Genomic DNA, 43,390 nt, shown 5'->3' with positions numbered 1-43,390 from the left:
CCGCATGCTCAACGAACCCCTGGGCAAGCTGCACTTCTGGACCACGTTCCTCGGCTTCCACGGCACGTTCCTGGTGCAGCACTGGCTCGGCAACCAGGGCTTCCCGCGCCGCTACGCCGACTACCTGCCCAGCGACGGGTTCACCACCCTCAACACGATCTCCTCGGTCAGCGCGTTCGTGCTCGGCGCATCGGTGCTGCCGTTCCTCTACAACATCGTGCGCAGCTACCGGTACGGCGAACCGGCCGGACGCGATGATCCCTGGGGTTACGGCAACTCGCTGGAGTGGGCCACCACGTCTCCCCCACCGCGGCACAACTTCAAGGAACTGCCCCGGATCCGGTCCGAGCGACCGGCGTTCGAGCTGCACTACCCGCACATGGTCGAGCGGATGCGCGACGAGGCGCATTTCTCGATCCTGCGCCGCGGCAAGCACACACCGCCCGACCAGCCGACCGAGGACGCCCTCGCCGCTACCGAGCGCGAGAGCTGAGCCAGTCGCGCACGGACCGAGCGGACGGCACGATCTCCAGCGTCGCCGCACCGTCGGTCTCGACCGGCCGCCCGCGCAGCCACCGCCACATCACCAGCAGGTCGTCACCGGTGAACTTCCGGAACAACCAGATCGGCATGGGGAAACGCCGTGGCGGCCGCCCGTGCACCGCGCGCCACAGCGCCCGGCACTCGTCGATCGTCCGCACGTCGGACGCCAGTTTGAGGTCCGCCCCGACGAACCGGTCCGGCTCGGCGAACGCCCGTGCCGCCACCGCGCCGAGGTCGTCGGCGCACAGCCAGGGCACCGGGCGGTCGCCGCCCATCAGCTTCGGCATCAGGTGCCACACGCCGACCGGCGGGAAGAAGTCCTTGTCGGTCATCAGCTCCATCAGCGCCATCGGCCGCAGGACCGTCAGCGGGAGGCCCAGCGACTCGAAATGCGCCCGGATGACCAGCTTGTTCTCCCACTGGCGGACCCCGGTCCCGCTCTCTCCCGGGCCGGCCGAGGCGTACACGACGTGCCGCACGCCCGCCTCGGCCGCCGCGTCGCCCACGTTGCGGCCCTGCACCACCTCTTCGTCGAACCCGCACTTCATCGGGTTCTGCACGTTGAACACGCCGTGTGCCCCGGCGAACGCGGGCCGCAACGTGGCGATGTCCGCCATGTCCACCCGCATGACCTCGGCTCCGGCCGCCGCCAGCTCCTGAGCCTTCTCCGACGACGGATCACGGGTCAGCGCCCGGATCCGCCAGCCGTCCGCGAGCAGGTGCCGGGCGACCGCGCCGCCCTGGCGCCCCGTCGCGCCGGTGACCGCCACCAACCCGAGACCGTTCATGCCTGGTTATCGCACGATCGGCCCATCGGTTACTACGCCACCTGGCGGGCCTCCGCCACGCCTGCGGACCGGCCAATCTCTGGCCAACTCGTGTCCACACCTATGCGGACAGCGAGCACGAACGAAACCATCGAGATCACGGCAACGTTCCTCCGGAAAGGACGGGCACGTGGTCCACGACACCGCAGTGCGCACCCCCTCAGTGCTGCGCAGCACCGAGTTCCTCCGCCTCTGGACGGCGACCACCGCGTCGGGCATCGCGACCTGGGCGCTCCCGTTCGTGCTGGGCCTCGCGGTGCTGTCGAGGTCGCTGACAGCGGTGGAACTCGGCATCCTGCTCGCCGCACGCACCGCTGGTTTCCTCGCCGCGGTCCCGATCAGCGGCGTGCTGGCCGACCGCTACGTCCGCCGCCGGGTCGTCCTGTGGTCCGGCATGACGTCCGCGATCGCCGCTCCGGTGCTCGCGGCCTTCGTGGGCAACTCGCTGGTCCTCGCGGCCGTCGCGGCCGCGGCGATGGGAGCGGGCCAGGGCGCGTGCCGTCCCGCGTTCTCCGCGCTGACCGCCGAGGTGGTCGGCCTCGGGCAACGCCAGGAGGCCAACGCGTTCATGACCATGTCCATCCGGGTGACGACGCTGGTGGCGCCCGGTCTGACCGCGTTGCTCGCTCTGGTGCTGAGCACGCAGGACCTGCTGCTGGCGATCGGCGCGCTGTGGCTGGTGGCGGCCCTGGTGCCGCCGACCGGTTCCGGGCTGACGGCGCCGCCGAGCGGTGCGGGGTTCGTGGCCGAGTTCCTGGACGGCGTGCGCGAGGCCCGCAGGCACCCGTGGTTCCTGCCGGGGCTGGGCGCGCTGTCGGTGGTGATCGCCACCGGTTACTCGGCGACCAGCGTGATGCTCCCCCTGGTCAGCCGCGACCGCTACGGCACAGAGGCGGTGCTCGCAGGTGCGCTCACCGCATTCACCCTCGGTGCACTGGCCGGCGCCGCGCTGATGGCTCGCTGGCGCCCGCGCGCCACCGGGTGGACCGGCCTGTTCGGCCTGGCGCTGTACGGGTTGGCGCCGCTGTGTCTGCTGCTGCCGGTGCACCCGTTGGTGTTGATCGTCGTGTACGCGGTCGCCGGGCTCGGCTTCGACCTGTTCAACGTGCCGTGGTTCACCGCGACGCAGCGCGAGGTCGAGCCGGCGAAGCTCGCGCGGGTGTCCTCTTTGGACTTCCTGCTGTCCTACGGGCTGGCACCGCTCGGCCTGGCGCTGATCGCACCTGCCATTGCGGAGTTCGGCACCAGCGCGGTGCTGGGCGTCTGCGCGGTGGTCTGCTTCGCCGCGCCCGCGCTGGCCGCGCTGGTGCCGTCGTCCCGTGACTTCCGGTCGGCTACTTAGAGCCGGCCTTCTGCATCTCCTTCTGCAGCTCCGCCTTGCTCATCGACGTGGCACCCTCCAGGCCGAGGTTGCGTGCCTGCGCGAGCAGTTCCTCGCGGCTCGCCTGGCCGGGGATGTCGCCGAGGTGGTCGGCCCGGACGTGCGCGAACTTCGCGCCGAGCTCGTGCCGGCGGTCCTCGCTCAGCCGCCGCTTGATGCCCGGCAGCACCGTCTTCTCCTCTTCCTCGACGTGGTGGGTGACCGCGTCGACGACCTCGCGCAGCTTGGCGTCGTAGGCGGGTGAGTCGTACTCGCAGTCGAGCAGCTCGGCCAGCAGGCGCTCGGCCTGGGCGTGCTCCTCCTGGCTGTGCTCGACCTCGTCGGACTCGCCGGCCTCCTGCTTCGCCGCCGGGTAGACCTCGGTCTCCTCGGCGCGGCTGTGGGCGACGAGCAGGCCGCACAGGACCGGGGTCAGCAGCGGCCGTTTCTCCGGGTTGTTCTTCAGCTCCGCGAACAGGCGCTCGACCTCGCGGTGGTCCTGCATGATCAGGTCGACGACGTCGTACTTCACGGTGGTTCTCCTTCAGTTCGGGTGGTTGCGCGGATAGCGCGTGGCGATGGGTGCGACGCCGCGTCGTCCGATCCGGCCGAGCGCCACGCCGAACGCGCTGATCACCGCCACGGACACCAGCGCGCCGATGACGATCGACCACGTCAGGCTCGCGTTCAGCAGACCGGCCGCCGCGCCAGCGATGGTGCCCGCGACGAGTCCGTTGACGAGGTTCACGAACCCGGCGACGGTCAGCGCGGTGCCGATCAGCCTCGGCCGGCGCGCGTTGCGCCAGCCGGTCTGGCCGGCGTCGGCCTCGACGCCGGCCGTGTCGTCGTGCAGCTGCCGTACGAAGACGTCCCGAGTGGACGGTTCGAGGTCGACGTAGACGTGCCGGATCCGGTTGATCCCCAAGCCTGCCTGCACGTCCTCGATGACCAGCTCGACCGCGCGGAACAGCGTGGCGAGGCCGATCAGGAACAGGCCGCCGCAGATCACCACCATGAGCGTCAGCAGCACCCGCGGCGGCACGACCTGGGCGACGAACCCGAGCGCGATCATCGACGCGGAGATGGTGGTGAGCAGATGTCCCGCGCGGCCGGTCGCGTCCGCGATGTTCGCGGTGCGCACCATTTGCAGCGTGTAGTGCTCGGTGGTGAGGATCGTCAACGCCGAAGCTCGGTCCATTTCTGGGTCCACCTCAGCGTCCGAGTGCGTTGGCGAGCTCCTTCTTCGTCATGGTGGAGCGGCCCTTGATGTTCTTCTTCTTGGCCTCGTTGTAGAGCTGCTCCTTGGTCAGGCCCTTGGGCCTGTTGGTGCCCGACCGCTGCCCGCCGCGCTTCTGCGGCGACGTGTCGTTCGTGGACGACTTGCTCGCGGTCTTGGACTCGCCGGACTGGGCGCGGTTCTTGTTGACCGTGCGCGCGGCGATCTCCTTCGCCCGTTCGGGTGAGGCGCCACGGCTGCGGGCGGAGTCCTTGATGTGTTCGTACTGGCGTTCACGTTTCGCGTTCGATCCCGCTGGCATCACGACCTCCTGGTTCGAGCTGAACCGCGAATACCCCCGGTCAGGGCGGTTCACACGCAGTTGGCAAGTGTTGTGGCCGCCAGCCTTTGCCCCGTGTTCGGCGGTCAGACGGGTATCTCGCGGTGCCCTGCTGAGCGTCGAACACGCGGTGAAGGTTGGCGGCCACAACACTCGGGGTAGCCGACCCTCATGGCGATCTCTTCACGACTCGACACCACGCGCGTGCTCGCGACGGTGCTGCTCCCCACGCTCGCGAAGGGCGTCATCGTCCGCAGGCCGGGCGTGATGGCCTTCTCCGAGAAGCTGCAGGCGGACGCGACCGCGATCGACACGATGCGGCATCTGCGCGACCGGTACGGGCCAGAGCCCGTGCGACTCAGGATCACCGGACGCAGCGTTGCCGTCCTGGTCGACCCCGCCGACGTCGGCCGGCTGCTCACCGAGTCGCCGGAGCCGTTCGCGCTGGCCACCAAGGAGAAGAAGGCCGCGCTGAGGCACTTCCAGCCGCACGGCGTGCTCATCTCCGAAGGCGAGGCCCGCGAACGGCGGCGCGAGCTCAACGAACGGGCGTTGCGGCCGGAGAACGTTCCGGTCGAAGCGATCGTGCGGGACGAGGCCGACCTGCTCACCAGGCACGTCATGAGCACCGGCGAGCTGACCTGGGACTCCTTCAGCCAGGCGTGGTGGCGGATCGTGCGCAGGGTCGTGCTCGGCAACCACGCCCGCGACGACGACCAGCTCACCGACGACCTCAAGGCGTTGCGGGAGAACGCGAACTGGGCCTTCCTCCACCCGAAGCAGCGCGGCCTGCGGGAACGCTTCCAGCGCAAGCTCGACGAGCACCTCGCGCGCCGGGAGGAAGGCAGCCTCGCGGCGTACCCGGACGACCTGTCCGGTCAGGTGCCGCACTGGCTGTTCGCGTTCGACGCGGCCGGCATCGTCACCATGCGCGCGCTGGCCATCGGCGCCCGCGGCACGCACGGCATCCTGGAGTCCGCGCGGCTGTGGCCGACGACGCCGGTCATCCTGCGGGAGAGCACGAAACCCACTCGCTGGCACGGCACCTGGCTGCCGGCGAACACCGAGATCGTCGTGTTCACGCCGTTCTTCCACCGCGACGAGGACCGCCTGCCGTACGCGGACGAGTACGCGCCGGAGATCTGGGACCGGCCTCGTGATCCGGCGATCGTGCCGTTCAGCGGTGGCCCCGGCGTGTGCCCCGGCCGTGACCTCGTGCTGGCCACCGGCAGCGCGATGCTCGACGCGCTCAGCGAACACCTCTCGTTCCCGACGCTCAGCGCCCCGCTGCCCAAGACCCTGAACCACTTCGGGCTCCGCATGCACGCGACCCCGATGGGTACACGGGTTTCATGAACGCACCTCTCTACGCCGTGGTGACAGGATCGGATTCGGGCATCGGCAAGGCGATCGCCGTCGCGCTCGCGGGCGGTGGCGTCGACGTCGGCATCACGTATCACGAGGACGCCGACGGTGCCGCGAAAACCGCTGACCAGGTGCGCGAGGCCGGCGCGCGCTGTGCCGTCCGGCAGCTCGACCTCACCGACCTGCCCGCCGCGGCCGCCGTGGTCGACGAGCTCGCCGACGAACTGGGCGGCGTGGACGTCCTGGTGAACTGCGCGGGCACCGGTAGCAGCCAGAAGGTCGTGGACATGCCGTTCGACACCTGGCGCGAGGTGATCTCCGTCGACCTGGACGGCGCGTTCTTGTGCAGTCAGCGCGCGGCCAAGCGGATGATCGCCGCCGGGCGCGGTGGCCGGATCATCAACATCACCTCGGTGCACGAGCACCTGCCGCGCGTGGGCGCCGCGCCCTACTGCGCCGCGAAGGCCGGGCTCGGCGCGCTGACCGAGGTGCTCGCGCTCGAACTGTCCGAGCACGGCATCACCGTCAACTCCGTGGCACCCGGCGAGATCTCGACACCGATGACCGGCCAGGAGGACGTCGACCCGCGCACCCAGCCGCGGCCCGGCGTGCCGCTCGGCCGTCCCGGTCACGCCCACGAGGTCGCGGCCGTGGTCGCGTTCCTCGCCACCCCCGCCGCCAGCTACGTCACGGGCGCGTCGTTCGTCGTCGACGGCGGCATGTCCCTGATGGGCCCGCAGGCCAGCGGAATGCTCGACGACGAGAAGTGGAGGCAGCCCTGATGCGTGCCGTGGTGCTCAACTGCACCCTGAAGAAGTCGCCCGACCAGTCCAACACCGACCTGCTCGCCCAGGTCGTGATCGACGAGCTGACCAAGAAGGACGTCGAGGTCACCACGTACCGGTTGGCGGACCACAACATTCCGCCGGGCGTCACCACTGACCTCGGGCCGGGCGACGAGTGGCCGCGCATCCACGCCTCACTTCTGGAAGCCGAAATCCTGGTGGTCGCAACGCCGACGTGGGTCGGGCACCCGTCCTCGCTCGCGCAACGGGCGCTGGAGCGGATGGACGCGATGATCTCCGAGACCGACGACGAGGACCGCCCGGTGGCGTACAACCGGGTCGCGGGCGTCGTGGTGACCGGCAACGAGGACGGCGCGCACCACGTGATCAGCGAGATCGCCGGCGGGCTCGGCGACATCGGCTACACGATCCCCGGCCAGGCGTGGACGTACTGGAACCGCGGCCCAGGCCCCGGCCCGAGCTATTCCGACACCGATGAGGGTCACGAGTGGTCGGAGAACACCGGCCGCACGATGGCCGCCAACCTCCACGCCGTCGCTCAGGCCTTGGTGGAACGGCCGATCCCCGCCTGAGCCAGCGCCACCAGTGCGCCGATCACCAGGCCGCCCAGCACATCGGTGGGCCAGTGCACTCGGGTGCGCAGCCGGCTGTAGGCGACGAGGAGCACCAGCGGCGTCACGAAAACAGCGGCTTTGCGGTCTTCCAGCGCGGTGGCGGTGCCGAACGCGGCAGCCGTCACCGCGTGCTTGGAGGGGAACGACGACGAGTCGGGGTGCTCGGGAAGTGCCTGCCGTGCGGGCATGTTGGCGGCAGGCGGCCTGCGCCGGTGGACGACCACGCTGATCAGGTGGCCGATCGGCATCGCGATCGCAGCCGCAGTCAGCGCCCGTTTCGCGGTTTTCTTCCTGCCGCACAACGCGAGGAGGCCGGCGACCGGTAGCCAGAGCACGCCACCCCGTGCGGTCTCACTGGCCCCGATCACCAGCGCGTTCGGCCGGCTCGTAGGCAGCGCCTCGCTGTTGTGCAGCGAGTCCTCGTCCAGCTCCTCCAACTCGTCGTCACCGTTCACACTGGACTAATACCCAGAACAGGTGGTTTGGAATCAAGGAATCAAGGCCAGGACGGTTCCTCGCTGTGCGCGATCACCAGCTCACGCAGCTCGCAGTCCTTGGGCTGGGTCAGCGCGAACAGGATCGCGGCCGCCACCCGGTCCGGCGGGTTCAGCTTCTCCAGGTCGGTCGGCCGGTACTGCTCGGTCCGGTCGTCGAAGAAGTTCGTCCGCATCCCGCCCGGCACCACCAACGTCACGCCGACCCGCCCCGCGGTCTCCGCAGCCAGTGCGCGGGTGAAGCCCACAACGCCGAACTTCGAGGCGCAGTAGGCCGTCGCGTCGCTGACCGCCCGCAACCCGAGCGTGGACGCGACCGTCACCACCCGCCCGTTCCGCAGGTACGGCAGGGCCGCGCGCACCACCGCTGCCGTGCCGAACAGGTTGACCTTGACGACGTTCTCCCACTCCCCGGCCGGCACCTCCGCGAGCGTGCCGCACCGGTCGATCCCCGCCGCGGTCACGACACCGCTGAAGCCGCCGTGCCGTTCGGCCAGCGTCCGCACGGCCGCTTCGGCAGCCCGTCCGTCCGCCAGGTCGACCAGCTCGAAGTCGGCCATCGAAGGTGCCGACTTGTCCAGCACCAGCGGCGTTCCCCCGGCCTCGCGCACCGCGTCGACCACGGCGGCACCCAGCCCGCCCGCGCCACCGGTCACCAGCACGTTCCCCAGCATCAAGTCCTCCTCGACAGGATCTCGGTCGTCGAATGTCCCCGGTGGTACGGCACGACCACGGTCCGGCCGCCCCAGCGCCGCACGACCGACGATTCCGGCAGCAGTTCGGCGGTGTAGTCGCCGCCCTTCACCCACACGTTCGGCCGCAGGCGCCCCAGCACGTTCTCCGGGGTGTCCTCGCCGAAAACGACCACGTCGTCCACCGACGCCAAAGCGCGCAACACCTCGATGCGCTCGGCCTGGCCGTTGACCGGTCGTCCCTCGCCTTTCAAGCGCCGCACCGACAGGTCGGAGTTGAGACACACCACCAGGCAGTCCCCCAACGCCCGCGCGGCCGCCAGCATCCGCACGTGCCCGGGGTGCAGGACGTCGAAGCACCCACCAGTGGCGACGACGGTTCCGCCGCGCCGACGCACTTCATCCACAGTGGACGGCGACGGTGCCCGCATGCCCGAAACACCGCCGTGCGCCAAGAACTCGGCCGCACTGGCCACGGCATCGGCCACCGCGTCGTCCGGAGCAGCGCCGCGCGCCAGCCGAACCGCTGCCGTCACCGCGAACCGGTCCCCCGCACCGCACGGGTCGGCCACCGGAACAGCAGGTGCGGGCACCGCGACCGGCGTCCCTCCACAGTGGAGCAAGGCGCCCTCGGACCCCAGCGTCACCACCACCGCACGCGCCTGCCAGACCGATAACAGCCTGCTCGCCGCGTCGTCCGGATCGCTCGTGCCGCTGAACGCGGTGGCCTCCGGCAGGTTCGGCGTCACCAGCCGCACCCCTGGCACCGGTGCCGGGCCGCGCGGATGGGGATCCCAGACCACCGGAACCCGCGTCAGCACCGAGCGGAGACGTTCATCGCGGAGCATCCCTCGTCCGTAGTCGGACGCCAGCACGAAGTCCGCGGACAGCACCACGTCCAGCATGTCGTCGGTGACCTCCGGCGCCCCGGAGCCACCGCCACGATCCACACGTGCCAACGAAGTGCCGGCACAACGCAGACGCGTCTTCACCGGCACGGCAGCAGCCCGGCCGAGCACGCACGGAACCTCGATGAGCGACCGCAACTGCTCACCGGACGAATCCTCCGACACCGCGCTGACCAGTGTCACGTCCACGCCGTCGCGGGCCGCCATGGTCGCCGCCAGTGCCGCACCACCGGCCCGCGGGTGCTCGGCGGAGACGTCCAGCACGGGTGCCGGCGCGTCCGGGCACAGTCTGCTGACCGTGCCCTCCATGTCGATGTCCAGCAACGAGTCGCCGACCACGACCAGCTTCACGACACCCTCCGCAACGCCGAGGGCAAGGCGGCCTCGAACGCCTCGCACAGCGCGTGCACCACCACCAGTTGCGCCTCCTGCACGTGGCAGGCATCGCCGGGCAGCGCGAGCGTGTCGTCGGCGAGGGCGGCCAACGGGTTCGGTGACGGCCCGGTCAGCGCCCACACGCTCGCTCCCGCCGACCGGGCCGCATGAGCTGCCTCCAGCAGATTGGGACTGCGCCCGCTGGTCGACAGCAGGACCACCAGATCGCCTGGCCGCGCGTGCGCCGTCACCTGGCGCGCGAACACCTGGTCGTAGCCGTAGTCGTTGGCGATCGCGGTGACGCTCGAGGTCTCGGCGCACAACGCCAGCGCGGAGAACGGCGCGCGGTCGTGCCGATAGCGCCCGACCAGTTCGGCGGTCAGGTGCTGGGCCTCCGCGGCCGATCCGCCGTTGCCCGCCGCGAGCAGCCTGCCGCCGTCGGACAGCAGGCGCGCGAGCGACGTGCCCCACTGGTGGATCCGCGGAGCTTCCGCACGGAGACCGGCGAGCGTGTCGGTCAGTCCGTCGAGGTGGCTTTCGACCGTCACTGCGCCACCGCCAGGCCGTTGTTCACCCGTACCCGCAGGTACAGGTGCTCGGATCTGGCCGCGACCTCGTCCCAGGTGTACCGGGCGTCCACCCGGTCCTGCCCGGCCATGCCGTACGACATGCCGCGGGAGCGGTCCGCGAGGAGCCTGCGCAGCGCTCGGCCGAGGTTGCGCGGGTCACGCGGCGGGGTGAGCACGCCGGTGACGCCGTTGACCACGGTGTCCTTCAGGCCGCCGACGGCCGACGCGACAACGGGAGCACCGCACGCCATCGCCTCCAACGGCACGATCCCGAACGGCTCGTACCAAGGCACACACGCCACGACGTCCGCCGAGCGCAACAACGCGGGCATGTCCGTGCGCGCCACCTGTCCGATCAGATGCACGCGATCCGTTACGCCGCAGGCCTCCGCACACGCGAGCAGCCGTTGCGCCTCGGGGTCGTGCTTCAGGTCGCGCGAGCCTCCCGCGATCACCAGCTCGGTGTCCGGTACGAGTGGCAACGCGGCGATCAGGTCGTCGAACCCCTTGCGCGGCACCAGCCTGCCGACCGAAACGATTCGATGCGGCGCCCCGCGCTCGACCACCGGACCGAGCGGCGAGAACAACTTGGTGTCCACGCCGCACGGCACGACGGCGATCTTGTTCCGCTTCAACCCCATGGCGATCAGCTCGTCGACCTCATCGTCACAGGTGGCGGCGATGGCGTTGACCTCGTGGCCCACCAGCCGTTCCATCGTGATCCGGTCGGCCGGGCTGGTGTCCTGCGCACCCTGGTAGCGGCGCTTGACCGTGCCCAACGCGTGGTAGGTGTGCACGACTGGGACGTGGTCGCGCCGTGCCGCCAGCACCGAGGCGACGCCCGACATCCAGAAGTGGCTGTGCACCACGTCCGGCCGCTGGTCGTGCCACTCCCGCATGAGGAACTTCGAGAAGTCCGTCATGTGCGGCAGCAGCTCGTCCTTCGGAACCTGTTTCGCCGGTCCCGCGGGCACGTGCACGACCTCGTAACCGTCCGAGGTGGAGACACGGCGCGGCAGTCCGCGGGCGTCGCGCCGGGTGTAAACCGCGACCTCGTGACCACGTCGCACGAGCGCTGCCGCCAGTGCCGCCACGTGGACGTTCTGTCCTCCCGCGTCGGCACCTCCCAGAGCCGCGAGCGGGCTGGCGTGCTCCGACACCATCGCGATCCTCATCCGATCACTTCCTTCAGCAGTACGTCCCAGTTGCGCAGGAACGCGTCAAGCCCGTAGCGGGCCAACGCGAACTCGCGCGCCCGTTGTCCTTTTTCGGTTGCCAGCGCGGGATCTGCGATCAACTCCCGCGCGGCGCTCACCAACTCCTCCACGTCGGTCGAGATCGCACCCGCGTCCGGCGGCACGGCGCGGATGGCCTCGGTGCTGGCCAGCGCGACGACCGGCATGCCGATGTGCATCGCCTCCAGCAACGACAGGCCGAGCGACGTCCAGCGCGCCGTGTGCACGTAGACGCGGCGGCGGGCGAGTTCCCGGTGCAGGGCTCCGAGTTCGTGGTCTCCCAGGCCGCCGATCTGCTCGGTGCCCATGCCGAACACGTCGACGGGGTCGAACCGCGGCAGCAGGTCGGTGCCCACGATGCGGCCGCGCCGGACCGGATCGTTGATCACGGCCGCCGCGCGCGGGAGCTCCCCGGTGTAGAGCGGTCCCGGATCGACGACGCCGTGCTCGATCACGACGGTCCTGGTCGTGCCGCAGTTCCACATCAAGTCGTTGAAATGCGTTACGTGGACGAGAGTCCCGTCCCAGTCGGCGAGCGGGTGCTCCTCCGCCGGCGCGCTCGGCGTGTTGTGTTCCAGGTACACCACCGGGATGCCGATCGGCACCTGCGAGAGCTCCTCGACCCGTTGCACGATCGCGACATCGGCACCTGCGGCGTCCACTTCGGACAGAGCAACCTCGTCCGCTCGCCAGGGCCGGCCGGCGAGCCCGATGCCGTCCGGCGGTCCGGGGATCAGGTACTCGTGCCCGCCCTGGACGAACGAGTGCGTCCACGATCCGTGCACGTGCCACAGCAGAATCCTCATGCCGTCACCTCGGCAACGGCCGCGACGACCTCGGACGGGTCGACGAGATCGAGGCACGGATGGCCGGGCACCGGACACTCACGGGCCCTGGTGCCGCTGCACGGCGCGTTCTGGTCGCCGAGCAGCACGTGCTTGCCGTGCGGTGCCCACCTGACGGCCGGAACCACCGGGGCGAACAGCGACACGACCGGAGTGCCGACGGCGGCCGCGAGGTGGGCGGGGCCGGTGTTGCCGACGACGACCGCGCCGGCACCCGCCAGCACGCCGGCCAGCTCGCGAAAGCTGGTGCGCCCGCCGAGATCGGTTCCGCACGCTCCCGCGACGTGTTCGGTCAGCCCGGCCTCGGCCGGTCCTCCGGTCACGACGACGCGGTATCCGGCCGCGGTCAGCGCGACCACGGCTTTCGCCCAGCGATCAGGCGACCAGGTGCGGGCGGGCGCCGTCGCACCGGGGTGTACCACCACGTACGGATGGCTCAGTTCGCTCCTCGGCGGCTCGATGATCGCGAGCCTGCTGTCGGTCGCCTCGAAGCCGGCGGCGCGCGCCACCTCCAGCGCCCGTTCCGCCTCTGGGACGTCTGGGTCGTCACGCAACCGCACGTCCAGCAACGACCCGGCGTAGTCGACCGAGCGCGCGACGATCTTCGGCACGCCCGCCAGCCGCAGCACCAAAGCGAGCGGTAACGGGCTCTGGTGGAACGACGTCAGGATCAATGCCACGTCAGCGCGAATGCCGTGCAGCACCGCCGTGATGGCCTCGATGTCGAACGGACGGACCTCCGGAGCCGGGTTGACGACCCACGGACACTCCCACTCGACGATCCGGCTCACACCGGGCAGCAGCTCCGCCGCCTGGACGCCGCTGGGACCGCACAGGAACACGACCTCACCTGCTGCGGCGGCCGCGCGCACGGCCGGTCCGGACAGCAGGACGTCGCCGTCGCTGTCGAGTCGGGCGACGAGGGTCCTCACCGGATCAGCTCCAGCACCGCCAGCAGGTCAGGGGCGGTGCGCGGCGCCCGTTCGACCTCTTCCTGGCGCGTTACCGGGGTCGGCACCAGCACGGGCACCGCACCGGCGGCCTCGGCTGCTCCCACGTCCGCCCCGATGTCACCCACGACCAGCGTCCGTTCCGGGCGGACTCCGAGCGCCTCGCACGCGGACAGCACCAGGCCAGGGGCGGGTTTGCGGCACGCACAGCCCTCGTCGGGGTGGTGCGGGCAGATCTGCCAGGTGCCGAACCGGCCCAGCAGCTCCTCCACCCGCGCGTTCACCGCGGCAACCTGTTCTTCGGTGAGCAGGCCACGGCCGATGCCGGACTGGTTGCTCACCACGCCCGTGCGCAAACCGTGTGCGCGCAACTCACGCAACGTTTCGCGAGCGCCCGGCACAGGAGTCACGCGGCGCGGGTCGCCGTTGTACGGAACGTCCCAGATGAGAGTGCCATCACGGTCGAACAGCACCGCGTCGAAGGCCTGGTCCATAGAGGAGATTTAGCCGCGAGAAGCGGCTTGAAACGCTACTCGGCGCAGCGATTCACAGCACCGGACTGGCCGGAACGTGTTTACCTCCGCCAACGCCCTGGACAAGTGCGTGAAGTGCCTCCTGCGCACCGAACACCGGTCGCCAATCGAGTTCCGTTCGCGCCCGTGACGCGTCCAGCAGCGGCGCTTTCAGGGCCAGATCCACCCATCCCGGCGGAGTGGGCTGCAGGCGCAGTCGCCAGGTGACGTTCGCGAGCAGACGCAACAGCCACGGCGGCACCGGAACGTGCTTTCCGCCGAGAAGTCCCGCGAGAACACGCGGAGTGACGACCGGCTCGGCGACGAGGTTCACCGGGCCGTGCAGCCGTTGCTGCAGAATGCGGGCGAGGGCGTCGGCGACGTCGTCGGAGTGGACGAACTGCAGCACCAGGTCGTTCGGCACCGGCAGGATCGGGATCCGGTGCCGGAACAAGGCTTTCGGCACCAAACTGCCGAGGAAGTAGTCGTGCACCTCGGAGCCCGCGTCGGACTGCAGGATCAGCCCCGGCCGCGGCCGGGAGATCAGCATGCTGGTCTCGTACTGGTTCAGCATGTGTTCGACGGCCGCCTTGTGTCTGCTGTAGAACGACGACGACACACCGTCGACCGGCCACGACTCGTCGACTCGATGATCCTTTCGGGCCGGTGAGTACGCGCCGACCGACGACATGTGGACGAGGTGCGGCACTCCGGCCCTGGCCGCGGCGTCGAAGACGCGGGACGACCCGGCGACGTTCGTCCGGTACAGCTCGCGTTCGTCGTGCGACGGCTGGATGAGCCAGGCGAGGTGGACCACCGCGTCGGCCTTCTGGAACGCGATGTCCAGCAGCTCTTCGGATCCCGGCCGGCCGATGTCGACCGGCGTCCACTCGAGGCCCTGGTACGGCGGCGCGTCCGCGGGCGGGCGCCGGGACATGCCGTGCACCTGCACGTCCGGTTCGTCGGCGAGTCTGTGTAAGAGAGCGGTGCCGACGTTCCCGGTGGCGCCCGTGATGACGACCTTCATGATCGGGCCCGCGCGGTCTCGCGGTCGTTCGCCTTCTGGATGGCGTCAACGAGTTCGTCCTTGGTCATCTGCGATCGGCCCTCGATCTCGAGTCGCTTCGCGATGTCGTAGAGGTGTTGCTTGCTGGCGTGCGCGTCGACACCGCCGGCGGTCTCGCCCTCGGCCGGGGTGCTGCGTTCCGCCTGCCGGTCCGACGGCCCCTTCTCCCGCTTGGGCTCCCAGTGGTCGCCGACCTTCTCGAAGCTGTGCTTCAGTGCCGAGAACGCGGTGCGGTGCGCCCGTTCGCCTTCGCCGTACGTCTCAACGGCGGAGTCGTGCGCCTTGATCCACGTCCGCTGCGCCTTCTTCGGCGAACGTGCCACCGTGCTGGGCAGTTCCTCGCGTCCGGGCATGGCTCCTCCATGGGTTTCGACCTGCGCCGATGGGTACCCGCGAGCCATGACCGCCATGCACGCCATCGACGTCCACAGCCCGCGCGACTCCCAGTTGGTCGGCTGGCTGCCCACCGCCACTCCCGAGGACGTCGAGGCCGCCCTCGCGACGTCCAAGTCCGCCAAACCCGAGTGGGCGGCCGTCGCTGCCGCCGAACGTGGTGCCGCGGTCCGGGAAGCCGCGGCGGCGTTGCGGGAGCGGGCGAGCGATCTGGCGACGGTGGTGGAGACCGAGACGGGCCGGCCGTTCGGGTCGGCGCGGGAGGGCGTGCTGGCCGGCGCGGCAACGCTGGAGCAGTACGCCGAGCTCGGTCCAGTCCATCGTGGACGGTCGCTGCTCGGCGCCGCGGTCGACTTCATGGTGCCCGAACCGCGCGGTGTCGTGGTGGCACTGACACCGTGGAACGACCCGATCGCGGTGGCGTGCGGACTCCTGGGCGCGGCGCTGGTCACCGGGAACGTCGTGGTGCACAAGCCGAGCGAACGCTGCCCGCACACGGGTTTGCTGCTGGCCACCGTTCTCCGGCCGTGTTTCCCCGACGGCGTGCTGCAGACGTTGGTCGGTGACGGCTCAGTGGGAGCGGCATTGGTGAGCTCGGCCGACGTCGACGTCGTCGCGCATGTCGGGAGCACGGCCACCGGTCGAGCGATCGCGCTGGCTTCTTCGGCGAAGCTGTTGCTGGAGAACGGAGGCAACGATCCGTTGCTGGTCGATGACGACGTGGATCCGGTGTGGGCGGCTTCGCAGGCGGCGTTGGGTGCGTTCACGAACGCGGGCCAGCTGTGCACGTCGGTCGAGCGGATCTACCTGCACAAGTCGATCGCCAAGCCGTTCCTGGAGGCGCTGTGCGCTGAGGCGCGCTCGTGGAACCGCGATCCGCAGCCCCTGGTCGACACCCGGCACCGTTCGTTCGTGCACTCGCAGGTGGCCGAGGCGCTGGGAGCTGGGGCGTCGGCGCTGGTCGGCGGTTCGGTTCCGGAGGGTCGCGGCGCCTACTACCCGGCGACGGTGCTGGCCAACTGCTCATCGGCGATGCGGGTGATGTGCGAGGAGACGTTCGGCCCGGTCGCGCCCGTGCAGCTGGTGTCGTCGTTCGACGAGGGGCTGGCCGAGGCATGCGGTGGCGAGTACGGCTTGGCCGCCACCGTGCTGACCAGTTCGATGGAGCACGCCCAACGCGCCTGGCGCGCGCTTCCCGTCGGCACGGTGAAGGTCAACGCCGTGTTCGGTGGCGCTCCCGGTGGTGCCGCCCAGCCGCGTGGTGCGTCCGGCACCGGGTTCGGTTACGGCCCTGAGCTGCTCGACGAGATGACCACGACCAAGGTCGTGCACCTCGGCGTTCCTAACGGCCGGTCCTGATCAACCGGAAGCCCGCCTCCCGCACCTTGTCCTCCGGCAGCACGTTGCGGGTGTCGAAGATGCGCGGGTGGTCGACCGTCTTCGCCAGTTCCGGCCAGTCCAGCTCGGCGAACTCCGGCCACTCGGTCAGCACCACCAGCAGGTCCGCTTGGTGTGCTGCTTCCGTTGCCTCGTTCGTGACCTCGATGTTCGGCCGGCCTTCGGTGACGCACGGGTCGTAGGCCTTGAGCCTCGCACCTTCGTTCGTGAGGAGTCCGGCCACCACGAGCGCCGGCGAGTCGCGCAGGTCGTTCGTGCCCGCCTTGAAGGTGAGCCCGAGCAACCCGATCCTGGCGCCGCGGAGCGTCCCGAGCTCCTCCCTGATCCGGTCGACCACCCGGTGCGGCTGGTGCCGGTTCGTGCTGACCGCCGCTTCGACGGTGGCGAAGTCGACGCCGGCCGCCTTCGCCGTGGCGAGCAGCGCGAGGGTGTCCTTGGGCAGGCACGAGCCACCCCACCCCGGCCCGGGCTGCAGGCAGGACGCTCCGATCCGGTCGTCCAGCCGCATGCCCTCGGTGACACCGTCGATGTCGGCGTCGAGGTGTTCGCACAGCTCCGCCAACGTGTTGACGTACGACAGCTTCAACGCCAGAAAGCAGTTGCTCGCGTACTTCACCAGCTCGGCACTCGTGTTGTCGGTGAGCACGGTCGGCGCGTTGGTCGGCGCGTACAGCTCGGCCACCTCGTGGGCAAGTCGTTCTTCTTGCGCACCGATCACCACTCGTTGCGGCCGCAGGAAGTCCTCAACGGCGTGGCCTTCCCTGAGGAACTCCGGGTTCGACACGACGCCGGGATGCTTGGCCGCCGTGCCGACCGGCACCGTCGACTTCAGCACCAGCGTGGTTCGTTCCGGTGCCTCGCTCAGCACCTCGTCGACCGCCGACAGGTCGGCCGCGCCGTCGGGCCCGGTCGGTGTCGGCACGCAGACGAAGGCGAAGTCCACACCCGACAGCGCTTTGTCGTTGTCCGTGACGAACTCCAGCCGCTCGCGGTTTGCTGCGACCAGCTCGCGCAGTCCTGGTTCGTGCAGGGTGACCTCGCCTGCGTTGAGTGCCTCGATCTTGGCCGCGTCCGCGTCGGCGCACACCACGCGGTGCCCGAGGTGAGCGAAGCACGCGGCCGTCGTCAGGCCGACGTAGCCCGCGCCGACGACTCCGATTCGCTTTGCTCGCACAGGACACCTCCGATCGCCTCGAGCACTTCCTGCACGGTGATGCGCAGCAGTCCGGGGTCCGGCTCGTCGGCGAACGTGTCGCCGGTCTCGCCGTGCCAGAGCACTCGGTGCGGGCCGCGGCGTGGACCCCAGAGGTCTGGAGAGACCGGTCCGAACAGCAGGACCGACGGGGTGCCGTAGGCGGTGGCGACGTGGGCCACGCCGGTGTCGCCGCAGATGACGAGGCGGGCGGTGGCGACGAGGTCCATCAGGTTGGCCAGGCTGCCGGATTCCGGTTCGGGAACGATCTGGCTCGCCAGGTCGAGCTCATCCGGCCCAGCGGTGACGACAACGTCCATCGGTTCAATTGGTGCGACGGCATCCAGCGGCACAATCGGTTCTGGCGCGTCGACCACCTCCGCCCTCAACGCCCGAGCAACAGCCGCGTACCTCTCCGCCGGCCACCTCCGCGCACCGGTGCTCGCCCCCGGATGAATCACGACCCGGTTGGTCCTCTCGCCAACCGGATGCAGCCGGAAGTCGTCCGGATCGCACCGAATCCCCTTCCGCTGCAACAGATCGCACCACCGAAGCACCTCATGCCGCTGCCCCGGCCAATCAGCAAGTCCGTACGTGACCAACCGCCGCGGCCGAGTGGCCATCAACCTCTCGACGCTCTGCGGCCCCTTCCCGTGCAGGTTCACCGCAAGATCCGGCCGTTCGAAGTCGATCGGCCCCAACTCCTCGGTCGGCAACAGCCGGTCGACCGCCTCGATCCGGTCCACCGCGTCCTGCAACCACGCGGGCGCCGCGAGCGTGATCTCCGCACCGGGAAATGCCGCCCGCAGCCCCCGAAGCGCAGGCACCGCGGTCAGCAGGTCACCCAGCCCGAGCGCTCTCAGCACCAGAATCTTCACGGCCGCACCCGCCGATGCCGAACCTCGCCCCTGACCCGATGCGCACAGGCAGCAGGCGGAATCAACGCACTGGTGACCACCATCCGCGCGACCTCGTCCAAGGTCCGCGGCCCCGGCGCGATCCGCTGCGCCGCAAACCGCCCGGTCAGCGCCGCCCACACCGCCCCCAACACGACGGCGGCCCTACGTCGGCCAGTCAGTCCACAAAGGATCGAACCGAGCCCGGCAGCCGTCGTCACCACGTGCGACCGCAACCGGCCACGCTCCCCGCCGATGCGCGAACGCCACCGCGAGCCCACCAACCGGCGCATCAACGCGTCGTCGGCGTTGCCCCGCTGCTGGTCGACACTCGTCATGAACGTCGCGGGCTTCACGGGGTGCGTCGTCACCCGCGAGCCGCGCACGATCCGGTAGCCGAGGTCCTGCACGCGCAACGCCAGCTCGGCATCTTCGCGGTAAGCACGCGGAAAGCGTTCGTCGAAACCGCCCGCCCGCGCCAGGGCCTCGCGCCGGTACGCCATGTCGGCGGTGATCCAGCGGGCCGTGGCGAGACCGGCGGTGCCGCGTTCGGCGTCGGTCGGCCGGCGGTCGGCAGGCAGCGGCACCACGATCCGGGCCTGGCTCGCGCCCACGTCGTCCGGCAGATCAGCGAGATCCGCGCACACCTGGGACTTCCAGTCCGGCGGGAGCACCACGTCGTCGTCGAGGAACGCCACCCAGTCGCCGCGGGCCTCGCGCCAGCCCGTGTTGCGAGCGGCGGCCGGACCGAGGCCGGTCTCCCGGTCGTCCACCACGATGATCTCGAGCGGGTCCGGGCCTGAGCCCTCGACCAGGGTGTCCAGCAGGTCGTCGAGGTTCGGCCGGCCGACGGTGGGGATGACGACGGAGTAGTTCATCGGCGCACCACGTACGGGCCGATGGCGAGCAGGTCGACCGGCGACGAGCCGAAGCACTCCAGGGCGTCGCGCGGGGTGTCGACCATGGGACGGCCCGCGGTGTTGAGACTGGTGTTCACGACGACCGGGACGCCGGTCCGCGCTTCGAACTCGCTCAGCATGCGTTCCAGCAACGGGTCGTCGGCGACGGTCTGGGCGCGCGCGGTGCCGTCGACGTGCACAACGGCCGGGATCCGTGCCGTCCACTCCGGACGGACGTCGTGCACGAAGAGCATGTAAGGGCTGGGGATCGGCCCGCGCGAGAAGACCTCACCGGCACGAGATGCGAGGACCATCGGGGCCACCGGGCGGAACTGCTCGCGGCCCTTCACGTCGTTCAGCCGGGTCAGGTTCGAGGCGTGACACGGGTTCGCGAGCAACGACCTGCGACCGAGGGCACGCGGACCGTACTCGCTGCGGCCCTGGAACCACGCCACGATCCGGTTCGCGGCCAGCGCCTCGGCCACCTCCACCGCGACGTCATCAGGCCGGGAGAACGGCATCGCAGCCGTGCGCAAGACCGACTCGATCTCCTCGTCCGAGAAGCCACGGCCCAGGTCGGCACCCGGCATCGCCGAAACCGCGTCCGTACTCACGTGCAGCGCCGCACCCAGGGCCGTCCCTGCGTCACCGGCGGCTGGCTGGACCCAGACCTCGTCGAACGGGCCCTCGGCGAAGATGCGGGTGTTCGCGACGCAGTTCAGCGCCACGCCACCGGCCATCGTCAGCCGCCGCTCGCCGGTCCGCGCGTGCAGCCACCGCACCAGCTCCAGCAACACCTCTTCCAGCCGCACCTGCACGCTCGCGGCCAGCTCGGCGTGCTCCTGGGTCAGCTCGTCGCCCTTCGAACGCTGCTTGGCCAGCGTGCTCCAGTCCACCGGCCGGATCTCGAAACCGCCGTCGCGGACCAGCACGTGCTCGCGCATCAGGTCGAGGTGCACAGGCTTGGCGTGCGAGGCCAGCGCCATCACCTTGTACTCGTCGCTGGACCGCAGAAACCCGAGGTGCTCGGTCAGTTCCTCGTACATGAGGCCCAGCGAGTGCGGCAGCCGTTGCGACGCGAAGGTGGTCAGCTCCTGATCGACGTACCGGCCGGCGAGATGGGACCCGCACTCGCCGCGGCCGTCCGCGACGAGCACCGCGCAGTTGCCCCCGAACGGCGCGGCCAGCCCGGTGGACGCGGCGTGCGCAACGTGGTGCGGCACGAACCGCACGATCTCGGGATCAAGCCCCGGCAACGAGGTCGCCAGAAACTGCGGTGCTTGGCGCGCATAGGTCGTCCTCAGCTCCTCCCACGGCGCGTACTCCGCGTCGACCAGCGACGGGTCGTACGAGTACGCCACGGCGTCGAGATCCGCGGGAGTCAGGCCGGCCTGCTCCAGGCACCAACGCGCGGACAGCTCCGGCTGCTCCCACGCCGAGAACGGCACCGGCCGCTTGCCGTGCTTGCGACGGGAGAACCGTTCCTCCTCCGCCGCGGCGACGACCGAGCCGTCCACCACCAGTGCTGCCGCCGGGTCGTGGAACACCGCGTTGATCCCGAGAACTCGCATGAGGTGCGGCTACCCGGCGAAGTCCCGCGCAAACGAGCGAAGTCCTTCCTCCAGCGGAACCCGCGGCTGCCAGCGCAGCACGCTCGCGGCCAGACTGATGTCCGGCCTGCGGCGGCGCGGGTCGTCCGTCATGGACTCGACGTGCCGGATCGGCGACGAACTTCCCGTCACCTCGATCGTCTTGCGGGCCACGTCGAGCACCGTGACCTCGGCGGGGTTGCCGAGGTTGATCGGCCCTGGATGATCACTGCGCGCCATCGCGAGCAGCCCGCGCACCAGATCCGAGACGTAACACAGCGACCGGGTCTGCAGCCCGTCGCCGTGCACCGTCAACGGTTCGCCGGCCAGCGCTTGCCGCAGGAAGGTAGGAATCATCCGGCCGTCCTGCGCACGCATCCGCGGCCCGTAGGTGTTGAAGATCCGCACGATGCCCGTGTCCACACCGTGTTCGGCACGGAACGCAACGGTCATGGCTTCACCGAAGCGCTTCGCCTCGTCGTAGACACTGCGCGGCCCGATCGGGTTCACATGGCCCCAGTACGACTCCCGCTGCGGGTGTTCCTCCGGGTCCCCGTACACCTCGCTGGTGGACGCGATCACCACCCGCGCTCTCTTGCGCCGCGCCAGCTCCAGCGCGTGATACGTGCCGAAACCACCTGTGCGCAGGGTGTCCACCGGCATCCGCAGGTAGTCGGCCGGTGACGCGGGGCACGCGAGGTGCAGGACCAGGTCGACGGGCCCGAGCAGGTCGAGCGGGCGGGAGACGTCCGCGGTGACCACCCCGACACCGGCGGGCACGTTGGCGCGCGAGCCGGTGCGGAAGTCGTCGACGCAGACCACTCGCGCACCGTCCCGCAGCAGCGCATCGCAGACGTGCGAGCCGAGAAACCCCGCGCCGCCGGTCACGACCACCCGCTCAGGCGACATCGAGAACCGTCTTCAGCCAGCCGTCCTCGCGCAGGTCGAACGACTTGTAGGCGTCGATCGCGGAGGTCGGCTTCTCGTGCCGGGTGATGAACGCGAGCGGGTCGACGGCGCCGGTCAGCACCAGGTCGAGCAGGCGCGGCAGGTAGCGGCGGTGGTTGCAGTTGCCCATCCGCAGCGTGACGTTCTTGTTCATCGCCGTGCCGATCGGGAACTGGTCGAACCCCGGCGGGTAGACGCCGACGATCCCGATCGAACCGGCCTTGGCGACCAACTCGACCGCCCAGTCCAGCGCCTGCCGCGGCCCGTCGCCCGGCTTCCACTGCTCGTCCCGGTTGCTGGCCCCTGGCTGCTCGGCGTCGACCCCGACCGCCTCGATCACGCGGTCCGGCCCGATCCCGCCGGTCAGCTCCCGCACGACCTCGACGGGATCCTCCAGGTTGAAGTCGACGGTCTCGGCGTTCTGCGCGCGGGCCTGGTCCAGCCGGGTCGCGATCCCGTCCACGACGATCACCCGCCCGGCACCCTGCCGCTTGGCCGACGCGATGGCGAACTGCCCGACCACGCCCGCGCCCAGCACCAGCACGGTGTCGCCGGCGCCGACCTCGGCCAGCCGCGCGCCGAACCACGCGGTCGGGAAGATGTCGGACAGCAGGATCGCCTGGTCGTCGCTCACCCCGTCCGGCACCCGCACCAACGTCATCATGGCGTGCGGAATACGTGCTCGTTCCGCCTGCAGGCCGTTGACCGGCCCGGTTGCCTTGGGTCCGCCGAAGAAGCACGTCCCGGCGGCCGGCCCGCTCGGGTTCGCGGTGTCGCACTGCGCGAAATATCCGGCTCGGCAATAGGAACAGGTGCCACAGCCGATCGTCGACGTCACCACCACGCGGTCGCCGGGCGTGAACCCGCGGACGCCGCTGCCGACCTCCTCGACGACACCGACGGCCTCGTGCCCGAGCACGGTGCCCTCCACCATGTCCGGCATCGTGCCGCGCACCATGTGCAGGTCGGTGCCGCAGATCGCGCTGCGGGTGATCCGGATGACCGCGTCCGTCGGTTCCTGAATGCGCGGATCGTCCACTTCATCGAGCCGGATGTCACCCACTCCATGCCACACAACGGCCTTCACTGCTCTCTCCTCCCGTTTGTCGCGTGGTTCCCCATGACCGTCGGCGCAAACACGGGTCAGTCGCTCAGGGAGGAGAAAAACGCGTGTCGCCGCAGCCCACCGAGTGCCTAGCTTGAGTTTTAACCGGTGGCGGCGGAGTGTGTGCCCTAGCTGATCATGGATGAAGCCCTTGGTTGATCATTCTTCTTGTCTAGGGAAGAAGATCGTTACCAGGGGCTTCAGTGATCAGTGTGCAGGATGCCGGTGAGACCGGTGTGGGCGGGGACCTGTCCTGGTTCCGGCGAGAGTTCTACCGGTGTCTGTCCCGGCGGGCGGACGCGTTGTACGAACTGTGCGACGCAGTGCTGTGCGCGGACGGGCCAGTACGGTCGATCGCGGAGTTGTCCTTGACCGGCGAGCACCGTCGCGGGCATGGCAGCGGCTATGCCGCGCTGGCACACGGCCGTGTCGAGATCGACCGGCTACGGACCGCGCTCACCGGTACACGGTTGCCTCGGGCAGCTGACGGCCGGTTGGTGCTGGCGGTGGACATCACCAGCTGGTTACGTCCCGAGGCCCACACCAGCGCGCAGCGGATCTTGTGCCATACCTACGGGCGAGGCAAGAACCAGCACATCATGGTGCCGGGCTGGCCCTACTCGGTGCTCGTCGCGCTGGAAGCGGGACGCGGCTCCTGGACCGCGCCGCTGGACGTGGTCCGGCTCAAGCCTGGTGACGACGCGGCCACCGTCACCGCCCGGCAGGTGCGCGAGGTGGTCCTGCGGCTCGTCACCGCAGGGCACTGGCGACCGGGAGACCCGGACATCCTGCTGGTCGCCGACGCCGGCTATGACGGGCCGCGCCTCGCGCATGTGCTGGCCGGTCTGCCGATCGCGGTGGTGGTGCGCATGAGTACCCGCAGGACCCTGCGCCGCCGGCCGCCGCCGCGCCCGCCCGGCACGACCGGGCGGCCCCGCCGCCACGGCGGCGACTTCGCCTTTGCCGACCCTGCGACCTGGGGCGAGCCCGACATCACCACCCGCACCCCGACCCGGCTCTACGGCACCGCGTATGTCCGGGCATGGGACCGGTTGCATCCCCGGCTGACCCACCGCACCGCCTGGGTGGACCACACCGGTGACCTGCCGATCATCGAGGGCACCGTGATCCGCCTTCAGATCGACCGGCTTCCATCAGGGGCGCAGCCGAAACCGGTGTGGCTCTGGCATTCCCGCACCGGCCTCGCCCCGGCCATGGTCGATGTGTGCTGGCAGGCGTTCCTGCGACGGTTCGACATCGAGCACACCTTCCGCATGCTCAAACAAACCCTCGGCTGGACCACACCGAAACTCCGCTCACCCGAGGCGGCCGACCGGTGGACCTGGCTGCTGATCGCCGCCTACACCCACCTGCGACTGGCCCGTCATCTCACCAGCGATCTGCGCCGCCGTTGGGAGAAACCCGCGGCGCACCCGCGCCAGCTCTCCCCGACACGAGTCCGCCGCGGGTTTCGGAACCTGCGCACGCACACCGCTTGTCCGGCCGATGCTCCGAAACCCTCCCGACCCGGACCCGGCCGCCCCGCAGGCCTGCCCAACAAACACCCAGCGCCACGCCACAACGTCTACATCGCCACCAGCGCAGACAGACGCAAACACAAGCACCACAACACAACCACGCCTAGCCACTCCCACACCGACCAGACACGTTAAAACTCAAGCTAGTGGTGTGGCCCGGAACGTTGCCGGGGGAATTCGCGATCAGACTGCCGCGGGCGCCCTGCTGAGCGTGAATTACCTCGCCAACGAGCCGGGCCGCGCCACTAGCCTGTGGTGCATGCATCAGCCCCGAAGACGCGACCGCCGCCCGGCTCGCCGGGCGCCACCCGAGCCGCCCCAGCGCGAGGCTCCGCTCGACCTCGTGGGGGCCGAGGTGGTGCTGGTGGGCTACTTCTCCAACAAGGAGAAGGAATTCGCCAAGATCATGGCGTCGGCAGCGCAACGACTGGCGACCCGCGGCCTGCACGTCGTCGAGCAGATCGTGCAGCGACGCGGTGTGTCACACGGCGGAGTCAAGAAGATGAGCATGCCGTTCTCCTCGCGGACGTTGCTGAGCTACGGAAAAGTCCGCGAGGTGGCCGAGGCCGCCGAGCAGGCCGGTGCCGCCGCAGTGGTTTTCGTCGCCACGTTGACCCCGCGCCAACGCCGCACGTTGACCGCGATGCTCGGCCGTCCTGCCGTGGGCCTTTCCGACGTCATTCAAACCTGAGGACTCCCCCGCGCTGCACGAACTGCTCCGGCAACCAGGGCCGCGGTTGCCGCAGGCCGTTCCACCGCACGCTCTCGACGTGGATGTTCGGGGCGTTCGGCGCGAAGATGGTGATGTTCTTCCCGGCGATCCGCGCCTTCGGGAACATCGGGCTGGACACGTGCAGCTCGGCGGTGCTCGGCGTCCTCGGGTACAGGCCCAGCGCGGCGAAGACGTACCAGGCGGACATCGTGCCGAGGTCGTCGTTGCCGGGCAGGCCGTTCGGGCCGGTGCGGTAGACGAGTTTCGCCATCGCCCGCACGGTTTCCTGGGTCTGCCGCGGGCGGCCGAGCTCGTTGTACAGCCACGGCGTGTGGATGCCCGGCTCGTTGGTCGGGTCGTACCTGAGCGGGTCGCCACCGGTCGCCCAAGAACCGTCCGCGCGGTGGAAGAACGCGTCGAGCCTGGCCGCGGCGACGTCCTTGCCGCCCATGGCTTCGGCGAGGCCTTGGACGTCGTGCGGGACCATCCACGTGTAGGTGGCGCTGCTGCCCTGCGCGAAGCCCTGGTCCGAGGCCGGGTTGAACGGCGTCACCCAGCTGCCGTCCGCTTTCCGCGCCTGCTGGTGGCCGGTCGCCGGGTTGAACGTGTTGCGCCACCAGCCCGCGCGCTTCCGCATCTCTTCGTCGGGGCGGCCCAGCTTGGCGGCGAGGTCCGCGAGCGCCTGGTCGGCGACGGCGTCTTCCAGCGTCTCGGCGGCACCGCCCCAGCAGTGACACGTGTCGTGCGGGGCGTAGCCGACGCGCAGGTACTCGGCGAGGTTCGGGCGCTGGCCCTCGCACTGGCCGGGACAACCCTTGTCGGACAGGCCGTCCGGGTGCGGGATGGTCGCCTGGCGCAGCAACGAGTCGTAAGCCGCGCGCACGTTGAAGTTGCGTGCGCCCATGGCGTACATGCCCGCGATCGCCGGCGCCGACGGGTCGCCGGTCATGACGTGCGTCGGTCCGTTGACGTGGACCCAGCGGTCCCAGACGCCGCCGTTCTGCTGCGCCAGGTTGAGCAGTGATTGGGCGTAGTCGCCGGCGACCCGCGGTTCGAGGAGCGCCAGGAGCTGGGTGTGGGCGCGGTACTGGTCCCAGCCGGAGAAGTTGCCGTACTGCACCCGCTGGCCGGGGGCGAGCCGGTGCACCGCGCGGTCGCTGCCGAGGTAGGTGCCGTCCACGTCGCTCGCCACGTTCGGCTGCAGGAACGCGTGGTAGAGCGCGGTGTGGAAGATCGTCCGCTCGTCTTCGGTGCCACCGTCGACCTCAACCGCCCTGAGCTGCTTCGCCCAGGCCTTCCTGGCCTCCTTCGCGATCTGCTCGACCGTCGCCCGGTTCGGGATCTCCGCCGCGAGGTTGCGCTTGGCGGCTTCCGCGCTGGTGTAGGAGATGCCGACACGGGTGGTCACCTTGCTGTCCGCAAAGGACACATAGCCGCCGGAACCCTTGCCGGCGCGCGCACTTCCGGTCAGGTAGCCCTCGCCGCCGGTCGCTTTCACCGTGTCCGGCCTGAGTTCGCTGTTGACCCAGGTGCCGAAGGCGGTGATCGGCCGGTCGAAGCTCGCCGTGAAGTACAGGCGGTAGTAGGACTTCTGGTTGTTCACACCGCCGTTCGCGCGCCTGCCGCAGAACGCGCCGGTGAGCACCGAGCCCGAGACCGTGTTGGTCGCCGGGTCGATGGTGATCTCGGCGTCTTCGCTGCCGTTGAGCGAGTTGGACACGCGGAACAGCAGCGATCCGTTCTCGGGAAAGGTGAACTCGCCGATGCCCGCGCGGGTGGTGACGCTCAGGTCCGCCGTGGCGCCGGACTTCAGGTCCACCCGGTAGCGGCCGGGTTCGGCGATCTCGTCGGCGTGCGCGAAGTCGCTGGCGTAGATCTGGTCCTTCGTGTCCGCGGTCGGCGAGCTCGTGATCGCGCCGACGTGCGGCATGATCGGCACGTCCCCCGCCGCGCCCGGATGACAGCCCGCGCCGTTGACGTGGGTCAGGCTGAAGCCGCGCACCCTCGTGGCGTCGTAGGCGTAACCGTTGGCAGCGCCCGTGTTCGTCTGGTCGCCGCGGGTCGACGTGGGACTCCAGGAGATCATCCCGAACGGCCGCACCGCACCCGGATAGGTGTTGCCGCCGCCCGCCGAGCCGATCAACGGGTCGACGTACCTGGTGTCGTCTCTCACCGCCGCACTCACGGGCGTCGCCAGCGCGGCGGTGAGGACCAGGACCAGGGCGACCGGGAGCGCTCTCACGACCCCGGACAGTAGCCGGTTCCTAGTAAACGCAGGGTGGCCGATAGCCGTCGATCTTGAGCCCCTGGAACTCCAGCTCGTTCGGCGTTTTCCCGACGAACACCAGGCCACGGGCGTCGTCCAGGGCGTCCGCGAGCGGATAGGCCGGCTTGCCCAGCTCCGGCAAAGTTGTCCAGTTGTCAGGGTGGAAGCTGAAGAACTTCCGGACGAGCTTGCCGTTGCTCGAAGGGATCTTGGTGACCCACTTGTCGCCGCCGCTCCAGTGCGACGCGGGCCGCAGCTGGACGTACAGGTCGTCGGTGGCGCGGTAGGTCATCCAGAAGCCGCGTGACTTGGAGAGGTCGGCCTGGGCCTCGAACTTGTTGCCCAGCCACACGACCATGACGTGCCAGTCGTTCGCCAGGAACTTGATCTTCGCCGTGTACTGGTGCCGGTTTTTCGGCACGAGGATGCTGCCGGTCGCGGGCTCGGTGGCACCTTCGCCGCTGGCGAGCCACTGCTGCAGCCGGTCGATGGACGGGGTGGCGCACTCACGGCCGTGCGTCGCCGTTGCCGTGCCCGCGGAACTCAGCGTGAGCAGCAGCGCGCACGCGACGATCGTCGAATTCAAGCGCATCTCGCGGACCGTAGCGGAGATTGGTTGAACCATTGCGCGTTCACAGTTGCCCGGTTTACCTGGACAGCGGATTGTGAGGGCGCCTCACCAGGCTCACAGTGAGCGTCGTGCTGCCTGCCAGATGGCTTGGATTCATCACCGCCGTAACGACTTTCGCCGCGCACGTGGCCGGTGTGCCGGCTGCTGCGTCACCAGGCTGCTCGATCGACGACCGCACCTTCGCGTCCGCGTCCGAGTTCCGCGTTCTCAACGCCACCGTCGCGGGGTTCGGTGTCCGCGCCACCGGCAGCCCTGCTCACAACCGCCTGATCTCCTGGCTGGAACGCCGCGTCGCCCACCTCCCCGGCATGTCCGTGCGCTCCGAACGCATCCCGATCCACCGCTGGCAACCAGGCCCAGGCCTGCTCCTGTCGAACGGCGTCGTCCCGGTGGCCAACGCCATCCCCTACTCCGCGCCAGGTCTGCGTTCCGGCGAACTGATCCACCTGCCCTCGGGCACCCCGATCACCGCCGCCAACTCCCGCGGCAAGGTGGTCCTCCGCGACTTCCCGGCCGTCGACCGCGGCTATTTCGCCGAACCGGTGCTGGACCGGGACATGATCGACGCGGGTGTCGCCGGTGCGGCCGGTGTCGTCGTCGCGTTCCCGTTCCCGCACAACCAGGTCCGCGGCTACTGGGACCCGCACACCGGCACCCACTACCGCGTCCCCGGCGTGTTCATCGGCTCCGACGCGGCCGCGAAGCTGCGGCCCGGCACGCGCACCACCATCGGCGTCCTGGCAGGCCGCGCGCCGACCGTGACGCGCTCGCTCATCGCCACCCTGCCCGGCCAGAGCGCCGAACGCATCGTGATCGACACCAACACCGACGGCGTGGGCTGGGTCCAGGAGAACGGCACCGTCGCCCTGCTCGCCCTGGCCGAGCACTTCGCGCGGCTGCCGGTGCGCTGCCGTCCCCGCACGCTCGAGTTCGTCTTCGCCACCAGCCACCTGCACCGCTCGGTGGAAGGCAGCGAGATCCGCGCACGTGCGCTCGACGCGGAGTACGACGGCGGCTCGGTCGCGTTCGCCTTCGTTCTCGAACACCTGGGCACGCGCGAGTTCCTGCCTCGTGAGGGTTCCCTGCAGCCAACCGGCGCGGCCGAGCTCTCCGGCTGGTTCGCGGGCAGTCCCGCGCTCGCCCAAGCGGCGTCGGCAGCGTTGACTGCGCGCGCCGTGGACCGCACCTTCGTGTTGCCCGGCAGCGATCCCCCGGTGCCGGGCCGCGCGCCGCCGCAGTGCTCGTTCGGTGGCATCGGCACGCACTTCCACTCGCACCTGGTGCCGACGATGGCGATGATCTCCGGGCCGTGGACGCTCTGGGCGCCCGCGTTCGGTGCCGAAGCCGTCGACCACGAACGCATGCGGCGCCAGACCCTCGCCGCAGGGGACGCGATCACGGCACTCGGACCGGTACCGCGCGAGCAGATCGCCGGGCCGTACCTCGACCTTCGCCGAGCGCGGGCGGGCGGTGCACCGACCTGTTCGCACGAGATGCCGCCGGAATGGGCACCTAGAAGGTGATCGACGCCTGCACCGGGAGGTGGTCGGACGGGTACTGCCCGCCGTGCCGGTAGGTGTTGATCGCCGCGGCCTCGACCGTCGCGCCGCGCGTGAGGATCCAGTCGATCCGCGGTCCGTCCGGCACGAGCGGGCCGTAGCCGTGGAACGTCCCGTACGCCGGCGTGGTGCGCGGGCCGACGAGCCACGTGTCGACCAGCTGAGCGCCGTTCGTGAGGATCTCGTAGGCCGGCGAGGCGGCCGCGGCGTTGAAGTCCCCGGTGACGACGATCGGCAACGTCAGGTCGTTGATCCGGTCGCGCACGAACTCGGCGCTGCGCAGCCGGGAGTTCTCCGACTCGTGGTCGAAGTGGGTGTTGACCGCGACGAACTGGGTGCCGGTCAGCCGGTCCGCGAACCGGATCCACGTGACCATGCGGATCACGTTGTTGCCCCAAGACCTGGAGCCCACGAGGGCCGGCGTCGCCGACAGCCAGTGGTGGTCGAACGCGAGCGGCTCCAGCCGGAGCGTGTCGAAGATGATCGCCACGAACTCGTCGTGGCTACCGCCCGCCCGGCCGAGCCCGACCCAGTCGTAGTGGTCCGGCAGGTCGTGCGCGATGTCCAGCAGCTGCGGGTAGAGGCCTTCCTGCGTGCCCAGGATCGTCGGCAGCTCGGTGAGCAGGAGTTTGGCCATCACCGGTCGCCGCGTGGCCCAGGAGTTCGGCTCGGCCGCGGAGGCGTAGCGCAGGTTGAACGACATTACGCTCAAGGTCGACACCGGTCCCAGCATGGCACAGGCCCGCTCCCCACAACGGGAAGCGGGCCTGCGTCCTACACCGGGCGCACGGGCCACGGCCTTGCGACCCTAGGCCGGCGCGTAGCCGGTCGGACGGGCCGTGAACGTGCCACGACCCTGCGTTCGGCTGCGCAACCGCGTCACGTAGCCGAACATCTCCACCAACGGCACCGAAGCCGTCACCACGGTCTCCCCGGTCCGGGCCTCGGACCCGAGAATCCGGCCGCGGCGAGCGCCCAGGTCACCGAGCACGCCACCGAGGTACTCGTCCGGCACGGTGACCGTGACCTCGGCGATCGGTTCGAGCAACGTCATCGCGCCCGCCTTCAGGGCCTCGCGCAGGCCCATCCGGCCGGCCGTGCGGAACGCCATCTCCGACGAGTCCTTGACGTGCGTGGACCCGTCGGTGAGCGTCACGCGCAGGCCGGTCACCGGGTGGCCGAGTGGTCCCTCGGCCAGCGCGTCGCGGCAGCCCTGTTCGACCGCGCGGACGAACTCCTGCGGCACGCGCCCGCCGGTGACCGTCGAGCGGAACTCGAAGCCGGTCTCCAGCGGCTCTGTGTCGAGCACGATGTGGGCGAACTGTCCCGCACCTCCGTCCTGCTTCACGTGCCGGTAGACGAATCCCTTGACACCGGCGGCGAGCGTTTCGCGGTAGGCCACCCGAGGCCGGCCCATCGTGATCTCGAGGCGATGGTGCGTGCGCGCCTTCTCCACCGCGACCTCGAGGTGCAGCTCGCCCAGTCCCGACAGCACCGTCTGGCCGGTCTCCGGGTCCGTCCTGACCTGCAGCGACGGGTCCTCGTCGACCAGGTGCGCCAGTGCGTCGGCCAGCCGTCCGTTGTCCGCGCTGCGGCGAGGTTCGACGGACACCGACACGACCGGATCAGCCGACACCGGCGGTTCCAGCTGCAGCGGAGCCCCTGGTGTGCAAAGGGTTGTCCCGGTGCGCGCCGACTTCAGGCCGACGAGAGCCACGATGTCGCCCGCGACGGCAGCGTCGACCGGCGTGTGCCGATCGGCCTGCACCCGCAGGATCCGGCCGATGCGCTCGGTCCGGCCGCCCACGAGCACCGTCTCTCCCTTGTGGAGGGTGCCGGAGTACACACGGACGTACGTCAACCGTCCGGTGGCGGTGGCGTTCACCTTGAACACCAACGCCGCGAACGGCGCGTCCGGATCCGCCTCCCGTTCCTCGCCGTCGACGCCCCGCACCGGCGGAACGTCCACAGGGGACGGCAGGTACGTGATCACCGCGTCCAGCAACGGTTCGATGCCCCGGTTCCGGTACGCCGAGCCGCACAGCACGACGGTTCCAGTGCCGCGGTGCGTCAGTTCCCGCAACGCTTTCCGGAGCGTCTCTTCCGTCATCGAGCCTTGGGCATAGAACTCCTCCAGTGCCTCGAGGTGCAGCTCCGCCACCGTCTCCTCCAGCAGGCGACGGCGCCGTTGTGCTGCTGCCAGCAGGGTTTCCGGCACAGGCCCTTCGGTCATGCCGTCGTTCCAGGTCAGCGCACGCATGCGGACCAGGTCGACGACACCGACGAACCCGTCCTCGGCCCCGATCGGCAGCTGCACGACGAGCGGAACGGTGTGCAGGCGGGTTCTGATGCTCTGCACGGCGCGGTCGAGGTCCGCGCCCGCCCGGTCGAGCTTGTTGACGAACGCGATCCGCGGCACACCGTGCCGATCCGCCTGCCGCCACACGGATTCGCTCTGCGGCTCGACGCCGGCGACGCCGTCGAACACCGCAACGGCCCCGTCCAGCACGCGCAGGGACCGTTCGACCTCGTCGGAGAAGTCGACGTGCCCTGGCGTGTCGATGAGGTTGACGCGATGGCCGTCCCACGTGCAGGTGACGGCCGCGGCGAAGATCGTGATGCCGCGGTCGCGCTCCTGCGGGTCGAAGTCCGTGACGGTCGTGCCGTCGTGCACCTCGCCGCGCTTGTAGGTGGTGCCGGTGGCGAACAGAACGCGTTCGGTGAGAGTGGTCTTGCCCGCGTCGACGTGAGCGAGGATGCCGAGGTTGCGGACAGCGTTCAACGTGGTCGTGCGCATGGCTCAGTGCCTTTTCAGGTGCGAAAGGGACTACGAGGTCAGCGCGATGAACTGACGAACGACGGGTTCGTCAGACACTCCGGTGCCCGGCGCGCAGCGGGCAGCCGGGGTGCGAGGACACGAGGATCACGTCGAAACGGGACGAAGGAACGACGGCGGCGATGCGCACGGCCGGTCTCCCTTCGTCACTCGGTGATGTTGATCGTGGAGTGTAGACACACGAACGCTCGCACGACAGCGGTTTATCGACTCAGCAGCTTCTGAATCTTGTCCGCAACAGTTCTAACAACTGGCCACAGCTCGTTGTTCCCCAGGAGTTCCCGCAGCTCGCGGACCGCGTCGACCTCCTGCTGATCGCGGAAGACTTCGCCGGGCTCGAACGAGAGCTTCGGGTTCATGACGTCCTGGACGGCCCAATGCCGGAGCACGTGTCCTGGCAGCAGGTCTGCGAGCCGGTAGTAGAAGTCGACCCGCTTCAGCGGCCGGCGCACTCCCGCGTGCACGGCCGCTTCGAGCGCCCACCACTCGACGACCTTCTCCGCTTCCTCCCGGGACTCCCACTGCCGGAGCTCCCTGTGCTTCAAGTGCTTGGTGAGCTGGCGGTGCACGGCCGGCTGGTAGACCCCGCGCACCCGGAAGTTCGTCAGGTGCACCCGAGGCACGACCATCTGCGACACCGGCCCAGGGCTGCCTCGGTGCCGGCCGACGACCACCACGTCCTGCCCGCCGTCACCCCACTGCGGCGGCAGCACCCACACCTTCGTGCCGGGCGAGAAGTGCTTCAACCCGTCCGCGGCCACGTTCGCGACCACGCACCACCCCAGCAGTTCGTCCACCGTCACAGTCTGACCAGGAACACCACCGCGACGCTCGCCGTTTTCACTGACATGCGGCTGCGTTTGCTCGGCGACTCCATCGCCGCGGGTGTCGGCAGCACGCGGCGCGAGGACACTCTCGGCCCGTTGCTCGCCGCGCGGCTCCATACTGCGGGGCACGACGTCGACCTGAGGGTGCACGCGTTCGCGGGTGCCCGCTCGGCCGACCTGCGTGCCCAGGTGCGGGCCGCGATCGCGAGCGGTGTGGACCTCGCCGTGGTGGTGATCGGTGCGAACGACCTGACGAGGTTCGTCCCCGCGCAGGTCGGTGCCGAGCAACTGCACGACGCTGTCGTGAAACTGCGTCAGGCAGGCGCCGGCGTTGTCGTCGCCACCGCGCCCGACCTGAGCGTCGTCGCACACGTGCCGCCCGCGTTACGTGACGTCGTGTCCGCCGTGAGCCGCGACTACGCCCAGGTGCAGCAGCAGGCCGTCATCCGCGCGGGTGGCGTGGTCGCCCACGTCGAGCGGGCTGTCACGGCTCGGTTCGCCGCAGACCCCTCGCTCTTCGCCGCGGACCGCTTCCACCCGTCCGGCGCCGGCTACCGCGTGATCGCCGAAGCGCTCGCACCCGCCGTCGAGTCGCTGCTCGCCGCCTGACCGATTGCGATCACGGCCCGCGCGTCGTACTGTCCGCACTAAGTTCAAGCATTGAACGAATGAGGTGGATGATGAGCACGCCCACTCCGGCGGACAAGTTCTCCTTCGGTCTCTGGACCGTGGGCTGGCCGGGTCGCGACCCGTTCGGCGACGCGACGCGGCCCGACCTGGATGTCGTCGAGGCGGTGCACCGGCTGGCCGAACTGGGCGCGTACGGGCTGTCGTTCCACGACGACGACCTGTTCGGGTTCGCCGCCACCGAGCGCGAGAAGCAGATCGGCCGCCTGCAGGGCGCGCTGCAGGAGACCGGGCTCGTGATCCCGATGGTCACGACGAACCTGTTCAGCCACCCCGTGTTCAAGGACGGCGGCCTCACCAGCAACGACCGCGGCGTGCGACGGTTCGCGCTGCGGAAGGTGCTGCGCAACATCGAGCTGGCGGCCGAGCTCGGCGCGAAGGTCTACGTGCTGTGGGGCGGGCGTGAGGGCTCCGAGTACGACACGGCCAAGGACGTGCGGGCGGCCCTCGACCGGTACCGGGAGGCCATGAACCTGCTGACCCAGTTCGTCACGGATCGCGGCTACGACATCCGGTTCGCGCTCGAGCCGAAGCCGAACGAGCCGCGCGGCGACATCCTGCTGCCGACGATCGGGCACGCGCTGGGGTTCATCTCGACGCTCGACCAGCCGGACCTCGTCGGGCTCAACCCCGAGGTCGGGCACGAGCAGATGGCCGGACTCAACTTCGTCCACGGCATCGCGCAGGCGCTGTGGCAGGGCAAGCTCTTCCACATCGACCTCAACGGGCAGCGCGGCATCAAGTACGACCAGGACCTGGTCTTCGGGCACGGCGACCTGATGAACGCCTTCGCGCTGGTCGACCTGCTGGAAAGCGCCGGTTACGACGGTCCGCGGCACTTCGACTACAAGCCGTCGCGCACCGAGGACATCACGGGCGTGTGGGACTCGGCGCGCGCGAACATGGCGACGTACCTGTTGCTGCGTGACCGTGCCCGTGCGTTCCGGGCCGACCCCGAGGTGCAGGAGGCGCTGGCCGTCGCCGGTGTCGCCGAGCTCGGCAAGCCGACGCTGAACGCCGGCGAGTCCTACGAGGACCTCATGAAGGACGACAGCTTCGACCCCGACAAGGCCGGTGAGCGCGGCTACGGTTTCGTGCGGCTCAACCAGCTGGCGCTCGAGCACCTCGCCGGGGCGCGCTGACATGACGCTCGTCGCGGGCGTCGACTCCTCGACGCAGTCGTGCAAGGTCGTGGTGCGCGAGGCGGAGACCGGCGAGCTCGTCCGGGAGGGCCGCGCGGCCCACCCGGACGGCACGTCGGTCGATCCGCGGCACTGGTGGACGGCGCTGCAGACGGCCGTCGACCAGGCCGGTGGACTCGACGACGTCGCGGCGTTGAGCGTCGCCGGCCAGCAGCACGGCATGGTGTGCCTCGACGAGGACGGCAACGTCGTGCGCGACGCGTTGCTGTGGAACGACACCAGGTCCGCCGCAGCCGCAGCCTCGCTGACCGCCGAGTTGGGCGCGGTGGAGTGGGCCACGCGGATCGGCCTGGTGCCGGTCGCGTCGTTCACGATCACCAAGCTGCGCTGGCTCGCCCAGCACGAACCGGCCAACGCCAAGCGCACCGCCGCCGTCTGCCTGCCGCACGACTGGCTGACGTGGCGGCTGCGCGGTACCGGCGACCTGGCCGACCTGGTCACCGACCGGTCGGACGCCTCGGGCACCGGCTACTTCGACTCGACGGCGAACTCCTACGTCCCGGACCTGCTCTCGCTCGCGCTGGGCCGCTCCGACGTCGTGCTCCCCCGCGTGCTCGGCCCGGCCGAGTTCGTCGAGGGACCTGTGCGGCTCGGGGCGGGCGCGGGCGACAACGCGGCGGCCATCCTCGGTGTCGGGGCGGGCTCGGAAGTCCTCGTGTCGCTGGGCACGTCCGGCGTCGTCACCGCGGTGAGCGAGGTGCGGGCAGCCGACCCGTCCGGCATCGTGGCCGGTTTCGCCGACGCCACGGGCCGCTACCTGCCACTCGCCTGCACCCTCAACGCCGCCCGCGTGCTGGACGCGACCGCCCGCATGCTGGGCGTCGATCTAGACACGCTCAGCTCGCTCGCGCTGTCGGCCAAGCCCGGCGCGGAAGGCGTCGTGCTGGTGCCGTACCTGGAAGGCGAACGCACACCCAACCTCCCAGACGCCACCGGCGCACTGCATGGCCTGACCCTCACCAACGCCACGCCCGCGAACATCGCGCGTGCGGCAGTGGAAGGCATGTTGTGCGGACTGGCCGTGGGCCTCGACGCGCTCGCCTCGCAGGGTGCGGACGTCACGGGCGTGCGGCTCGTGGGCGGGGCCGCGGTCTCGCCGGCGGTGCGCGAAATCGCGCCGACGGTGTTCGGGGTGCCGGTCTCGGTGCCCGCGCCAGGCGAGTACGTGGCAGATGGTGCGGCACGGCAGGCCGCGTGGACGCTCACCGGTGGAGCTACGCCACCGGAGTGGACGGGGTCGGAGAGCAAGCGGTACGAGGCGGACGCGGTGCCGGAGGTCCGGGCGCGGTACGGCGAGGCGGCCCAGAAGTACCTGGACCGATGACCGCCCACGCCACGATCGCGTCCGGCGTGCGTGGCCGGCTCACCCCTGCTCGGCAGGAGTGCCCGGTCACGCCCGGACGCCACCCTCGGCAGGCGGGCGCCGCGACTGCGGCGTCCGCTGCCCCACCCCGGACGCTTTCGACCCCGGCGTCCAGTGCCCCACCTCGGCGTCCCTCAACCCCGACGTCCAGTGCCTCGCCCCGGCTCCGCTCGACCCCGGCGCCCGCTGCCCCACCTCGGCGCACCTCGACCACGGCGTCCACCGCCCCTTCTCGGCTCCGCTCAACCCCGGCGCCCACCGCCGCTCCCCTGCGCACCTCGACCACGGCGCCCACCGCCCCTTCTCGGCTCCCCTCGACCCCGGCGCCCGCCGCCCCACCCAGGCGCACCTCAACCCCAGCGCCCACCGCCCCTCCTCGGCTCCCCTCGGCCGCGCAGCGATACTTGGCCCGATGACCACCGTCGACCACCTGCGCCAGGTCCGCCTCGGCAACCTGCGGACGGTCCTGCTCGCCCTCGTCGACCGCCCCGGCTCGCGGGCCGACCTGGCCGCCCGCACCGGCCTCACCAAGGCGACGCTCTCCAACCTCGCCGAACCGTTGCTGGCGAACGGGATCCTCGTCGAGGACGCCGCCACGCTCGCCGGCATGGGCAGGCCGTCCAAGCCGTTGCGCTTCCACCCGGACGGCCCCGTAGCGGTCGGCGCGGAGATCAACGTCAGCCACCTCGCCGTCGAGTCCCTCGGCCTCGACGGCGAGACCATCCACCGGCGCCTCGTGCCCACCGACATCCGCACGAGCAGCCCGAACAAGATCCTCGACCAGATCGCCGACCTGATCCGCGAGATCACCACACAACGCCCGATGCTCGGCGTCGGGCTCGCCGTGCCGGGCGTCGTGCAGGACGGCGTGCTCGTGCGGGCTCCCAACCTGCCGAAACTCGTGGGCGTTCCGCTGGCCGAGAACCTGAGCAAGCGGCTGAACCTCGACGTCGAGCTGGAGAACGAGGCCAACCTCGCCGCCCTCGCCCACCTCTGGCCCCGGCACCTCGCGGGCGAGGACTTCGTGCACGTGTCGGCCGACGTCGGCATCGGCGCGGGCGTCGTGCTCAACGGCGAGGTCTACCGCGGCACGGGTGGGTTCGCCGGCGAGCTCGGGCACGTCGTGATCGAGCGCAACGGCGTCCCGTGCACGTGCGGCAGCCGGGGTTGCGTGGAGCGGTACGCGGGCCTCGACGTCATCCTCAAGGAGGCCGGGCGGCGAAGGCTCGACTCCCTCGCGAAGGCGCTCGAGAAAGGCGATCCCAAGGCGGTCGACGCGGTCGAGGCCGCCGGCGCCGCGCTCGGGGTGGGCCTCGCCACGCTGATGAACCTCTTCGACGTGCCGACGGTCGTGCTCGGCGGCAGCTATGCCGTGCTGCACGCGCATCTCAAGGCCGCCGTCCAGTCCGAAATGGACATCAGGGTGCTCGCAGGTGAACGGCGGCTGGTCGCCTCACCGCTCGGCGAGTTCGCCGTCGTGCGCGGTGCGGCCGGGCTCATCACTCGACGCGCGGTGTTGCAGCCCGAGCGCCTTTTCGCATAGCCAGCGCACCCACCAAAACCCCGATCAGGCCGAGCACCAGCGAGATGTACCCGCCGACGATGCCGTAGCCGGTGCCGGGGCCGCCCTTGGCCATCGCCACGACCAAGACGCCGACCAACGCCCCGACCACACCCAAAGCCAACGCCACCACACCACGGCGCCGTGCGAACACCCCAACACCGATCCCGGCCAACCCCAGCGCCGCACCCACCAGCGACCAGGTGCGCCCTGCGGTCAACCCGTACACATCTGCGGCAATCGCGGAAAGAGACATGGCAGCAGCATGTCCACCCCATCGCGCCGAGTCGTCGTGCGAGCGCAGACATCACCTACTGCGGGCGCAGTAGGGAAGAAGTCCTCCCAGCGCACGATCTACCAGCGCCAACACGGGTCTAAGGTGCACGAATGAACAAGCGCTGGCTGGACTGGGCGATCGCCGCCGGGGTGGCGGCGAGCCTGGTCGTGGCCGGGCATCCGACCACCGCACCCGGCTACGCACTGCTGGCGGCGAGCGGGCTGGCGCTCATCGCGCGACGGCAGGCGCCGATCGCCGTGCTGGCCGCGACCGGGCTCACGGCGCTCGGTTACCAGGCGCTCGGCATCGACGTGCCGGTGATCGCGTTCCTGTTCGCGGTGTACTCGACGATGCGGGCGGGCCATCGCGTCGTCACGGTCGTCGGGTCCGTGCTGGTCGTGGCCGCGCTGCCCCTCGCGGCACTGGTCTCGCCAGGTGAGCTGACGGCGTCCGAGGCGTTCGCGCAGAGCAGGGACGTCCTCCAGATCGCCTGGCTGATCGCCGCCGCGGCCGCCGGTGAGGCGCTGCGCCAGGCCGAACGCCGCGCCGACGAGGCCGAGCGCACCCGCGAGGAGACCGCCCTCAGGCGCGCCAACGAGGAACGCCTGCACATCGCGCGCGAGCTGCACGACTCGCTCACCCATCAGATCTCGGTGATCAAGATCCAGGCCGAGGTCGCCGTCCACCTGGCGCAGAAGCGCGGCGAGGACGTGCCCGAGCCGCTGCTGGCGATCCGTGACGCCGGACGAGAAGCCGCAAGAGAGCTGCGCGCGACTCTCGAAGCGCTGCGAGACGACGACAAGAACCCTCCACACGGCCTCGACGACGTCGCCGACCTGGTCCAACGAGCACGCTCCACCGGCCTGGACGCGCAACTGACCATCGAAGGCGAACGCAACGACGTGCCCGCAGCAGTTGGGCGAACGGCCTACCGGATCGTGCAGGAGTCGCTGACGAACATCGCCAGGCACGCCAAAGCCGCCACCGCGAAGATCCGCATCGACTACCGGCCGGACGCGCTCGTCATCCGAGTCGACGACGACGGCACCGCAAAACCCGACACAAAACCAAATCCTGGAGTCGGCCTGCTCGGCATGCGCGAACGCGTCACCGCACTCGGCGGCACGCTCGCCGCCGCACCGCGCACCGAAGGCGGCTTCACCGTCCAGGCCGAGCTACCGGTGGCACAGCCGTGATCCGTGTCCTGCTCGTCGACGACCAACCGCTCATCCGCAGCGGCTTCCGCGCGTTGCTCGACGCCGAGGACGACATCAAGGTCGTGGCCGAAGCCGCGGACGGCTCGCAGGGCCTGGAACTCGCCCGGCAGCACCTGCCCGACATCGCGCTGGTCGACATCCAGATGCCCGTCCTGGACGGCATCGAGGCCACCCGCCGCATCGCGGAAGACCCATCTCTCGCGAACACGCACGTCGTGATCCTGACCAACTACGGCCTCGACGAGTACGTGTTCAACGCGCTCAAGGCCGGCGCGGCGGGGTTTCTGGTCAAGGACATCCAGCCGGAGGACTTCCTGCACGCCGTCCGGGTGGCGGCACGCGGCGACGCACTGCTGGCCCCGTCCATCACCCGCAAGCTGATCGACCGCTACGTCAGCCGCCCGCCGCACCCGAACGGCGACCTGCCCCAGCTCACCAACCGCGAACGCGAGGCCGTGGTCCTGGTCGCCCAGGGCCTGTCGAACGACGAGATCGCCGCCCACATGGTGATCAGCCCGCTCACGGCGAAGACCCACGTCAACCGGGCCATGATGAAGCTGCACGCCCGCGACCGCGCCCAACTGGTCGTGTTCGCCTACGAGACCGGCCTGGTCGTCCCGCACAGCTCCTGATCGCCGCGCAGGTAGGTGGCTCGTTCCACCGGTGTCAGGTCGCGCCCGGTCTCGGCGCAGATCCGCCGCAGAGCGTCCGAAGTGGACAGCGACCACCGGATGATCCGCGCGTCGTTCGCGCCCGAGACCAGCTCGCCGTCGCCGGTGAACGCGACCGCCTGCACCGGGCCGGTGTGCCCGGTGAGCGTCGACCCGCTTCGACTGCCGAGATCCCACAAGATGACCGCGTGGTCCTCACCACCGGACGCCAGCGACTTGCCGTCGGGACTGAACGCGAGCGTCACGACCGGCGCGGAGTGGCCGGTCAGCGTCATCAGCTCGGCACCGGACGCGACGTCCCACACCTTGATCGTCCGGTTCGCGCCGGCGGTGGCGAACCGCTTCCCGTCCTGGCTGATCGCCACGTCGCGGACGTCGCCCTGGCCGGTGCTGACGCGTCGTTCCAGCTTGTCGGCGGCGACGTCCCAGAGCATCGCGCCGCCCGCGGGATCGGTGGAGATCAGCAGCCGGCCGTCCGGGGTGAACTCGACGGCGCTGGCGATGTACGGGCCGCCCGAGAAGGCGCCCTGCTTCAGCTCCGGCAGGCTCCAGCGGAACCGGCCGAGCGACGCCGTGACGATCCCGCGCCCGTCCGGCTGGAACGCGATGTCGGTCGAGGCGCCGAGGCCGCTGTAGGAGAACTCCTTGAGGCGTTCCCGCTTGGCGACGTCCCAGATCGTGATGGTGTGGTTGCGGGTCACGGCGGCGATCTTCGTGCCGTCCGGGCTGAACCGCGCGGACTCCACCCGGTCCGGATGACCGTCCAAAGTGGCCAGTTCAGTGCCGTCGGACCGCCACAGCCGCACCGTGCCGTCGTCGCCGGCGGACGCGACCAGGCCGTCGTGCACGTCGAGGTCGTTGATGCCGTCGGCGTGCCCGGTGAACGGCGGCACCGCGTCCTCGCGCACCGCCACCATCCTGCCGAAACCGCCGGACACCAGCAGTTTTCCGGCTCGTCCGAGCGCCAGCGCCCTGGACTCGGTGCGGCCGCGGTCGCGATAGGTGGTGATCGGGCGGCGGGTGCGGACGTCCCAGATCGTGATCAGGCCGTCTTCGTCCGACACGGCCATGCGGTCACCGACCGGCGCCGAGGCCTCCCACGCGTACGGGCCCTGCTTCGGCAGCTCCGCCTTCAGGTCGCCGCCCACGTCCCAGAACTTCACGCCGTTGCGCAGGGTGGCCGTGACGACCGTCCGCGGGCCGTGGAAGTAGACGTTGTTGACCTCCAGCGACCCGATCTCCCCGACCTTCGCACCCGTCGCGACGTCCCAGACCACCGGGTGGTCCTTGCCGTTCGCGGTGGCCAGCAGTGAGCCGTCCTCGTTGAACGCCAGCGAGTTCACTTCGTGCGCGTGGCCTTGGAAGATTCGTTTGGTCCTGGTCGCGACGTCCCACAGTTCGACGCCGCCGTCCGCCACACCGACCGCGAACGACGTTCCTCGCGGGTGGAAGGCGAGTCCGGTGGTGAGCACGTCAAAACGCTGGGAGAACACCGGCTTGCCGGTCGTGCGGTCCCAGACCACGACGTCGCCGGTGCTGCCGGCCAGCGTCGGTTTGGTGGCGTTGGAGGCGATGAACCGGTCGTCCGCGCTGAACTCGACCTGCCGGGCGTACCCGCGCTCGGTCAGTCCATTGTGGTCGGACAGTACCAGTTGCCGGTCGCGGGATCTGATGTCCCACAACGTGACCAGGCCGTCCCGGTCCGCGGTCGCGATCACGTCGCCCTGATGCGACACGTTCACGTCCAGCACGGGCGGACCGTCGGCGTTGAGCTCGACGCGTCGGCGAGGTGCGGACGCGGCGCTGAGCAGCGCGCCTCTGGTGTCGTCGTCGGCGTGCAGCCGGAACGCGGCCACGGCGAGCAGCCCGGCCAGGTCGGGAGCGGTGTCGACGAGGCCGCGGGCGTTGAGCGCGAGCTGGTGCGCCTGGTCGACCCGTTGCCGCAACCGGGCTTCGCTCGACTGCCACCACGCCACACCGCCACCGCCGGCGGCCAGCAGGAGCAGCACGCCCATGATCGAGACGAGCCTGGTGAGCAGCCGGTTGCGCCGCCGCACGCCGACCTGCTCGGCTGCCTCGCTGCGCAGGCTCGCGTCGAGGAAATCGTCTTCGGCCGCGTTCAGCTCGCCGGGGTGGTCCTGCGCCCACGCCGATGCGGTGACCAGCTGGGCACCGCGGTAGAGCGCGCCTTCGTCGTGATCCAGCTCGGTCCACGTGTGGGCGGCGGCGGTCAGCCTGCGGTGGACCAGCAGCGTCGAACGGTCGTCCGACAGCCAGCGCTGCAGCCGCGGCCACGCGCGGATCAGGGCTTCGTGAGCGATCTCAACGCTGTCTTCGCCGACGACGACCAGCCGGTCGGCGACCAGCCTGGACAGGACCTTGTCGATGGTCGTCGGCCCCGCGATGCCGTCGAGTTCGGTCCGGCGGATCGGCCGGCGGGTGTCCTCGGTGCCGTCACCGAACGCCGTGAGCCGCACCAGGATTCGGCGCATGGCCTGCTGCTCGGCGGCGTTCAGCTCGTCGTAGGCGCGTTCGGCGGTCTGGGCGATCGCGCCCCGCACGCCGCCTCCTGCCCGGTACGCGCCGAGGGTGAGCTCGGATTGTGAGCGTTGCCAGGTCTCGACCAGCGCGTGCGACAGCAACGGCAGCGCGCCTGGTTCGGCGTCCACGTCGGCGAGGACGGTTGCCAGCAGATCGGCGGCGACGGAGAGGCCGCTCATCGCGGCGGGCTTGAGCACGATGTCGCGCAGGTCGGCGGTCTCCGGTGGCCCGACCAGCACCGTCGCCTCGTCCGCGAGCGCCTTCACCAGGCTCGGGTGCTGGGTGACGTGGGCGAGGAAGTCCGCCCGGATGCCGAGCACGACCCGTGTACGTCGATGCGGTCCCTGGGCCGCGTCGAGCAGCAC

The 43,390-nt window shown here is 70.3% G+C and carries 42 protein-coding genes; 15 read left to right on the top strand and 27 right to left on the bottom strand.

Annotated elements, in window-relative coordinates:
* Positions 1-493 (top strand): cbb3-type cytochrome c oxidase subunit I (locus DI276_RS52780; RefSeq protein ID WP_232837274.1); only part of this gene is annotated, 493 nt, incomplete at its 5' end.
* On the opposite strand, the gene DI276_RS41250 is transcribed toward DI276_RS52780, so the two are convergent.
* Complete coding sequence (locus DI276_RS41250; RefSeq protein ID WP_112274176.1) at positions 474-1,331, bottom strand: NmrA/HSCARG family protein; 858 nt, start codon at positions 1,329-1,331, stop codon at positions 474-476. The genes DI276_RS52780 and DI276_RS41250 overlap by 20 nt on opposite strands.
* A gap of 169 nt (positions 1,332-1,500) precedes the next feature.
* Here DI276_RS41250 and DI276_RS41245 point away from each other — a divergent pair, with 169 nt between their 5' ends.
* Positions 1,501-2,712, top strand: a complete 1,212-nt coding sequence (locus tag DI276_RS41245) for an MFS transporter (protein WP_232837273.1) — start codon at positions 1,501-1,503, stop codon at positions 2,710-2,712.
* On the opposite strand, the gene DI276_RS41240 is transcribed toward DI276_RS41245, so the two are convergent.
* Genes DI276_RS41240 through DI276_RS41230 form a run of 3 tightly spaced genes read right to left on the bottom strand, consistent with a single transcriptional unit; the run spans position 2,705 to position 4,268 of the window.
* Positions 2,705-3,262, bottom strand: a complete 558-nt coding sequence (locus DI276_RS41240) for a hemerythrin domain-containing protein (protein WP_112274172.1) — start codon at positions 3,260-3,262, stop codon at positions 2,705-2,707. The genes DI276_RS41245 and DI276_RS41240 overlap by 8 nt on opposite strands.
* A gap of 12 nt (positions 3,263-3,274) precedes the next feature.
* Complete coding sequence (locus DI276_RS41235) at positions 3,275-3,928, bottom strand: hypothetical protein (RefSeq protein WP_112274170.1); 654 nt, start codon at positions 3,926-3,928, stop codon at positions 3,275-3,277.
* 13 nt (positions 3,929-3,941) lie between these two features.
* Positions 3,942-4,268: a plasmid stabilization protein gene (locus DI276_RS41230; protein ID WP_112274168.1), complete on the bottom strand. Its 327-nt coding sequence runs from the start codon at positions 4,266-4,268 to the stop codon at positions 3,942-3,944.
* Positions 4,269-4,457: 189 nt separating this feature from the next.
* Here DI276_RS41230 and DI276_RS41225 point away from each other — a divergent pair, with 189 nt between their 5' ends.
* From DI276_RS41225 to DI276_RS41215, 3 genes are read left to right on the top strand one after another with little or no spacing between them, the layout of a single operon-like run.
* Positions 4,458-5,642, top strand: coding sequence for a cytochrome P450 (locus DI276_RS41225; protein ID WP_112274166.1), 1,185 nt, complete (start codon positions 4,458-4,460; stop codon positions 5,640-5,642).
* Positions 5,639-6,433, top strand: coding sequence for an SDR family oxidoreductase (locus tag DI276_RS41220; RefSeq protein ID WP_112274164.1), 795 nt, complete (start codon positions 5,639-5,641; stop codon positions 6,431-6,433). The genes DI276_RS41225 and DI276_RS41220 overlap by 4 nt, the downstream gene beginning before the upstream one ends.
* Positions 6,433-7,029, top strand: a complete 597-nt coding sequence (locus DI276_RS41215; protein WP_112274352.1) for a flavodoxin family protein — start codon at positions 6,433-6,435, stop codon at positions 7,027-7,029. The genes DI276_RS41220 and DI276_RS41215 overlap by 1 nt, the downstream gene beginning before the upstream one ends.
* On the opposite strand, the gene DI276_RS41210 is transcribed toward DI276_RS41215, so the two are convergent.
* Genes DI276_RS41210 through DI276_RS41165 form a run of 10 tightly spaced genes read right to left on the bottom strand, consistent with a single transcriptional unit; the run spans position 6,996 to position 15,070 of the window.
* Positions 6,996-7,526 (bottom strand): phosphatase PAP2 family protein, encoded by a 531-nt coding sequence (locus DI276_RS41210; RefSeq protein WP_112274162.1) that lies wholly within the window; start codon positions 7,524-7,526, stop codon positions 6,996-6,998. The genes DI276_RS41215 and DI276_RS41210 overlap by 34 nt on opposite strands.
* Before the next feature lie 41 nt (positions 7,527-7,567).
* Positions 7,568-8,239 (bottom strand): SDR family oxidoreductase, encoded by a 672-nt coding sequence (locus DI276_RS41205; RefSeq protein WP_112274160.1) that lies wholly within the window; start codon positions 8,237-8,239, stop codon positions 7,568-7,570.
* Positions 8,239-9,516, bottom strand: coding sequence for a D-glycero-beta-D-manno-heptose 1-phosphate adenylyltransferase (rfaE2, locus tag DI276_RS41200; protein WP_232837272.1), 1,278 nt, complete (start codon positions 9,514-9,516; stop codon positions 8,239-8,241). Before rfaE2 ends, DI276_RS41205 begins: the two co-directional genes overlap by 1 nt.
* Positions 9,513-10,088, bottom strand: coding sequence for a D-sedoheptulose-7-phosphate isomerase (locus tag DI276_RS41195; RefSeq protein WP_112274158.1), 576 nt, complete (start codon positions 10,086-10,088; stop codon positions 9,513-9,515). Before DI276_RS41195 ends, rfaE2 begins: the two co-directional genes overlap by 4 nt.
* Positions 10,085-11,284, bottom strand: coding sequence for a glycosyltransferase (locus DI276_RS41190; RefSeq protein WP_112274156.1), 1,200 nt, complete (start codon positions 11,282-11,284; stop codon positions 10,085-10,087). The genes DI276_RS41195 and DI276_RS41190 overlap by 4 nt, the downstream gene beginning before the upstream one ends.
* Positions 11,281-12,150: a glycosyltransferase gene (locus DI276_RS41185; RefSeq protein ID WP_112274153.1), complete on the bottom strand. Its 870-nt coding sequence runs from the start codon at positions 12,148-12,150 to the stop codon at positions 11,281-11,283. Before DI276_RS41185 ends, DI276_RS41190 begins: the two co-directional genes overlap by 4 nt.
* Positions 12,147-13,121, bottom strand: a complete 975-nt coding sequence (locus tag DI276_RS41180) for a glycosyltransferase family 9 protein (protein WP_112274151.1) — start codon at positions 13,119-13,121, stop codon at positions 12,147-12,149. Before DI276_RS41180 ends, DI276_RS41185 begins: the two co-directional genes overlap by 4 nt.
* Positions 13,118-13,633, bottom strand: coding sequence for a D-glycero-alpha-D-manno-heptose-1,7-bisphosphate 7-phosphatase (locus DI276_RS41175; RefSeq protein WP_112274149.1), 516 nt, complete (start codon positions 13,631-13,633; stop codon positions 13,118-13,120). The genes DI276_RS41180 and DI276_RS41175 overlap by 4 nt, the downstream gene beginning before the upstream one ends.
* Positions 13,634-13,685: 52 nt before the next feature.
* Positions 13,686-14,678 (bottom strand): NAD-dependent epimerase/dehydratase family protein, encoded by a 993-nt coding sequence (locus DI276_RS41170; RefSeq protein WP_112274147.1) that lies wholly within the window; start codon positions 14,676-14,678, stop codon positions 13,686-13,688.
* Positions 14,675-15,070 carry a ChaB family protein gene (locus tag DI276_RS41165; protein WP_112274145.1) on the bottom strand — a complete coding sequence of 132 codons (396 nt, stop codon included), beginning with the start codon at positions 15,068-15,070 and terminating at the stop codon, positions 14,675-14,677. Before DI276_RS41165 ends, DI276_RS41170 begins: the two co-directional genes overlap by 4 nt.
* Positions 15,071-15,116: 46 nt before the next feature.
* On the opposite strand from DI276_RS41165, the gene DI276_RS41160 reads away from it, so the two are divergent.
* On the top strand, positions 15,117-16,469 hold the full coding sequence (locus DI276_RS41160) for an aldehyde dehydrogenase family protein (protein ID WP_112274143.1): 1,353 nt from the start codon (positions 15,117-15,119) through the stop codon (positions 16,467-16,469).
* Here the strand turns inward: DI276_RS41160 and DI276_RS41155 are convergent.
* The 6 genes from DI276_RS41155 to DI276_RS41135 are packed head-to-tail and all read right to left on the bottom strand — an operon-like array spanning position 16,453 to position 23,119.
* Positions 16,453-17,682 carry a UDP-glucose dehydrogenase family protein gene (locus DI276_RS41155; protein ID WP_112274141.1) on the bottom strand — a complete coding sequence of 410 codons (1,230 nt, stop codon included), beginning with the start codon at positions 17,680-17,682 and terminating at the stop codon, positions 16,453-16,455. The two genes, DI276_RS41160 and DI276_RS41155, sit on opposite strands and share 17 nt — an antisense overlap.
* On the bottom strand, positions 17,634-18,578 hold the full coding sequence (locus DI276_RS51620; RefSeq protein WP_198681232.1) for a glycosyltransferase family 9 protein: 945 nt from the start codon (positions 18,576-18,578) through the stop codon (positions 17,634-17,636). Before DI276_RS51620 ends, DI276_RS41155 begins: the two co-directional genes overlap by 49 nt.
* Positions 18,575-19,474 carry a glycosyltransferase gene (locus DI276_RS51615; RefSeq protein WP_198681231.1) on the bottom strand — a complete coding sequence of 300 codons (900 nt, stop codon included), beginning with the start codon at positions 19,472-19,474 and terminating at the stop codon, positions 18,575-18,577. Before DI276_RS51615 ends, DI276_RS51620 begins: the two co-directional genes overlap by 4 nt.
* Complete coding sequence (locus DI276_RS41145) at positions 19,471-21,066, bottom strand: carbamoyltransferase family protein (RefSeq protein WP_112274139.1); 1,596 nt, start codon at positions 21,064-21,066, stop codon at positions 19,471-19,473. The genes DI276_RS51615 and DI276_RS41145 overlap by 4 nt, the downstream gene beginning before the upstream one ends.
* A 9-nt stretch (positions 21,067-21,075) precedes the next feature.
* Positions 21,076-21,993 (bottom strand): NAD-dependent epimerase/dehydratase family protein, encoded by a 918-nt coding sequence (locus tag DI276_RS41140; protein WP_112274137.1) that lies wholly within the window; start codon positions 21,991-21,993, stop codon positions 21,076-21,078.
* A complete protein-coding gene (locus tag DI276_RS41135) occupies positions 21,983-23,119 on the bottom strand; it encodes a zinc-dependent alcohol dehydrogenase (protein WP_112274135.1) in 1,137 nt (378 codons plus the stop codon). The genes DI276_RS41140 and DI276_RS41135 overlap by 11 nt, the downstream gene beginning before the upstream one ends.
* Positions 23,120-23,340: 221 nt before the next feature.
* Between DI276_RS41135 and DI276_RS41130 the strand changes: the two genes are divergently transcribed.
* A complete protein-coding gene (locus DI276_RS41130) occupies positions 23,341-24,810 on the top strand; it encodes an NF041680 family putative transposase (protein WP_332874752.1) in 1,470 nt (489 codons plus the stop codon).
* Between the two features lie 124 nt (positions 24,811-24,934).
* Complete coding sequence (locus DI276_RS41125) at positions 24,935-25,366, top strand: HflX-like GTP-binding protein (protein ID WP_198681230.1); 432 nt, start codon at positions 24,935-24,937, stop codon at positions 25,364-25,366.
* Here the strand turns inward: DI276_RS41125 and DI276_RS41120 are convergent.
* Entirely contained in the window at positions 25,353-27,629 is a 2,277-nt protein-coding gene (locus DI276_RS41120; RefSeq protein ID WP_232837271.1) for a GH92 family glycosyl hydrolase, read from the bottom strand. The genes DI276_RS41125 and DI276_RS41120 overlap by 14 nt on opposite strands.
* Positions 27,630-27,651: 22 nt before the next feature.
* Positions 27,652-28,245: a hypothetical protein gene (locus DI276_RS41115; protein ID WP_112274133.1), complete on the bottom strand. Its 594-nt coding sequence runs from the start codon at positions 28,243-28,245 to the stop codon at positions 27,652-27,654.
* A 107-nt stretch (positions 28,246-28,352) separates the two neighbouring features.
* On the opposite strand from DI276_RS41115, the gene DI276_RS41110 reads away from it, so the two are divergent.
* Positions 28,353-29,807, top strand: a complete 1,455-nt coding sequence (locus DI276_RS41110) for a hypothetical protein (RefSeq protein WP_157985297.1) — start codon at positions 28,353-28,355, stop codon at positions 29,805-29,807.
* On the opposite strand, the gene DI276_RS41105 is transcribed toward DI276_RS41110, so the two are convergent.
* From DI276_RS41105 to DI276_RS41095, 3 genes are all read right to left on the bottom strand, one after another.
* The gene (locus tag DI276_RS41105) at positions 29,797-30,546 is read right to left on the bottom strand and encodes an endonuclease/exonuclease/phosphatase family protein (protein WP_232837270.1); all 750 of its coding nucleotides are present in this window, start codon (positions 30,544-30,546) and stop codon (positions 29,797-29,799) included. The two genes, DI276_RS41110 and DI276_RS41105, sit on opposite strands and share 11 nt — an antisense overlap.
* A gap of 105 nt (positions 30,547-30,651) precedes the next feature.
* Positions 30,652-32,640 carry an elongation factor G gene (gene fusA / locus DI276_RS41100; RefSeq protein WP_112274127.1) on the bottom strand — a complete coding sequence of 663 codons (1,989 nt, stop codon included), beginning with the start codon at positions 32,638-32,640 and terminating at the stop codon, positions 30,652-30,654.
* A 242-nt stretch (positions 32,641-32,882) separates the two neighbouring features.
* Complete coding sequence (locus tag DI276_RS41095; RefSeq protein WP_157985296.1) at positions 32,883-33,476, bottom strand: hypothetical protein; 594 nt, start codon at positions 33,474-33,476, stop codon at positions 32,883-32,885.
* Between the two features lie 51 nt (positions 33,477-33,527).
* Between DI276_RS41095 and DI276_RS41090 the strand changes: the two genes are divergently transcribed.
* The 4 genes from DI276_RS41090 (at position 33,528) to DI276_RS41075 (ending at position 38,301) form a co-directional block, all read left to right on the top strand.
* Positions 33,528-34,115, top strand: a complete 588-nt coding sequence (locus tag DI276_RS41090; protein WP_112274122.1) for an SGNH/GDSL hydrolase family protein — start codon at positions 33,528-33,530, stop codon at positions 34,113-34,115.
* Positions 34,116-34,183: 68 nt separating this feature from the next.
* Positions 34,184-35,335 carry a xylose isomerase gene (gene xylA / locus DI276_RS41085; protein ID WP_112274120.1) on the top strand — a complete coding sequence of 384 codons (1,152 nt, stop codon included), beginning with the start codon at positions 34,184-34,186 and terminating at the stop codon, positions 35,333-35,335.
* A 1-nt stretch (position 35,336) separates the two neighbouring features.
* Entirely contained in the window at positions 35,337-36,719 is a 1,383-nt protein-coding gene (gene xylB, locus DI276_RS41080; protein WP_112274118.1) for a xylulokinase, read from the top strand.
* A 58-nt stretch (positions 36,720-36,777) separates the two neighbouring features.
* The gene (locus tag DI276_RS41075) at positions 36,778-38,301 is read left to right on the top strand and encodes an ROK family protein (protein WP_157985295.1); all 1,524 of its coding nucleotides are present in this window, start codon (positions 36,778-36,780) and stop codon (positions 38,299-38,301) included.
* On the opposite strand, the gene DI276_RS41070 is transcribed toward DI276_RS41075, so the two are convergent.
* The gene (locus tag DI276_RS41070) at positions 38,258-38,575 is read right to left on the bottom strand and encodes a DUF6223 family protein (protein WP_112274114.1); all 318 of its coding nucleotides are present in this window, start codon (positions 38,573-38,575) and stop codon (positions 38,258-38,260) included. The two genes, DI276_RS41075 and DI276_RS41070, sit on opposite strands and share 44 nt — an antisense overlap.
* Positions 38,576-38,706: 131 nt before the next feature.
* Here DI276_RS41070 and DI276_RS41065 point away from each other — a divergent pair, with 131 nt between their 5' ends.
* Both DI276_RS41065 and DI276_RS41060 read left to right on the top strand, forming a co-directional pair.
* Positions 38,707-39,792, top strand: a complete 1,086-nt coding sequence (locus tag DI276_RS41065; RefSeq protein WP_112274112.1) for a sensor histidine kinase — start codon at positions 38,707-38,709, stop codon at positions 39,790-39,792.
* Positions 39,789-40,445, top strand: coding sequence for a response regulator (locus DI276_RS41060; protein WP_112274110.1), 657 nt, complete (start codon positions 39,789-39,791; stop codon positions 40,443-40,445). The genes DI276_RS41065 and DI276_RS41060 overlap by 4 nt, the downstream gene beginning before the upstream one ends.
* On the opposite strand, the gene DI276_RS41055 is transcribed toward DI276_RS41060, so the two are convergent.
* Positions 40,409-43,390 (bottom strand): WD40 repeat domain-containing protein (locus DI276_RS41055; RefSeq protein ID WP_157985294.1); only part of this gene is annotated, 2,982 nt, incomplete at its 5' end. The two genes, DI276_RS41060 and DI276_RS41055, sit on opposite strands and share 37 nt — an antisense overlap.

The sequence above is a fragment of the Lentzea terrae genome (genome assembly GCF_003265345.1).
GTDB lineage: Bacteria > Actinomycetota > Actinomycetes > Mycobacteriales > Pseudonocardiaceae > Lentzea > Lentzea terrae.
The sequence above is the reverse complement of the archived record's forward strand: the minus strand, read 5'-3'. Positions and strand labels throughout refer to the sequence as shown.

Bases quoted from the DNA above. Each gene is read 5' to 3' on its own strand.
- DI276_RS41225 (WP_112274166.1), top strand. From the start codon at position 4,458: ATGGCGATCTCTTCACGACTCGACACCACGCGCGTGCTCGCGACGGTG.
- DI276_RS41065 (WP_112274112.1), top strand. From the start codon at position 38,707: ATGAACAAGCGCTGGCTGGACTGGGCGATCGCCGCCGGGGTGGCGGCG.
- DI276_RS41215 (WP_112274352.1), top strand. From the start codon at position 6,433: ATGCGTGCCGTGGTGCTCAACTGCACCCTGAAGAAGTCGCCCGACCAG.
- DI276_RS41145 (WP_112274139.1), bottom strand. From the start codon at position 21,066: ATGCGAGTTCTCGGGATCAACGCGGTGTTCCACGACCCGGCGGCAGCA.
- DI276_RS41235 (WP_112274170.1), bottom strand. From the start codon at position 3,928: ATGGACCGAGCTTCGGCGTTGACGATCCTCACCACCGAGCACTACACG.
- DI276_RS41165 (WP_112274145.1), bottom strand. From the start codon at position 15,070: ATGCCCGGACGCGAGGAACTGCCCAGCACGGTGGCACGTTCGCCGAAG.
- DI276_RS41140 (WP_112274137.1), bottom strand. From the start codon at position 21,993: ATGTCGCCTGAGCGGGTGGTCGTGACCGGCGGCGCGGGGTTTCTCGGC.
- DI276_RS41125 (WP_198681230.1), top strand. From the start codon at position 24,935: ATGCATCAGCCCCGAAGACGCGACCGCCGCCCGGCTCGCCGGGCGCCA.
- xylA (WP_112274120.1), top strand. From the start codon at position 34,184: ATGATGAGCACGCCCACTCCGGCGGACAAGTTCTCCTTCGGTCTCTGG.
- DI276_RS41205 (WP_112274160.1), bottom strand. From the start codon at position 8,239: ATGCTGGGGAACGTGCTGGTGACCGGTGGCGCGGGCGGGCTGGGTGCC.
- DI276_RS41230 (WP_112274168.1), bottom strand. From the start codon at position 4,268: ATGCCAGCGGGATCGAACGCGAAACGTGAACGCCAGTACGAACACATC.
- DI276_RS41115 (WP_112274133.1), bottom strand. From the start codon at position 28,245: ATGCGCTTGAATTCGACGATCGTCGCGTGCGCGCTGCTGCTCACGCTG.
- DI276_RS41070 (WP_112274114.1), bottom strand. From the start codon at position 38,575: ATGTCTCTTTCCGCGATTGCCGCAGATGTGTACGGGTTGACCGCAGGG.
- DI276_RS41190 (WP_112274156.1), bottom strand. From the start codon at position 11,284: ATGAGGATCGCGATGGTGTCGGAGCACGCCAGCCCGCTCGCGGCTCTG.
- DI276_RS41105 (WP_232837270.1), bottom strand. From the start codon at position 30,546: ATGTCGTTCAACCTGCGCTACGCCTCCGCGGCCGAGCCGAACTCCTGG.
- xylB (WP_112274118.1), top strand. From the start codon at position 35,337: ATGACGCTCGTCGCGGGCGTCGACTCCTCGACGCAGTCGTGCAAGGTC.
- DI276_RS41175 (WP_112274149.1), bottom strand. From the start codon at position 13,633: ATGGACCAGGCCTTCGACGCGGTGCTGTTCGACCGTGATGGCACTCTC.
- DI276_RS41220 (WP_112274164.1), top strand. From the start codon at position 5,639: ATGAACGCACCTCTCTACGCCGTGGTGACAGGATCGGATTCGGGCATC.
- DI276_RS41160 (WP_112274143.1), top strand. From the start codon at position 15,117: ATGACCGCCATGCACGCCATCGACGTCCACAGCCCGCGCGACTCCCAG.
- DI276_RS41185 (WP_112274153.1), bottom strand. From the start codon at position 12,150: ATGAGGATTCTGCTGTGGCACGTGCACGGATCGTGGACGCACTCGTTC.
- DI276_RS41250 (WP_112274176.1), bottom strand. From the start codon at position 1,331: ATGAACGGTCTCGGGTTGGTGGCGGTCACCGGCGCGACGGGGCGCCAG.
- DI276_RS41090 (WP_112274122.1), top strand. From the start codon at position 33,528: ATGCGGCTGCGTTTGCTCGGCGACTCCATCGCCGCGGGTGTCGGCAGC.
- fusA (WP_112274127.1), bottom strand. From the start codon at position 32,640: ATGCGCACGACCACGTTGAACGCTGTCCGCAACCTCGGCATCCTCGCT.
- DI276_RS41170 (WP_112274147.1), bottom strand. From the start codon at position 14,678: ATGAAGGTCGTCATCACGGGCGCCACCGGGAACGTCGGCACCGCTCTC.
- DI276_RS51615 (WP_198681231.1), bottom strand. From the start codon at position 19,474: ATGAACTACTCCGTCGTCATCCCCACCGTCGGCCGGCCGAACCTCGAC.